This window comes from Streptomyces sp. NPDC107517 (assembly GCF_055582645.1).
Genome location: NZ_JBVJPM010000001.1, coordinates 113211 through 169072, shown reverse-complemented (window position 1 = coordinate 169072; position 55862 = coordinate 113211). Strand labels below are relative to the sequence as shown.

The following is a 55862-nucleotide window of genomic DNA, read 5'->3' as shown; positions in this document are numbered from 1 at the left end:
GCGCCGCCGGGTACGCGCTGTCGCCGGCCGCGCGGCAACTCCTCGACGACGGCGACCGGCGCATCTACGGGGCGCCGGCCGGCGCGGCGGACGGCTGGGTGCTCGCGGTGTTCTCCGTGCCGGAGGCCGAGCGCGCCAAGCGGCACGTCCTGCGCTCACGCCTCGCCGGGCTCGGCTTCGGCTCCGCGGCGCCCGGCGTGTGGATCGCCCCGGCGGGCCTGCACGAGGAGACCCGGCACACGCTGGAGCGCCTCGGGCTCTCCCCGTACGTCGATCTGTTCCGCGGCGAGCACCTGGGGTTCGCGGCGACGGCGGACGCCGTCGCGCGCTGGTGGGACCTGGACCGTCTCGCCGCGCTGCACGAGGCGTTCCTGGACGAGCACGCGCCGGTGCTCGCCGCCTGGCAGGCCCGCTCCCCCGACGACGCCGCTCCGGAGGAGGCGTACCGGGACTACCTCCTCGCCCTCGACTCCTGGCGCCATCTGCCGTACGCCGACCCGGGGCTGCCCGCCGGGCTGCTGCCCGCCCGGTGGCCGGGGACCCGCTCGGCGAGCGTGTTCCGCGCGCTGCACGAGCGGCTGCGGGACGCGGGAGCGGCGTTCACCACCGTCAACCACCCAGCGTGAGCCGGGGCCTGGGCGCGTCCAGGCGTCCGGTCTGCGGTGGCCTGCTGCCCGCCTCGTACGGCTTCGGCCAGGCGACACCGGGACCCGCGTAGCCCTGTTCGGACGCCGCGTGCAGGGTCCAGTGCGGGTCGTAGAGGTGGGGGCGGGCCAACGCGCACAGGTCGGTGCGCCCGGCCAGGATCAGCGAGTTGACGTCGTCCCACGAGGAGATCGCGCCGACCGAGATCACCGGGATGCCGGTCTCGTTGCGGATCCGGTCCGCGAACGGCACTTGGTAGGAGCGGCCGTACGCGGGCTTCTCGTCGGCGACGACCTGCCCGGTCGACACGTCGATCGCGTCGGCACCGTGCGCGGCGAAGGCGCGGGCGATCTCTACGGCGTCGGCCGCGTCCGTGCCGCCCTCCGCCCAGTCGGTGGCGGAGATCCGGACGGTCATGGGCCGGTCGGCGGGCCACACTTCACGTACGGCGTCGAAGACTTCGAGAGGGAAGCGCAGCCGGTTCGTGAGCGAGCCGCCGTACTCGTCGGTCCGGTGATTGCTCAGCGGCGACAGGAACCCGGACAGCAGATAGCCGTGGGCGCAGTGCAGTTCCAAGAGGTCGAAGCCGGCGTCGGCGGCGCGCACGGCGGCGGACGTGAACTGCTCGCGGACATCGGCGAGTTCGTCCCGCGTCATCTCGTGCGGAGTCTGGCTGCCCGGCTTGTACGGGAGCGGGGAGGCGGCGACCAGCGGCCAGTTCCCGTCGGGGAGCGGGTCGTCGATGCCTTCCCACATCAGTTTCGTGGAGCCCTTGCGGCCGGAGTGCCCGAGCTGGACACCGATCGCCGTGCCGGGGGCCTGGGCGTGCGCGAACTCGGTGATGCGGCGCCAGGCCGCGGCCTGCTGCGGCGTGTAGAGACCGGCGCAGCCCGGGGTGATGCGGCCCTCGGGGCTGACGCACACCATCTCGGTCATGACGAGTCCGGCGCCGCCGAGGGCCCGCGCGCCGAGGTGGACGAGGTGGAAGTCGCCGGGGACACCGTCCCGGGACGAGTACATGTCCATGGGCGAGACGACGACGCGGTTGCGCAGGGTCAGCTCGCGCAGGCGCAGCGACGTGAACATGGGGGGTGTGCCCGGCGGGCAGCCGAAGTCCCGCTCGACGGCCTCGGTGAAGCGGGGGTCGCGCAGGCGCAGGTTGTCGTGCGTGACGCGGCGGCTGCGGGTGAGGAGGTTGAACGCGAACTGGCGTGAGGGCTGGTCGAGATAGAGGCCGAGGTTCTCGAACCACTCCAGGCTGGCGCGGGCCGCGCGCTGCGTGGAGGCGACGACGGGCCGCCGCTCCGCCTCGTACGCGGCGAGCGCCTCGGCCGTGGTGGGCTGCTCCTGGAGGCAGGCGGCGAGCGCGAGGGCGTCCTCGACGGCGAGCTTGGTGCCGGAGCCGATGGAGAAGTGCGCGGTGTGCGCGGAGTCGCCGACGAGGACGACGTTCCCGTGCGACCACTTCTCGTTCACGACCGTGCGGAAGGCGGTCCAGGCGGATTTGTTGGACCTCAGGCCACGGCCGCCGAGGGCCTCGGTGAAGATCTTGGCGCAGCGCTCGACGGACTCGCGCACGTCAAGTTCGTCGAAACCGGCCGCCCGCCAGACCTCCTCGCGCATCTCGACGATGACGGTGCTTTCGCCGGCAGGAAGGTACGTCCCGGAGGGCCCCGTCGAGGGGTGGTCGTCGGGAGACGGGCGGGCGTACGGGTACCCGTGCAGCTGCATGACGCCGTGCTCGGTCTCGGCGGTCTCGAAGCGGAACGCGTCGAAGGCGAAGTCGGCGGCGAGCCAGATGTAACGGCAGCGGTGCTCCTCGATGTGCGGCCGGAATACGTCCGCGTGGGCCTCGCGGGTCGCGCTGCGCACCCCGTCGGCGGCGACGACGAGGTCGTGGTCGCGGGAGAGGTCGGCTGCCGACGGGGCTTCCGAGCGGAAGCGGAGGTTCACGCCGAGCTGCCGGCAGCGCTCGTGGAGGATTTCGAGGAGCCTGCGGCGGCCGAGCGCGGCGAAGCCGTGGCCGCCCGAGGTGTGGCGGGTGCCGCGGTGCACGACGTCGATGTCGTCCCAGCGCACGAACTCGGCCTGGAGTGCGGCATGGACCACGGGGTCGGCGTGCTCGATGCCGCCGAGCGTCTCGTCGGAGAGGACGACGCCGAAGCCGAAGGTGTCGTCCGGCGCGTTGCGCTCCCAGACCGTGATGTCGCGGCGCGGGTCGAGCCGCTTGAGGAGGGCGGCGGCGTACAGGCCACCGGGTCCGCCGCCGATGACGGCCACGCGCAGGGGTTCCATGGTCACCGCCCCCGCCACTTGGGGGCACGCTTCTCCGTGAAGGCCGCGTGGAACTCGGCGTAGTCCTCGCCGTTCATGAGGAGGGCCTGGGTCGCGGCGTCCATTTCGACGGCTGCGGCCAGCGGCATGTCGAGTTCGGCCGTGAGCAGCGCCTTGGTCTGGGCGTACGCGAGGGCCGGGCCCTCGGCGAGGCGGCGGGCCAGTGCCTGCGCGGCCTCGTCGACCCGGCCCTCGTCGGTCAGCTCGCTGATCAGGCCGATGCGCTCGGCCTCCGGGGCGCGCACCGGCTCGCCCAGCATGAGCAGGCGCGTCGCGTGGCCGAGGCCGACGACGCGGGGCAGCAGATACGCGGCGCCCATGTCGCCGCCGGACAGGCCGACGCGGGTGAAGAGGAAGGCGAAGCGGGCGCTCGGGTCGGCGACGCGGAAGTCGGCGGCGAGCGCGAGGACGGCGCCGGCGCCCGCAGCGACCCCGTGCACGGCGGCGATCACGGGGAAGGGGCACTCGCGCACGGCACGTACGACCTGGCCGGTCATCCGGTTGAAGTCGAGGAGCTGGGCGGTGTCCATGGCGAGGGTGGCGCCGATGATCTCGTCCACGTCACCGCCGGAGCAGAAGCCGCGCCCCTCTCCGGCCAGGACGAGGGCGCGCACGGAGCGCTCGCGGGACAGCTCGGCGAGCAGGTCGCGCAGGTCGGCGTAGGCGCCGAAGGTGAGCGCGTTGAGCTTGTCGGGGCGGGCCAGGGTGACGGTGGCGACCCCGTCGTCGACGGCGTACCTCAGGTGCCGCCAGTCGTCGGTGCGGGGCGCGGAGCCGGTGAAGGGACTCATGGCGGTGCGGCCTCCTCGGGCGGGGGCGGCGGACGGGACGGCGCGCCTGCCTCGGGCACGTCGCCTCATGAAGTTATCACCGCTTCGTGACTTCCGTCACGAGTACGCGATACGCGATCCTGACAGCACGCCTACAGCCCGTGTAGGACAGGCGTAGGGAGGCCAGAGCCGAACGTCCCGAAGAAGGGTGTCGGGCTGCTCTGTCCACCGACGCCTTACCATTCGTATGGTTGAAAGCAGGACAGCTCCCCCGCTGTCAGCCCCTGTCACCCCCTGTCAGGACACCTGCACCCTGAACGGACCCGCCGTGCCCACACCGCCTGCACCCACCTCCTGGCGCATCGCGCTGCCGCACACCGCGGCCGCGGTGCCGGTCGCGCGCGCTCTGGTGCGCACGGCCCTGACGGAGATCGAGTCACCCGCCGCCGACAGCGACACGGCGGAGTTGCTGACGGCCGAGCTGGTGGCGAACGCCGTCGAGCACACGGCGGGGTCGGGCCCCATCGAGCTGGTGGTGGAGCTGCTGCCGTCGGGCTGTCAGGTCGAGGTGCACGACGGGGACCCGGCGCCGCCCGGCGACCTGACCCTGCCCGGCCCGGCCGAGGAGCCGGACCCGTGGCAGGAGCACGGGCGCGGCCTGCTGCTGATCCGCACCCTGAGCTCGTCCTGCGGACATCGCCCCACCGCGTCCGGCAAGGCGGTCTGGTTCACCCTTCCCGCGATACCGGCGCAGCGGACGAGCCCGGAGTAGTACGCCCAGCCCCCTCACCAGCCGGGGCGGGCTCCCCTGCCGGGGCACGTCAGGCCAGCGTGGCGACCATGATCGCCTTGATGGTGTGCAGCCGGTTCTCGGCCTCGTCGAAGACGACCGAGTGCGCCGACTCGAAGACCTCGTCCGTGACCTCCAGCGAGTCCAGGCCGTACGTCTCGTGGATCTCGCGCCCGACCTTGGTGCCCAGGTCGTGGAAGGCGGGCAGGCAGTGCAGGAACTTGACGTCCGCGTTCCCGGTGGCGCGCAGGACGTCCATCGTCACGGCGTACGGCTTCAGAGCGGTTATGCGCTCGGCCCACACCTCCTTGGGCTCGCCCATGGAGACCCAGACGTCGGTGGCGACGAAGTCCGCGCCCGCGACGCCCTCGGCGACGTCCTCGGTGAGCGTGACGCGGGCGCCGCTCGTCTCGGCGAGCTTGCGGGCCTCGGCGACGATCTCCTCGGCCGGCCAGTACGCGCGCGGCGCCACGATCCGCACGTCCATGCCCAGCAGCGCGCCGGTCACCAGGTACGAGTTGCCCATGTTGAAGCGGGCGTCGCCGAGGTAGGCGAAGGCGATCCGGTCGAGCGGCTTGCCGCAGTGCTCGACCATCGTGAGCACGTCGGCGAGCATCTGCGTGGGGTGCCAGTCGTCGGTCAGGCCGTTGTAGACCGGCACGCCCGCGAACGCGGCGAGCTCCTCTACGCCGGACTGGCTGTCACCGCGGTACTCAATGGCGTCGAACATCCGGCCGAGGACCCGGGCGGTGTCCCGCACGGACTCCTTGTGGCCGATCTGCGAGCCGGACGGGTCCAGGTAGGTCGTGAACGCACCTTGGTCGGCCGCGGCGACCTCGAAGGCGCAGCGCGTCCGCGTGGAGGTCTTCTCGAAGATCAGCGCGATGTTCCGGCCCGCGAGGTGCCGCGTCTCCGTCCCCGCCTTCTTGGCCGCCTTCAGCTCGGCGGCGAGGTCGATCAGGCCGCGGAACTCCTCGGCGGTGAAGTCCACCTCCTTGAGGAAGTGGCGGCCGGTGAGGTCGGGACGGACTGTCGCCATGGGGCGCTCCTGGGGTACGCGTAAAGGGCTAGGGCATCAGAGTCACTGGAAGTCTATACGACGTTCCACATTTCTATACAGTCTTCGCTCCGGGAGGCACGCTTCTGTACGAGGCGCCCCTTCTATACAGGGTCCCTCTCCACCGGGCAGCTCATGCAGCGCGGGCCGCCCCTCCCGCGCCCCAGCTCGCTGCCGAGGATCTCTATGACCTCGATGCCCTGCTTGCGCAGATAGGTGTTCGTCGTGGCGTTGCGCTCGTAGGCGACGACGACGCCCGGCTCCACGGCCAGCACGTTGCACCCGTCGTCCCACTGCTCCCGCTCGGCCGCGTGCACGTCCTGCGTGGCGGTCAGGACCCGGATCTCGCTGAGGCCGAGCGCGGCCGCGATGGCCCGGTGCATGTGCTCCGGCGGGTGGTCGGTGACCTTCAACTCCCTCTCTCCCACGCCCGGTTCGATGGTGTACGAGCGCAGCATGCCGAGCCCCGCGTACTGCGTGAACGTGTCGCCGTCGACCATCGTCATCACGGTGTCGAGGTGCATGAACGCCCGGCGCTTGGGCATGTCGAGCGCCACGATCGTCTGCGCGGAGCCCGCCGCGAACAGCTTGTGCGCCAGCATCTCGACGGCCTGCGGGGTGGTGCGCTCGCTCATCCCGATGAGGACGGCGCCCTGCCCGATCACCAGGACGTCGCCGCCCTCGATCGTGGACGGGTAGTCGGCCTGCCCCTCCGACCACAGGTGGAAGCCCCCGTCGCGGAACAGCGGATGGTGCCGGTAGATCGCCTCGAAGTGGACGGTCTCGCGCTGCCGGGCGGGCCACCGCATCGCGTTGATGGAGACGCCGTCGTAGATCCAGGCCGAGGTGTCGCGGGTGAAGAGGTGGTTGGGCAGAGGGCCGAGCAGGAAGTCGTCCAGGTCCATCGCGTGAAAGCGCACCGAGGTCGGCTCGGGGTGCCGGTCGAGGAACTCCCTCTTGGTCATGCCGCCGACCAGCGCCTCGGCCAGGTCGGTGGCCGGCATCGTCTCGAAGGCGGCCCTGAGGTGGTCGGTGGCGAGCGGCCCGTACTCCTTCTCGTCGAAGACCCGGTCGAGGACGAGGGATCTGGCGTCCCCGACGGCGAGCGTCTCGGTGAGCAGGTCGCCGAAGAGGTGCACGGTCACACCGCGGTCGCGCAGCACGTCGGCGAACCCGTCGTGCTCCTGCCGCGCGCGGCGCACCCACAGCACGTCGTCGAAGAGCAGCGCGTCCTTGTTGCTCGGGGTGAGCCGCTTGAGCTCCAGATCGGGGCGGTGCAGGATGACGCGGCGCAGCCGCCCGGCCTCGGAGTCGACGTGGAATCCCATGGATCCATCTTTCCCCGGCCGGACGGCGCGTGCCCGTGCAATCAAGGAGCTGGGTGGCGGCTCACATCCGCGCGCTCACAGCCTCGGGTCGACCGGCTCCGACTCCAGCGCGAGGACCGCGAACACCGCTTCGTGGACGCGCCACAGCGGCTCCCCGTCCGCGAGCCGGTCGAGCGCCTCGAGACCGAGCGCGTACTCGCGGACGGCGAGCGAGCGCTTGTGCCCGAGGAAGCGGCCGCGCAGGCGTTCCAGGTGGTCGGGGCGTGTGTACTCGGGACCGTAGATGATCCGCAGGTACTCGCGGCCCCGGCACTTGATGCCCGGCTGTACGAGACGGCCCTTGCCGTCGCGCGTGAGCGCCTGGACCGGCTTGACGACCATGCCCTCGCCGCCGCGGCCCGTCATCTCCAGCCACCAGTCGACACCGGCGCCCACAGACGCCTCGTCGCCGGTGTCCACGAAGAGCCGCCGGGTGGTCTGCAGGAGCCCGCAGCCATCGCTGTCGACCATGCGGTCGATGAGGGCGAGCTGCTCGTCGTGCGGTAGCGCGGCCAGCGACCGGCCCTGCACGGCCAGGATCTGGAACGGCGCGAGCCGCACCCCGTCGAGCCCGTCCGTCGTCCAGCAGTAGCGCCGGTAGGCGTCCGTGAACGCGGCCGCGTCCGCGGCCCGTTCACGCTGCCTGCCGAGCAGTTCACCCACGTCGACGCCGCGCGCCGCCGCCGCTTCCAGGCCGGCGACGGCACCCGGGAACACGGCACCGGACGCCGCGCCCACGGCGGCGTACTGCGAGCGCAGCAGGCCCGAGGCCTTGAGCGACCAGGGCATCAGCTCCGTGTCGAGCAGCAGCCAGTCCGTGTCGAGTTCGTCCCACAGACCGGCGTCCGTGACGGCGGCGCGCACCCGGCCGAGGATCTCCTCGGTGACCTGCTCGTCGGCGAAGAAGGGCCGTCCGGTACGGGTGTAGAGCGCGCCCGTGGGCCCCTGCGGGACGCCGAAGCGCTCGCGCGCCACGTCCGCGTCCCGGCACACCAGGGCCACGGCCCGCGAGCCCATGTGCTTCTCCTCGCACACGACGCGCCCCACTCCGTCGGCCGCGTACTGGGCGAAGGCCTCCGCGGGGTGCTCCAGGAAGCCGTCCTCCCGTGACGTCGCCGTCGGCGCCATCGTCGGCGGCAGGTACGGGACCAGGCGCGGGTCGACGGCGAAGCGGCTCATGACCTCCAGGGCCGCCGCCGCGTTCTCCTCGCGCACGGCCACGCGTCCGGCGTGCCGGGTCTCGACGGCCCGCCGTCCGTGCACGTCGGCGAGGTCGAGCGGCCGCCCGTCGTGTCCGCCCGGCGCCTCGGTCCGCAGCGGCCTCGACGGCTCGTACCAGACCTTCTCGGCGGGTACGTCGACGAGTTCGCGCTCGGGCCAGCGCAGCGCGGTCAGCTTGCCGCCGAACACGGCGCCGGTGTCGACGCAGAGGGTGTTGTTGAGCCAGGTGGCCTGCGGGACCGGCGTGTGGCCGTAGACGACGGCCGCGCTGCCCCGGTAGTCCTCGGCCCACGGGTAGCGAACGGGCAGGCCGAACTCGTCGGTCTCGCCGGTCGTGTCGCCGTACAGCGCGTGCGAGCGCACCCGCCCGGACGTGCGGCCGTGGTACTTCTCGGGCAGGCCCGCGTGGCACACCACGAGCTTGCCCCCGTCGAGGACGTAGTGGCTGACGAGGCCGTCGACGAACTCCGCGACCTCCTGCCTGAACTCCTCGCTCTCGCCCGCGAACTGCTCGACGGTCTCGGCGAGGCCGTGCGTGTGCTGGACCTTTCTGCCCTTGAGGTAGCGGCCGAACTTGTTCTCGTGGTTCCCGGGCACACACAGCGCGTGGCCCGACTTGACCATCGACATGACGCGGCGCAGGACGCCCGGGGAGTCGGGCCCCCGGTCGACGAGGTCGCCGACGAAAACCGCCGTACGGCCTTCGGGGTGCACACCGTCCGCGTAACCGAGCCTGGTGAGCAGCGTCTCCAGTTCGAAGGCGCAGCCGTGGATGTCGCCGATGATGTCGAAGGGGCCCGTGAGGTGCCTGAGGTCGTTGTAGCGCTTCTCGCGTACGACCTCGGCGCTGTCGGCCTCTTCCGCGCCGCGCAGGACGTGGACCTTGCGGAAGCCCTCACGCTCCAGGTGACGCAGGGAGCGCCGCAGTTCACGCGTGTGCCGGGAGATGACGCGGCGGTGCATGCCGGCCCGGTCGGCGCGCTCGGCGTTGCGCGCGGCGCAGACCTCCTCGGGGATGTCGAGGACGATGGCGATGGGCAGCACGTCGTACTGCCGCGCCAGGTCGACGAGCTGCTTGCGGCTCTCCTGCTGGACGTTGGTCGCGTCGACGACGGTGAGGCGCCCGGCCGCGAGGCGCTTGCCCGCGATGTAGTGGAGCACGTCGAAGGCGTCGCGGCTGGCGCTCTGGTCGTTCTCGTCGTCGGCGACGAGCCCGCGGCAGAAGTCGCTGGAGATGATCTCGGTGGGCTTGAAGTGCCGCCGCGCGAACGTCGACTTGCCGGACCCCGAGGCGCCGACGAGGACGACGAGGGACAGGTCGGTGACGGGGAGCTTACGAGCGTGGGAACCGGGGGTGGTGGTCATGCGGCCTTCGCCTCCTTCGGACTCGGGTCGGCCGGGGGCCGGTCGGTCGAGGTCTGATCGGTCAGGGTGAAGACGGCCATCTGTGTGGGCGGGCCGACTTCCGGGTCGTCGGGTCCTACGGGCTCGAACTCCACGTCGTAGCCGTGCCGTCCGGCCACCGCGCGCGCCCAGGTGCGAAACTCCTCGCGGGTCCACTCGAAGCGGTGGTCGCCGTGCCGGACGTGCCCGGCGGGCAGGGTCTCCCAGCGGACGTTGTACTCGACGTTCGGCGTCGTCACGAGGACGGTCCTCGGCCGCGCGGAGCCGAACACCGCGTACTCCAGCGCGGGCAGCCGCGGCAGGTCGAGGTGCTCGACGACCTCGCTGAGGACCGCCGCGTCATACCCCTTGAGCCGCTTGTCGGTGTACGCGAGCGAGCCCTGGAGCAGCGTGACGCGGGCGGCCTGGCGCTCGCCCATCCGGTCGATCCTCAGGCGCCGGGCGGCGATCGTCAGGGCCCGCATCGACACATCGACACCGACGACCTCTGTGAACCGGGTGTCCTTGAGCAGCTCGTGCACCAACTGGCCCTGCCCGCAGCCCAGGTCGAGCACCCGCCCGGCCCCCGCCGCCCTGAGCGCGGCGGTGATGGCGTCGCGCCGCTGGACAGCCAGCGGTACGGGCTGCTCCTCGGTGTCCGTCGCCTCGTCGACCGCGTTGTCGATGGCCTCGACGTCGGTGTCGTCCGCGTCGGCGAGCCGCACCAGTTCCAGGCGCTCCAGGGCGCTGCGGGTGAGTGCCCGGCGTCGCGAGAGGTAGCGGCTGGTGATCAGCTGCTGCTCGGGGTGCGTGGGCAGCCAGCCCTCACCCGCCCGAAGCAGCTTGTCGACCTCGTCGGCCGATACCCAGTAGTGCTTGGCGTCGTCGAGCACGGGCAGCAGCACATACAGGTGCCGCAGCGCCTCGGCGAGCCGCAGCTCGCCCTCCAGGACGAGACGCACGTAGCGCGAGTCGCCCCACTCGGGGAACTGCTCGTCGAGCGCCACCGGGTCGGCCGTCACCGTGGTCCAGCCGAGCGGCTCGAAGAGCCGGCGCACCAGCACGGCCCCGCCGCGGGCGGGCACCGCGGGCACCTCGATGCGCAGCGGCATCGGCTGCTCGGCCCGCTCGGGCATGACCTTGCACTGTCCGCGCAGAGCGCTGGAGAACACCTGGCCGATCGCCACGGCGAGCAGGGACGACGCGGCGTACGGCCGGTCGTTCACATACTGCGCGAGGGCCGCGTCGGGGGCGCCGCCGCGGCCCTTGCCCTTGCCGCGGCGCACGAGCGCGACCGGATCCACCTCGAGGAGCAGCGCCGCGGTACAGCGCTCCGGGGACGCCTCCGGGTAGAGGACGTGCGCGGTTCCGTGCGAGGTGGAGAACGCCTGCGCGTTGTCGGGATGCTTGTGCAGCAGAAACCCGAGGTCGGTCGCGGGGCGTTCAGGGGTGCCGGTCGTACTGATCGTCAGGAACACGCGTCCGAGTATGGTCCGCCAGTACCGCCTCCGACCACGCATTTCTCTCCCGGGACGCTGCGGTTCTAAGAGGTCACCAGAAGTGACCGGTGCATGATGGATGAATGGATCTTCGAGTCTTCACAGAACCGCAACAGGGCGCGACCTACGAGACGCTTCTCCGCGTCGCGAGGGCCGCTGAAGACCTCAATTACGGAGCGTTTTTCCGGTCTGACCATTACTTGCACATGGGCTCCGCCGACGGGCTCCCCGGCCCCACCGATGCCTGGATCACGCTGGCCGGGCTCGCCCGCGAGACCAGGCGGATCCGCCTCGGCACTCTGATGACCGCCGGCACTTTCCGCCTCCCCGGCGTCCTCGCGATCCAGGTCGCGCAGGTCGACCAGATGTCGGGTGGGCGCGTGGAGTTGGGCCTCGGTTCCGGCTGGTACGGAGCGGAGCACGAGGCTTACGGCATCCCCTTCCCGAAGGAGAAGTTCGGCCGCCTTGAGGAACAACTCGCCATCGTCACGGGCCTGTGGAGCACGCCCGTCGGCGAGCGCTTCAACTTCAACGGCACCTACTACCAGCTGACGGACTCCCCCGCGCTCCCGAAGCCGGCGCAGAGCAAGGTGCCCGTCCTGATCGGCGGGCACGGCGCCAAGAGGACTCCGGCGCTCGCCGGGCAGTATGCCGACGAGTTCAACATCCCCTTCGCGTCGCTCGCCGACACGGAGCAGCAGTTCAAGCGGGTCCGCGCGGCGGCGGAGCAGCACGGCCGCAGCGCCGACAGCCTCGTCTACTCCAACGCCCTGGTGGCGTGCGTCGGCAGGACCGACGCCGACGTCAGGCGCCGCGCCGCCACGATCGGCCGCGACGTGGACGAACTGAAGGCGAACGGGCTCGCCGGGTCGCCGGCCGAGGTCGTCGAGCGGATCGCCGCGTACCGGGCCGTCGGCTCGCAGCGGATGTATCTCCAGATGCTCGACCTGGACGACCTGGACCACTTGGAACTGATCGCCACCGAGGTGATGCCGCAGCTGTCCTAGGCCAGGCGTCAACTCCGCTGGTCCCAAGGCTCCGGCCCCGCCCCTGTCGGGTGAACATCCGTCAACCGGGCACGTGGCCGGGGCCCCGGCCAGTGACCCGTTCACGCGAGTGATCGTTGGCTCGGAGCCGGACCGCCCGGCACCCGCACCGGCGGCGGCTGCCGCTGCCGGGCGGCGCTTGCGTCAACTGCCTTCCCCCGCGGGGAGGGTGAGGGCCGAGGAGGCCGCCATGTCCCAGGAAGCCATGTCCGAGCAGGTCGTCCACGAACCGGCCGGGCCGGATCAGGAGGGCGCGCCCAAGGGTCTGCTCCAGCAGATGGAAGAGCTGATGGCCGCGCTCAACGCGGATCTGTCGCAGCTCGACGCCGACCTTCAGCAGTCCGCCGGACCCGGCGCCCCGCCCGCCGGGGGCCACCGCCTCTGACCCCGCCGGGGGCGCGTCGCACCGATGCCGCTGCGCCCCCGAAGCCCGCCGACGCACCGACCAGCGCGCCCTCTACGCCGCCGAGTCAGGCTCCGACTCCGACACGGTGTCGCGGCGCAGCGAGAGCCGGCGGAGTATCTCGAGGACCCTGTCCCGTGATTCGTCGGCGGCGTCGATGGCGTCCATGCAGTGCCAGTAGTCCCCCTCCTCCTCCGCCTCGCTGGCTATGCCCACCAGGGCGATCCCCACTTCCCCGAGCAGCGCGGCCAACCCGATCAGCGCCTTGTGCGCCTCCGGCAGCTCCGTGAGCTGCGCCGCCCGTATGCCGCCCGCCCCGATGGCCGGGATCGCCGAGCCCGAGCAGCCTCTGCCGCCCGCCTCGCTCAGTCCGCGTGCCTCACCCCTCAGCTCCGGCGGGCCCTCTTTCGCCAGTCTGTTCCCCATGGCCTGTGCGAGGGCCTGGGCCTGCCATGCCTCCCGCGTGATGGCCGGCGCGTCCTGGCTCTCCGCCAGGGCCCGTCGGCTCGCCCTGATGAGTCGCACCGCGTCCATGCGCCGCCCCCGTCCCGAACTCCCCTGTCCACTACCCAGAGTGAGGGTCTGAAAGGCGAAAAGCCAGAGGACGACCGAAATCTGTGGACACGGAATCCAATGTTGATAATTTCGTGACTCCATAGAGTGACAAGACCGGTCGCGCGGCCCTTCCGGAGGTCCCAGCCGCTGGTCTCGGCCGCCGGCCTCAGCCGCCCATCTCACCCCTCCCCCGGCACCGGAAACCGTTCCTCGTTGCGGTCGATCTTCGCCGACAGGGCCGCCAGCGCGTCGATCCCGAGCACCTCGCACAGCTGCAGCAGATACGCGAGGACGTCCGCGACCTCGTCGCGCACCCGGTGCGCCGTGTCCGGGTCCGTCATCACGCCGGCCGACTCCTCCGGGGTCAACCACTGGAAGATCTCGACCAGTTCGGACGCCTCCACGCTCAGCGCCGCCACCAGGTTCTTCGGAGTGTGGTACTGCTCCCAGTTCCTGGCCTCGGCGAACTGCGCCAGCCGGCGCTGAAGTCCCGCCACATCAAGTTCCGTCACAGCCCCAGGTCTACCACCGCCGCTCCGTGCTCCCGCGCCGCCCACGTCCCGTCGCCGACCGCCCCCGCCAGCCGGATGTGCCCGCGCCCGCACATCCGCACCGCGAGCGCCGTCAGCTCCCGCAGCTGCCGCGGGTCGAGACTGCGGTCGAGGCCGTCGGCGAGGACGGTGAGCGTCTGGTACGCCTCGGGAACCTCCGCCGCCGGGTCTACCTCGAGCACGCGGGGGCCGGTGAGCAGGACCAGGGCGAGCGCCAGGTACCTCAACTCGCCGTCCCCGAGCCGGTCGACGGGGGTGCGCAGACCGTCGCCGCGGTCGAGCACGGCCCGTACCGTGCCGTTGCCGAGGTCCTCCGACAGGACGTCGACGACGGGTCCCGCGCAGCCGGCCCGGGCTGCGGTGACGAGCAGCGCGTGCCGGATGCCGCACTCGGAGCGCGTACGCCACAGGACCGCGGCGAGGTTGTCGCAGCCGCTCACCAGGCGGTCGGCGGTGGCCTGGGCGGGACCGCGCATACGGGCGGGCCGGGGGTCGCAGGAGAAGACGGAGCGCAGGGCGACCACCACTTGTTCGGCGGCGGCGATGACGAGCCGCTGGCCTTCCGTCCTGCCCGCGACGCGCAGCGGCAGGAGCGCCGTGCCGAGCAGGTCGTCGGGCAGGGGCGCGCGGGTCACCGGGGTCGCGCCCGCCGTGTGCCAGGCGGCCTGGACGACGCGGCGCCCGGGGTCGCGCAGGGCGGTTTCCAGGAGGACGCGGCCGTCGCAGGTCAACCGCTCGCCCACGATGCGCAGTTCGGGTTCCGCCTGGACGGCGAGGTCGAGGCGGACCGGGCCGACGGGCCCGGTGACGGTGCAGCCGATGCGGAAGCCGCGGCGGCGCTGCGCGTCGGGCCGCGCCCGGTCGGGGACGCAGGCGGCCGGATCCAGGAACACCTCGTCGAGGCCCGCGCCGCCGCCGAGCCGCGCCAGACCCTCGTAGGCCTTCAGGGCGCTGGACTTGCCGCTGCCGCTCGGCCCGGCGAAGAGGGTCAGCGGGCCGAGCGGGAAGCTGGCGCCGCGGTGCGCGGCGAAGGCGGAGAGCCGCAGTTCGGTGACGCTCGGCCGGTCCTGGGGGGCCGGCGGTGCGCCGCCGCCCCGCGCGAACAAGGTCATGTCCCGGACGGTAGGCGACACTTCGTCCGGAGAACCGTTATTCCGGGCGGATCTTCCTACGATCGGGGGACCGGCGGGCCCGGGCCGGGTGACCAGGCCCTCTCGTTCGGATCATGCCGGGCTCGCCGGGCCGGTCCGGCCTGATGCGAACGACCTAGGCCCGGGGCACAGCCCCCGCCACGAAGTCCTGCACCTCGGTGCCGGGAGGGGCGAGCAGGAAGACATTGCGGTCGACACGGTGCATTCCGCAGCCGAGGCCCATGACCACTCCGCTGCTGAAGTCCAGGACACGCTTGGCCACATCGGACTCCGCGCCGCTCAGGTCGAGCAGCACGGGGATGCCCGTCATCACGGTCTCGGCGACCTCCCGGGCGTCCGCGAACACGTTGATCCGCAGCACGACGAACCGTCGCCGCGCCTCGGTCTCCGCTTCGGGGACGGCCCTGTGGTCGACCGCCGACGGCCATGCGTTACGGCCGCGCAGAGGTACGACCTGGGCGAGCCCTTCCCACTGTTCGTCAGTGACGTCGTGGCTGTTCACTGCCCCCACCCCGTCCGGGCTCGTACTGTTGTCCTCACCCGCCATTCTTACGCCAAGTCACCCGTTCAGCCCAACAGCGACACGGTCCGCATCCGCCGTGGTGGCGGGCGCAGACCGTGCCGGGCGCTTCGGTCCGGTGTCAGGCGGCGATCGCGACGGCGTCCACGGCCTTGACGCGCAGGGTCCTGCGGGCCGTGCCCAGACTGGTCACCAGGGTCGCTGCGGCCGCGAGTGCCACGACCGTGAGCCAGATGCCGAGGCCCTGGTCGGGCAGGAGCGAGTCGGTGCGGACCACGGTGAAGGGCACGATTCCCGCGAGGCCCGCGACCGTGCCGAAGAACACACCCGTCACCGTGAGGACGAGGCTCTCGACCGCGACCGTCCCGAGGACCTGGACGGGCGTGGCACCGGCGAGGCGCTGCCGGCCGAACTCGTGGACCCGATAGGAGGTGGCCGCGTACAGGGTGTTGACGAGCATGACGCAGGCGAAGACGACGATGATGCCGACGACCACGAAGTTGAGGGTCTCCAGGTTCTTGTCCCCGACCGACCTGGCGACGCCGGACGCCTTGACCGCGTCGCTCTCGACGGCCTGCATGTAGAGGGTGGCCGTGGCCGTGCCGGTGAAGAGGATCAGCGGCATCAGGACTCCGGAGAGCTGGCCGGCGCGCTGCCGCATGGTGCGTACCGCCAGATGGCCGCTCGCGCCGGCGAGTGCGGTGAGCAGGGGTTCCGTGCGGCCGAGGAAGCCGCGCAGCAGCGCCGGGGAAAGCATCGCGAAGCCTACGGAGAGCAGGATCGCGCCGTAGGCGGGCGCCGCCATGAGGGCCGCGTCGGTGGCCTTCATGGCGAAGGTGCAAAGGACACCGCCGGCGCCGACGGCGAGGGCGCCCCAGGCCGCGAACTTCCGTGCCCTGCCCCGCTCTTGCCGCATCCCGGCGGCGGCCCTCGTGGCGCGCCGCACCGCGAGGAACGCGGCGCCCGCGGAGGCGAGCACAGTGACGGCGACGCCGGACGTGAGGGCGACGGGACCGAAGACGTGGTCGACGCCGTCGGCCACCTGGCCGCTGTCCTGGAACACGTCGAGCAGGGCCCGGCCGCCGAGCATCGCGGGCCCGACGGCGAGCGCCGAACCGGCGAGGGCGACGATGACGGACTCACCGACGATCATGCGCTTGATCTGGGCGGGCGTGGCGCCGGTGTGGCGCAGGAGGGCGATCTCGTCCGTGCGTTGACGGACGTTGACGGTCAGGGTGGAGGCGACGGCGAAGAGCACGAGGAGGGTTCCGTAGCCGCCGACGACGCTCGCCGCGGTGGTGAGGGTCTCCGCGCTGACGTGGTCGACGCCGGGGGCGCCCGCCGTGTCGTGCAGCGAGTTGAACGTCATGATGATCGCCGCGCCGAGGAAGGCCGACAGGAGCGTCGCGAGGAGGCGTCCGGGGCGCAGCCGGACGGAGCGCAGGGCGAGTGCGAACATCCCTCACACCCCCGTCAGTGTGCTGTCGCCGAGGTGCGCGAGGCGTTCGGCGACGGCGTCGGCGGTGGGTGCGGTCATCTCCCCGGCGAGGCGGCCGTCCGCGAGGAAGAGCACGGAGTCCGCGTACGAGGCGGCGACCGCGTCGTGCGTCACCATGACGACGGTCCTGCCGTGCAGGCGCACGGCTTCCTGGAGTAGGCGCAGGACGTCGCGCGCGCTGCGGGTGTCGAGGGCGCCGGTCGGTTCGTCCGCGAAGATCACGGCGGGTTCGGTGACGAGGGCGCGGGCGATGGCGACGCGCTGGCGCTGGCCGCCGGAGAGCTGGTCGGGGCGGTGGCCGAGCCGGTCGCCGAGGCCGACCTGGGTGAGGATCTCCTGGGCGCGGGCCCGGTCGACACGCCGCCCGGCGAGCCGGAGCGGCAGGGTGGTGTTCTGCGCGACGGTCAGCGTCGGCAGCAGGTTGTACTGCTGGAAGACGAAGCCGATCCGGCGGCGGCGGAACTTGGTGAGGGCCGCCTCGGTGCCGCCCGTCATCTCCTCGCCGTCGACGATCACGATGCCGCTGTCGGGCCGGTCCAGTCCGGCCGCGCACTGCAGGAGCGTGGACTTGCCGGAGCCGGAGGGCCCCATCACCGCGGTGAACGTCCCGGCCCGCAGGCTGAGGGTCACGTCGTCGAGTGCGGTGACGGCGTTCTCGGCGCCCTCTTCGGCCCCGTACGTCCTGCTGACCTCGACGAGACGCAGGGCCTCGCCGCCGTGCCCTGCCGGTCCGCTGCCGCCCGCTCGGCCCGTACGTCGGAACATGGTCTCTCCCCGTCCACCGTCGTTGTCACGGCGCTGTCTGCACCGTGACTCCGACGTTAGGGACGGCGGCGTTCCCGCACATGGGGCGTACAGCCCGGACCTCGGGTGTTGCTACGTACACCCCGCGCATCCGGGTGCCCGGTGGCCGCGTCAGGTGAGGTCGATGTGCACGTTGGTCGACTTCACGCGGGCGATGGCCTGCATGCCCACTTCGAGGCCGAGCTCCTCGACGGCCTCACGGGTCAGGAGCGAGACGAGCCGGTGCGGGCCCGCCTGGATCTCGACCTGGGCCGCCACGTCGCCGAGCTTCACGCCAGTGACGATGCCGGGGAAGGCGTTGCGCGCGGAGGTGTACGAGGCGTCCTCGTCGTCGCCGCCCGACTGGCCGACCTCGATGGAGAACGCCGCCAGGTCAGGGCCGTGGATCAGGCGGCGGCCGCCCTCGTCGCGGTGGGTGGCGACGCGGCCCGCGTCCGCCCAGCGGCGTGCCGTGTCGGGGCTGACGCCGAGCAGACGCGCCGCCTGTCCGATGGTGTAGGACTGCATGCGCGGAAGACTATGCGGCGGCCCGACGCCCGGTCACACTCCCCCGTCACGCCCCGAAGACGGACCCCCGAAGTCACACTCCTGACGTCACACCCCTGAAGGCACCACGCTGCGTCCCGTCTCGTGGGCGTACAGCGTCGTGCGGTCGCGCAGGGCCGCGTGCACCGCCATCTGCGCGTCGCGGCGGCGCTGCGCCGGGCCGTCGGGCAGGTGCAGCACGCCGGCGTTGCCGCGGGAGCCGCGCTGGATCTCGGCCGTGCGCGGGATGCGCAGGGACTCGTAGCGGGCGAGGCGGGCGCCGGTGGGCTCGTCGGCCGGGGTGGCGAGGCAGGCGGCAAGGTCCATCGCGTCCTCGACGGCCTGGTTGGCGCCCTGTGCCATGAACGGCAGCATCGGGTGCGCCGCGTCGCCGAGGAGCGTGATGTGACGGCTCGACCACTGCCGCAGCGGCGGCCGGTCGTGGAGCGCCCACTGGTGGGTCACGTCGACGGCCTCGACGATGTCGGAGACCAGGCCGGTCCAGGAGCCGAACGCGCGGCGCAGCTCCTCCGGGTCGCCGGGCGCCGACCACGACTCGGGCGGCGCGTCCTTCATGGGGACGGTCGCGGCGAAGCTGAGGTGACGGCCGCCGGACACCGGGTAGCAGACGAAGTGCCCGCCGGGGCCGAGCCAGAGGCGCACGAGGGCGGCACGCGCCTCGTCGGGGAGGCGGTCGACGGGGACGAGGCCCCGGTAGATGCCGAGCCCCGCGAAGACCGGCTCGTCGCGCAGGAACGTCTCACGGACGGTCGAGTGGATGCCGTCGGCGCCGACGACGACCTCCGCGTCGCGGACGGTGCCGTCCTCGAAGGTCAGCCGGGCACCGCCGTCGCCCAACTCCTCGGCCCCGGCCAGGCGTCGGCCGAGTCGCAGACGGTCGCGGTCGACCAGTGAGAGAAGCGCCTCGTGCAGATGCGCGCGGTGGATCGCGTAGTACGGCGCCCCGAACATCCGCTCGCAGTCATCGCCGAGCGGGGTACGGGCGATGGGGCGGCCGGTCCAGCCGCGCACCTCCATCGCCTCGATGCGCACGGCGTGTTCGCGCAGCGCCGGGCCGAGGCCCAGGCGCAGCAGCGGCCTGATGGCGTTCGGCGAGAGCTGGACGCCCGCCCCCACCTCCGCGAGGCGCCGGGTCTGCTCGAAGACCACGTACGGCAGGCCGTGCGCGGCCAGCGCGCCGGCCAGTGCCAGGCCTCCGATGCCCGCGCCGACCACAGTGATCCGCGGCCGTTCCCCTTCGCCCACTTCCCCGAACCGCACGTCTGGGACCGCCTTCCGCGTCGCTGTGTACCCGCCATGTGCGCGAGGGTGCGAGGGGCCCGGTGGCCCTGGGTCCCGCCCTTCGCCGCTCCCTGAGCATCCGCGGCCCCCGGCCCGCGCGGCAACGCCCGTCACCCCCCGACCTGACAACTGTCGCCGCTTGCGTGACGTCCGTCATCGGAACGGGGCCACGGCCGCTCAACGGCCCCTGGCCGGACCTAACTTCCAGGTGACAGCGAGACCTGACGACGCCGGGAGGCACACAGTGACGGAAGCGGAGGGACCGCGGTGACCGCGGTGGCCGTGGAGGGCCTGCGCAAGCGCTACGGGGACCACGAGGCGGTACGGGGCGTCGACTTCACCGTCTCGGACGGGGAGATCTTCGCCCTGCTCGGACCGAACGGCGCGGGCAAGACCACCACACTGGAGATCCTCGAGGGCTTCCGCGGCCGGGACGGCGGGAGGGTCGAGGTGCTCGGGCGCGACCCGGGCGAGAAGGCGGACGGCAAGTGGCTGCGCGGGCAGATCGGGCTCGTGCTCCAGGACATCGCCGTCGAGCCGTATCTGTCGGTGCGCGAGACGATCGCGCGCAACGCCGGCTACTACCCCGCGCCCCGCGGCATCGACGAGGTCATCGACCTGGTCGGTCTCGACGAGAAGCGCGGCGCGAAGGTGAAGGACCTGTCCGGCGGGCAGAAGCGGCGGCTCGACCTGGCGCTCGGCGTCGTCGGCAACCCGCGGCTCCTCTTCCTCGACGAGCCGACGACGGGCTTCGACCCGAACGCGCGGCGAGGTGCCTGGGAGGTCGTCAAGAACCTGCGGGACGCGGGCACCACCATCGTCCTGACCACGCACTACATGGACGAGGCGCAGGCGCTCGCCGACTCGGTCGCCGTGATCGCGGGCGGCGAGATCGTCGCCGCGGGCACACCCGACACGCTGGGCGGCCGGGACAGCGCGCTGGCCCGGATCCGTTTCCTGCTGCCGCCCGGCGCGGCCCTCACCGACGTGCCGCTGCCGGTGAGCGATGTACAGGAAGGCCTGGTCACGGCGGAGTCGGACGAGCCGACGGCCGCGCTGCACCAGCTGACCGAGTGGGCGCTGCGGCGTGGCACCCCGCTGGAGCGCCTGACCGTGGAGCAGCCCACGCTCGAGGACATCTATCTGGGCCTGACCAGCAAGTACGCCGAACAGGAAGCATCCTCGCCGTCCTTTGAACGCGGGCGCGGGCCGTCCTCGCGGCGGGGGCGCCGACCCGGACGGAGCCGCTCATGACCACCCTGACCCCGACCACGGCCGCCGGCGCCGGGCGCACCGCGCGCACCGAGCGGAGCCCGCTGGCGCTGCTCGGCCACCAGATCCGTTACGAGCAGCTGTCGTTCTGGCGCAACCCGCAGTCGATGGTGTTCACGTTCGTGCTGCCGATCGTGATCATCGCGATCTTCGGCGCGGTGTTCAGCGGCAGCGCCGACGACAAGTTCTTCTTCGGCCTGTCCGGCATGCAGTACTACACGCCGACGATCGCCGCGGTGTCCGTACTGGGCGCCTGCTACGGGCAGTTGGCGATCGTCCTCGCGATGCGCCGGCAGACCGGTGTGCTCAAGCGGCTGCACGCGACGCCGCTGCCGGCCTGGGTCTACTTCACGGGCCTGCTCGTGCACTGCATCGTCGTGAGCGTCGTCGACGTCGCGCTGGTCATCGGCATCGGCTCGCTGTACGACGTGCCGCTGCCGACGCACTGGGGCGCGATCATGGTGACCCTCGTACTCGGCGCGGCCAGCTTCTGCGCCCTCGGCGTGGGCGTCGCCTCGCTCATCAAGAACTCGGAAGCGGCGCCCGCCGTGGTGCAGTTCATCCAGTTCCCGCTGGTGTTCATCTCGGGCAGCTACTTCCCGATCCACTCCGAGGTCCTCAACAACATCGCCGGGCTGCTCCCGGTGAAGCCGTTCAACGACGCGATGCTGGCGCCGTTCGCGCAGAACTCCGGCTATCAGTGGCGCGACCTGGCCGTCCTCGCGGCCTGGGGTGTCATCGGCGCCCTGATCGCGGTGCGCAGCTTCCGCTGGGACCCGCGGCCGGAGTAGGCCACGCGCCGTACCCCGCACACGGCCGGCTCGGGGGCCTCCCAGGAGGCCCCCTCCGCACCCCTCCCCACCCCCCACTCCCCGAAGGGAACCCCCTCGCATGTCCCTCACCGAACCGCACACGCGCCCCGGGCCGGCCGATCTCGCCGGCGCCTGGACCCTCGAACCCTCCGCCGGCTCCGTCGAGTTCACCGGCCGGCACTTTCTCCTCCTCCCGGTGACCGGGTCGATGCCGGTGCGCTCCGGCGCCGCGGAACTCGACGGCGACGGCCGTCTCACGCACCTCGACGTCGCGCTCGACACGGGCGGTTTCACGACCGGGAACCCGCGCCGGGACGACGCCGTCCGCGGCCCCGCCTTCCTCGACACGGAGCGCCACCCGCTCCTGCGCTTCGACGGCGAGGCCCTCGCCGCGGCCGGCGAGCCGTGGACCGTCTCCGGCCTGCTGTCCGTCAAGGGCCGCGCGGTGCCCCTGATCCTCACGGTCGACGAGGTCGTCGCGGAGGGCGCCCGCACGCTCGTCCGCGCGTCGGCGACGGTGGACCGGCACGCGTGCGGCGTGAGCGCGATGCGGGCGATGGTGGGTCCCCGGCTGCGGGTGCGGGTGACGGCGGTGTTCGTGCGCGCCTGATCCGCGTGCGGCACCACACGAAGGCCCGGCCGGTGAATCACCGGCCGGGCCTCGTCGTGTGTGCACCCGGATCAGGCGAGGGCGCCCTCCGCGACCGGGAAGACATGCGCCAGCCAGGCGTAGTTGCGCAGCTCCTCCAGGAGGCTCAGGCCCAGGCGGTTGTGGAGCATGTGGGCGTGCGAGAAGAGGATCATTCCGGGGTGGGTCGGCGACTTCTCCCGGATGTCGCCGGTGAGAGCGGCGAGCCCGTCGTGCCAGTGCGCGAACGGACCGTGGGCGAGCGGGTCCACGGGCTTGGCCCCGGCGTCCCGGGTGATCGTGGTCAGCGAGTCGAGGAGCTCGTCCGGGTAGCCGGCCTCCCCGGCCCAGGCGCGCCAGGCGCCCAGGCCGTGCGCGTAGAAGTAGCCGCGTTCCGCCGTGTCGCCCAGGGCCGCGGCGGCGGCCATGGTGCCGCGCAGGGCGAGCAGGGCGCGCTGCTGCTGCGAGGGGGCCTTCGGCGCGAGGCGCAGGACGAGTTCGCTGGAGAGGCGGAACAGGTCCTCGGTGGCGGGCATCAGGGCGGGGCCGCCGTAGCGGTCGAACTCGGGGTCGTAGTCGGCGCGGTGGACGCCGGGCGCCAGCATGGCCCGTACGTGCCGGTCGTCGCCCTGCTCGCCCGCCGAGGCGAGCGTTCCCGCGCCTTCGAGGTAGGCGTCGGGGTCGAGGGGCTCCTCGCCGGGCCCGAGCGTGCCGGCGTCGGCGAGCCGGACGCGCAGCAACTCCTCGACGCGGTCGTACGTATCCGGGTCCAAGTCCCTCATCCGCAGCCGCAGATGGGGCCCGGCCTGCCAGTAGCGGATGAAGAACCAGGGTGTGCCGGGGGCGAGTTCGCCGATCGTGGGGCCGATCACGTCGGTCAGGACGCGGTCGTGCGCGGACCGGGCGGTGGTGGCGAGGTGCAGGTGCCACGAGCTCCATGTCATGAGGTCTCCCTGAGTGGTCGGGGCGTGGGCGGTCACAGCCGCAGGTCCAGGAGGGCGCCGCCCGAGTCCTGCGGGGCGCCGACGACGACGGAGAGGACGATCGTCTCGTCCGGGTCGAGGCCGAGGACGCGCTGCGTGGGGATCTCCTTGAACGCGCGGACGGGCCGGGCGAAGAGGCCGGAGGCCGCGGCCGAGAGGCACAGGCCGTGGGCGGCCCAGCCGACGGCGTGCTGCGCGGCGCCCCACCCGGCCGGGCCCGAGCGGGCGAACAGGTCGCGGGGGCGCACGGAGAAGAACACGGTCATGGGCGCGTGCCGGATGCGGCAGCCGTTGACGGGCGAGACGCCGTACCCGTAGTGCTCCTCCAGGCGGGCGGGCGCTTCGGGGTCGGCGCGCAGGAGGCGGGCGCCGCCCGGGACCGCGCGGTGGACCCCGTCCTCGTGGCCGTCGATGCCCTGGACGACGGCGGTGATGTTCACCGCGTCGAAGGCCGCCGCGAGGTCGGGTCCCGGGGGCGGTACGGCAAGCCACTGCAGCGCGGTGTCGAAGGCCTCTGCGGGGAGCCGGGCGCGGCGCCCGCTCATGCCGTGCAGGGCGCGGGGCATGCGCCCGGAATGCCGCTGCCACAGGAGCTCCGCCCAGTTCGGGACGGTGCGCGAGAGGGGCAGGTCCCGCGGGATCGCGTGCCCGACAGGGGCGGGTGAACCGTCGTACGTCTGCTGCCGGTTGACGCGCACGAGGTCGGCGAGGGACGGGTCGCGCAGGTCGGGGACGGCGGCGCGACGCCGTACGGGCAGGACCGGCGCCGGGTCGCCGATGTCGAGGGTGAGCGGCAGCGACCACTCCCACGCCGGGTCGAGCCCGAGGTCCCCGAGGAGTGCGTGCCCGTCGGGCCCGGGCAGCGACAGCCGGGCGGGTACGTCGAACAGCTCGCAGCCCACGCCCAACGCTCTCAGCACGATGCCGAGTTCGAGCGCGACCAGCGAGCCCCTGAACCACTTGTAGGCGGCCGGGATCGACGTGTACCGGCCGGTGAGGGCGATCCGGCGCGGCGCGCCCCCGCCCGGTTCACCGGTCAGCGCGTGGCGGCCCGGATCGAGGACACGCCACGGCGCCCCGCCACCGTCCCCGGCCACGAAGGCGTGCACGGGGAAGAGGCAGCGCGGGGAGGCGTAGGGGCGGTGGTCGTTGTACGGGTTCTCGGGCTCGCGGCGCTGCGGGCCGAACGCGGTGATCAGTGCGCGGGCCAGACGGTCCGGCACGTCGCGCGGCGGCGGGAGCGCGGGGTGGGGCATGGCTTCCAGCAGGTCCACGGTGCCGAGCGGGAGGGTCTCGCGCGGGGCGCCCGCGCGCGGCGGCGAGGGCGCGACGTGCGTGTCCGGGGGTGGCTCCGGGGTCCACGTCCACGGGGGCGGCTCGGGCCGGTCGGCGCCGGCGCCGTACGCGTACCAGAGGGGTTCGCGCGCGATGCTGTTGTCGCCTTCGGGGCCCGGCAGTTCCACCGGGGAACGCCGGGCCGGCGCGGGCGCGGTCACGGGAACGGGTGAGGGTCGTAGGGGGACGTCCGGTGCTCCTGGGCCGTGCCGCGCAGGGCCGCCTCCAGGCGGGGCAGACCCGCCAGGCGCTGCTGCGCGTGACCGAAGCACATCGGCAGGATGCCGGGGACGACCGCGCGCGCGACATGGATGCCCGCGTCGGCGTGCTCGCGGCTCGTCTGGTCGACGAGGACGATCCGGTCGAGGCCGGCGTCGGCGAACAGGGAGCGCACGAAGTCGAGCGCGCCCCGTACATCGCCGCCCGACGCGTCGGTGAGGCGCCGCGGCCAGTCGGGGAACGCCTCGTCCAGGGTGACGCTCTCGCCGCCGAGCGCGGCCGTGGCCCGCTCGCGCGTCTCGGGGATCGAGGAGAACCGCACGTGGTCCTCCAACTCCTGCACCAGCCAGGGGTCTTCGGCCATCGCCTCGACCTGTTCCCTGGTCCAGTCGACCGGGTTGGTGACGAGCTGGGCGACCTCGCGCAGGGCACCGCGGATCGCGGACTGCGGGTCGGCCCCGGATCCGGCCGAGGAGAACGTCGCGGGGAACGGGTGGAGTCGGTTCACCGCCAGGACCCAGACCACGGGCAGCGCGATGTCCCGTGTGGCGACCAGGAGATGGATGTCGAAGCCGCGCGCGCGGATCAGCTCGATCATGGCGCGGCTCGTCGGGTCGGTGATCGAGCTCTCCGGGATGTGGGGCAGCGGCGCGGCCCGGTACCAGGAAGTCAGGAACGCGTCGCGCTCGGCGAGCTCGAACAGCGAGTGCAGCGCCGCCTCTTCGAGGTTCGCGCCGACCGCGCAGCCGCTGGAGGACTCGTAGAAGTAGTGCTTGCGCTCGTGCGGTGTGACGGCCCTCGCGGCTCGGCGGTCCCTGCGGAACGCGTACTCGTACTGGTAGAAGGCGTGGTCTGCGGGGACGAGCAGGGCCCGCCCGTCGTCGAGGTCGTGGCCCCACACCCAGTCCATCGGGGTGTCGGCCGTGTGCGGGGTCACCCGGCTGGTCGGGTGGGCCAGCTGTTCGTCCGTGTACCGGCCGAGCGTCGCCGGGTCCACGGCATGCTCGGCGACGTCCGTGTACGCGCGGTCCGTGAGGACCGGGATGTCGTACGGGAATCCGCCGAGCCTCTCGTACGCCTCCAGGACGGCGACCGGCTCGGTCTCGGCGAACGTCCTGGCGCGGCCGTGGCCCATCGCGGGAGCGTCCGGCACGACGGCCATGCTCATCGCGAACGGGGTGCGGGACTCGCGCAGGACGGCGCGGACCGGGCCGTAGCGGTCGTCGACGAGGCGCTCGCGCAGCAGGCCGCGCTCGACGAGACGGCTGTCGTCGGACCGGGTCGGGTCGCCCGGGGACGCCGGCCGGTTCCGCAGCACAGGCGACAAAGGCTGTTCCGCACAGGTGAGTTCGCCCTTCTCTGGGCCGCACAGCGGGCAGTGGAAGCTGCGGGCGACGCGGTGGCGGCGCAGGCCGCGCGCCGATACGGCGTAGAGCTCGCCGGGACCGAGGGGCCGCCGCGCCAGATGCTCCAGGGACGCCCGGAGCAGTTCGGGCAGCAGCGCCTCAGACGGCGCGGGGCCGGCGGCCGCATGGCCGAGGTCGCCGGCCAGGGGGTGGTCGACGACGGTGCGCTCACGCACCTCGGCGCAGCCCGCGCACCCGGCGTCGGTCCCCGGCACCCAGAGCGGTCCGACGAGAACTTCGTCGCCGTGGACGCGCACGGACAGATACGGGCGGCCCGACTCCCTTGCCACGTCCAGGTGTTGGCGCTCCTGGCCGAGATCCCAGCCGCGCCGGACGAGGACGCGCCCGCCGTCCGCGGCGGTCAGGGCGGCCAGCCCGGTGAAGACGTCCCGCCAGGTCTCGTCGTCGTACGCGTCGGGGGCGCGTCGCGCGCTGGTCACGTCAGCCGTGTCACTGTGCATCGTGGGTCTCCCGCGTGCGCTCTGCGGCCTCGACCGGCCCGTACCAGAAGGGGATCTCGCCGAGTACCGGGTCCGCCGCGACGGGGTGGCCGCGGAAGGCGATGCCGAGGGCGTCGGCGTGGGTGGTGATCTGTGCGCGCAGAGCGCCGATGACGGCGGCTTCCGCGAACAGCAGGGCGTCCGTGCAGATTTGGGCGGGCGTGTCCGTCTGCGCGTGGGCGACGGCCTCGCACAGGGCCGTGCGCAGGGCCTCCTCGGAGGTGGCTCCCCAGCCTGTGCCGAGCGGTTCACCGGCCGCGGTGATGACCTCGGCGAGACGCCAGTCGACACCGCGGACGTGGCGCAGCGTGAGCCGGGGCTCGCCCTCCACCAGCTGCCGCAGCGCGGACAGGATGCGCTCGCCTTCGGCGTCGGGCGACGCGTCGGCCCCGGCAAGCTCGACCGCGCGCGGGGCCAGCAGCCGCAGAGCGCCGTCGAGCAGCCAGTGCTCCTCGGTCAGCCCGGCCGCCGCCCCCGGGACCCGGTCCCGCAGGGCGAGCAGCGCGGCGGCGACGGTCGCGGCCTCCTGGTGCGGTCCCCAGGCGACGAGCGTGCCCGCCCGCTCCCCGCGCTGTTCGACGGCGCGCAGCGCGAGCGGCATCTGCGGCAGGTCCTCGTCACAGGTGTAGGCGAACAGGCCGGTCCAGCGTCCGGCGAGGGCCGCGGCCGACTCCCGCGCGCCCTCAAGTTCGGGCATCGGGGTCGAGGGGGCGTCGGTGAGGAGGGAGCCCGGCCGGCCGGTCGCGGCCGCCATGCGGGCTCCCCCGACGGTCACCCGGTCGGAGACCAGGTCCGCCCCGTGCACGACGTGCGCCTCGCCCGCGTCCGCCGTCCCTGTCAGCGTGTCGATGAGCAGCTGCCCCGCGAGGGCCCCGGCCACGGCGTCGGCGACCGGACGCGGTACGGGCCCGTCGCTCCCTTCCGTCCAGGACAGGGCCCGCTCACGGAACGCGGCACGGGTCGCGGCACCCTCGGGACCACCCGCGAGAACGGGAGCCACGACATGAGTCGTGTCGCCGAGGAATACGGTCAAGTGATGCTGCGTGGAGGGGAGTTCAGGACGTCCGCCATCAGCTGCGGTACGGATTTCCAGGAGCGCGTCAGCGCCTTCGTACACGTGGTCGGTCGAACCGGGCGCCTCTACGACCGTCACCTCCCCCACCCCTGCCCGGCGCAGCCCGCGCGCCGCCGGGCCCGTCGCCTCGGGCGGGCCCGTGACGAGGACCCGGGCGGCGCGCAGGCGGGCGAACGCGGCGTACGGGTCGTCGAGCCGGGCCTCCAGGCGGGCGACGGACTCGGCGTGCGGCGCGCGCTCCTCGGGGGACGGCTCGGGCGCGGTGAACGCGTCGGGGTCGAGCAGGAGTCCCGCGTCGCGCAGTTTGCCGACGAGGTGGCGTACGGCGGGGCGGGAGCGCTCGGTGCCGAGTTCGGTGACGAGTTCGTCCTCGGTCGCGCCGTTCTCCAGGAGGGGGACGCAGCCCTCGGCCACGGCGTGCAGGACGTCGGAGCCGCGCAGGACGACCTGGCCGCGGGTGCCGCTGAGGTAGACGCCGCCGGGCACGGGCGCGAAGTGCAGGTCGGGGCGGGCCTTGAGCCGGGTGTTCGTCATGCCTGTCCCCCTCGGTAGGTGAAGCGTCCGCCGGCCTCACGGCCGACCTCGACGACCCACTCGGTGGCGTGCGTGCCGTCGACGACGGCCGGCAGCGCCTCTTCCAGGTAGCAGCCGTCGGCGCCGCGCCGGTCGAGCATGCGCGGCAGGACGCGGGCGCTCAGGGCGCTGGTCAGGTCGACGTACTGCGGCTTCTGCTGGAGCCGCTTGGACTGCACGTCGGGGGCGCCGACCGAGAGGGGGCCCTCGTCCTCGGGCGCGTTCTTGATGACGACCTCCTCGGCGACGCCGTGGCGGGCGCGCCACGCGTTGAGCGCGAGGAGCCGGTCGTGCTCGTCGGGTCCCGCGGCGACCGCGGTGGTGAGTTCGTCGCCGCCGTACCAGCGGCGACGCCCGATGAGGACGTCGCCGACGGCCATGCGGGGCGCGGCCTTGGTGGTGGCGCGGTCCCACGGCGTCGCCGCGTGCCAGCTGTTCGGCAGGCTGTTGAAGAGGCGGCCGCTGATGGCGAGGCCCGAGGCGACGGACAGCGGCGGCGGGAACAGGCCGGGGTGGCCGGTGCCCAGCGGGAGTACGCGCAGGGGTGCGCCGTCGGCGTCCTCGACGCGCAGCATGTCGGTGTCCGGGTCGTGCGCGAGGCGCAGCGTGAACCAGTCCTCGGGGGTGAGGCCGCCGGGCAGGATCGGCGCGTGCGCGTTGACGTTGAGGCGGTGCAGGCCGAGGTCCTCGGTGACGCGGGCGCCGTCGAAGCCGTACTCCCGCTGGAGGTGCTCGGCGAGGCGGGGCAGGGCGTGGCCGCCCATGCGGCGGTCGGCGTCGAGGAAGCGGGCGTAGAGCATGCCGTGGCCCGGCAGTCCGTCGTTGAGGACGAGCCTGTCGTCGCCCTCCTGGAGGAGGACGCCGTAGATGAGGGGGTCCTGGCGGAAGCGGTCGGGCAGGGACGCGGTCAGGCCCGCCACGTCGTCGGCGGTGAGGACGAGGGTGTCGTCGCCGGCGTCGACGGTCTTGGACAGGCGCGCGTGGACGGCCTCGGTCAGCTCGCGGCGCAGCAGGTACATGCGCTCCAGGGAGCCGTCGGCGGGGCCGATGCCGGCGAGTGCGGACGGGTCGCCGGTGCCGTGCGGCCCGTAGACGGCGTCCATGGCGGCGGCGCGCCGGGACACCTCGCCGACGACGAACGCGGCGTTCGCGGCGAGCGGGACGTTGGCCCCGGCGCCGAACCGTTCGACGAACGCCGCCGTCATCAGGACGCGCACGTCGTGCAGCCAGTCGAAGACGGACAGGAGCTCGACGGCCGGGCCGAGGTCGGCGAGCGGCTTGTGCCACTGCCGGGTCGCCACCTTCAGCGGCGGCATGACGTAGTCCTCCTCGACGGTGATCTGGGCGGGCCGCCCGGCGAGGTGGCTCAGCTTGCCGAGGTCGCCGCGCAACTCGGCGAGCACACCGCCCCGTTCGGGCGCGGGGGCGTCGGCGAGGCGGGGCAGTCCGGCGCGGATGCCGGCGGCGAGCGCGGTGGCGCGCGGGTCGTCGGGGGTGAGGAGGTCGTCGTAGTCGGCGGCGCCGTCCTCGGCCTCGTGGAAGGTGCACAGCAGGCCCTGGCCCACGGCCTGCCGTACGCGCTTGTCGGCGGCCTCGGCGGGGATGCCGGCGCGTTCGGCGACGTGGGCGACGACGGCGGGGAAGAGCCGGGGCCCCATGGACACCGCGTCGAGCAGGTCGCCGACGGGCCCGTCCAGGGGGACGGCGAGCCGGCGCATGCCCGCGTCGGTGAGCCGCAGGAAGAACAGCTTGCCGGACTCGGGGTCGGGCGCCGAGGTGGGCGGGATGCCCACCCACAGGTCCGTGAGGTCGGCGGTGTCGGCGGCGGGGAGCCCGCCGAGCACGTAGCCGAGCATGACGCGGTCGAGCCCGGGGAACGCGGTGGCGCCTTCGAAGGAGACCTCGCCGGGGTCGACGCCGTCCGGGTCGGGCTCCGCGATGCCGACGGCGGTGAACCGGGACAGCGGGCTCGTGCGGACCATGGCCCGGGTGACGTACTGGATGAGGCCGCGCTCGGACTTGCGGGTGCGGGCGGAGACCTTGCCGGGGCCGCGGACGGCGGCGCGGTAGCGCTCGGCCTCCTGGTGGACCTCGGGCGCCACCAGGGCGAGCGAGCGCAGCAGGTCGTCGTCGCCCAACAGGGCGGCCAGTCCGGCACGTTCGCGGTCGGCGGCCTCGGTGTAGCCCTCGACGACGGCGTCGCGCAGCCGCTCCCTGGCGTCCCGCGCGGCCAGCCACTCGGTGACGGCGGGCGTGGGGGTGGGCGGCTTCTTGGGTGCGCGGCCGTTGTGGATGGCGCGGCGCAGGGCGATGAGGTCGCGGCGCTCGGCGTCGTCGGCGGCCTCGCCGATGCGGTGGTACAGCTCGTCGGAGCACGCGTCGGCGGCCCGCCTCAACACCTCTTCGGCTGCGGCGAGTTCGGCGAGGGTGCGGCGCTGGGCCGGGTCGGCGAGGCGGGTGCGGCGCAGCGGGTTGACCCGCAGGAACCAGAGGGACTCGGGTGTGGTCGGGCCGGTCATCGCGTGACTCCCGTCGGGTCGGCCGCCGCGCCGGCCATGCGGTCCCGGCGGTCGTTGAGGCGGTCCTGCCAGGACACGCCGAGGACGTCGTCGACGGTCTCGGCGATGGCGAAGCACATGTAGTAGCGCTGCATCGGCGAGACGGTCAGGAGCGGCAGCTGCTCGTAGAAGAGGTTCGTCAGGAGGCGGAAGGCGGCGAACCAGCGGGAGGGGTCGGCGACCACTCCGGACGCGCCGACGGCGCGGTGGAAGTCACTGTCCGGCTGGTCGCCCTGCGGGACGACGCGGGTCGCCCCCGGCGGGCCCATCTCGCTGCGGTCCACGCCGTCGGTGACGGAGTCGAGCAGGTCGAGGGTGAGCGTCCCGGCGGCGACGGCGCTCTCCAGGGCGCCGGAGCCGTACGCGAACGCGGTCCGCCACTCGGCGGCGCCGGCCGACACCTCGCCGGACAGGCGCTGTTCCACGACGGTGCGCAGCCGGGGCGCGTCCTTGGCGAGCCGTTCCTGGAAGACGGGCCTGACGTCCTTGGTGGGCGCGGCCCAGGCGAGGAACGCCTCGACGTGGGAGCGGGGCGAGAACACCCCGTAGGCGGGGCCGAGGAAGTGCGTGTCGACGAGGGCGGCGAACGCCTCGGCGAGCCGGACGGTGGCGGTGGCGGGCTCCGCCGCGATGCCGTCGATCATGCGCAGCAGGGGCTTGTTCAGGGCGCCGAGCACGACGGTGCGGAACCGGTCGAGGCGCGGCTCGCGCGACGCCGTGTCGGCGGGGCCCACCCGTGAGACGGCGCCGTGCTCGTGCAGCGGGAGGTAGGGCGGCTGGACCGCTTCGAGCCGGCCGAACTCGCGGGCCTGCTCCAGGTACGCCTCCTCGGTCAGGGCACACGGCGGGTCGAGCGGACCGGCGTCGAGGAGATCGGCGACCTCGGTCCAGTCGGGGCCGCCCGGCACCGCGAGGGCGAGGACGTCGACGTGCGGGCCGTGCAGCCAGCCGCGCCTCAACTGGACGGCGGGAGCGCCCCGTTCGCTCAGGGCGCGGGCGACCGGCACGACGTGCCGGGCGAGCCACGCCGGTGTGACCGGCATCCGTGTGTGGAGCCGCACTCCCGTCAGGCCGGCGGAGTCCGGCTTCACGGCAGTGCGCTCCGGCGCTTCAACCCCCATGTTTTTCGCACCTTCCAGGAAATCTTCAACAGATCTTGCGGAATGTTTTGACTGGAATTCTGTGGCGCCGGCTTGTGCCCGGAAAGAGAATGCGGGGCGGCCGCTTACATACGTCACCGCTTTCGTGACACGGGCGCCCGCCGAGTCACGGACGGGTTGGCCGAAAACTGCCGGGCAGGCGCCAAGATCGCTGTACCCTCCGGCCATGACTACGGACACGGAGTGCCTTGCACTCACGCAGAATCTGCGCCGCCGCGGGGCCATCGTCCTCGCGGTTTTTGCCCTGGTGTGGGCTTTTGCGGGCGGCTCCGGCATAAGTGCTGTCGGGGTTTCGGTGACGGTCGGCGTGCTCGCCGCCGCGGTGACCGTCGTGGCGGTGGTCCTGGCCTTCCGCGGCGGGGCCGGACCGGCCTCGCGCATGGTGCGGCTCCCGGAGAAGTGGAACCGCGGGGTCGGCATGGTGAACATGGCCGAGCTGGTGGCGATCTTCGTGGTCATCGCCGCGTCGAACGCGAGCGGCCACCCGGAGCTGATCCCGCCGGGAATCTGCCTGGTCGTGGGCCTGCACTTCTTCCCGCTCGCCCGCCTCTTCGACCAGTGGCAGTACAAGTGGACGGCCGTCTTCCTGACGGCGGTCGCGGTGGCCGGCCTGGTGGTCGCCGCGGCCGGCACGACGATGGAGACCGTGCGTGTGGTGGTCGGCCTGGGCGCCGCGCTGGTGCTGTGGGCCTCGTCGTTCCACGTCGCCGTGCGGGGCTGAGGCAGGAACGCGGCCGACCCCCGCGGGGGCCCGCAGAACGTCCCCACACAAGGATGTACCCATCCAGCTCCCGGCTGGATGGGCGCATCCTTTGGAACGGTGGATCAGCAGGCGGAGCAGGTGCTGGACGAGGACGACGAGGTGCCGATCGAACCGCTGGAGGCGCCCATCTCGGGGAGGGCGACACCCTGGGCGACCTCGAGGGTCTCCAGCTCGTCGACGTCGAAGCTGTCGAACGCCTTCTCCGCGTCGTCGCCGTTCTTGATGTCGTTGATGCTCATGTGATGAATTCCTTCCGGTGTTCCGCGAAGCGGCTTCGCGGGGTGGACGAGCGGTGGATGGGGGGAAGTCAGCAGGCGGAGCAGGTGGAGGACGAGGACGACGAGGTGCCGATCGAACCGCTGGAGGCGCCCATCTCGGGGAGGGCCACGCCCTGGGCGACCTCGAGGGTCTCCAGCTCGTCGACGTCGAAGCTGTCGAACGCCTTCTCCGCGTCGTCACCGTTCTTGATGTCGTTGATGCTCATGTGATGAATTCCTTTCGTGAGTTCCTGAGTTCCCGGAGGATTCCCCGAGGGACCTTCCCGGAGAATTCCCGGGGGTCTTTTTCTTTCCGCAACCGGTGGCTGCGCAATTAATAATGCTCGGCCGGTCATTCGGAGGCCAGTCTTTGCGCCCCCTCGCTGACATTTATCACGGGGGAATTGACCGGCAGCGACCATTCCGGGCTGTTGAGCATGGTCCAGCCCGCCTCGGGATCGCCGGCCACGGAGTCGTCTGGGCTGCGGCTGCCCAGCAGGAAGTCGCCTACGGACGACTCCTTCAGATAGTCGAGGCCGAGGACACGGGCCGACATGTCGGCGTCACCGTTGCCCAGGCCGCACGGGGCCAGACCGAGGGCCGTCGCCACCAGGTACATGGTCTGGTAGAGCACACCGGTGTGCCGCAGCGTCGTCGCGTAGGCGATGGCGCGGTACTTCCACGCCATGCGCTGGAAGCGCGCCGTGACGGTGATGAGCACGTCGGGGCGCGCCTCCATCCCGGTGGCTCGTGAGGCCACATGGAAGAGGGACTCCCGGTCCGTCTCCGCGTCGTTGACGAGGACGAGGCGGTGCGCCACCGGGTCGTAGTAGTAGATGCCGGCGTCGAGCCCCGCGCAGCGCCGCACGGTCACGTACAGCTCGAGTTCGTAGCCCTGGCCGCCACTGGGATAAGGACGGGAGACGACCTCGTCGCGGCCGCTGCCGTCCTCGGGGGTGTAGTGGGCGCGCACGCGGGCGACCCGGTAGAGGAACTCGCCCAGTTGCTCGGCCGTCAACTCCCCCTCCCCGTAGGAGCGGATGGAGCGGCGCGTCTCCAGGGCGGTGGTGAGCGACGGGTCGCGCCCGGCGATCTCCTCGCGCGTGGGCCGGTACAGGTCCACGGCCGGTCCGTCCGGGGCCGGCTTCACGGCGGGCTGGGGATCGATCTCGCCGCGGTACGGGTAGACGGCACCGAACACGTCGTCGTAGCGCCCGGAGCGGATGCGGGAGTGGAACAGCAGGTCGTGGAAGTCCCACTGCCGCAGCGTCGGCTCCGTGTCGGAGGCGAACGCTCCTTCCTGGTCGGCGAGTTCGACGAAGCCGGCCCCCGCGAGGTGGGCGAGCGCGTCGAGGGCGTCGTCCTCGCGCAGGCCGGTGCCGAGTGCGCCGGCCGCCACGGGTTCGCCCAGGGCGACGACCAGCTCACGGGCCGCGCGGTCCACGAGCACCGCGCGGAACTTCACGAGCGGCGACTCCAGGACCAGCACTCCCTCGCGGGTACGGCAGAACGCGAACCGGGAGAGACGCACGGTGGCGCCCGGCGCCACCGCGGCGATCCGGTGCTCGGCGTCACGTGCGGTGGGTTCGATGCGCAGGAGCTCCCTGCGGTCGGCGGGTCCGCCCCGGGTCAGCGCGCTGCGCGCGACGAGATGGCCCGCGCGGTCCAGGAGCCGTGCCACCTGGACAGCCTCGGCGTCCCGCAACCCGTCCAGCAACTCGTCCATGGGGCGCGGCCCTTCGGCGAGCCGGCCGAGCGCGGTGCGGATGCCGCCGCGCACCGGTCGCAGGGTGAGCGAGGTGGCCGGGCCCGCGAGGGTCGCCGACTCCCCGTCGAAGAGGACCCGGACGTCGGCGCGGAACGCGGGCGCGGTGCGCGGCGGTGATTCCGCCGTCTTCTCGGTCTGCATGCTGATCTCCGGTTCCCTTGAGGCGACTTGCCCAGGGCCGCGTGCTGTCGAGGCGGCTGCCCAGGGCGTACTCCGGAAATCACTGTCACGCCGAACGGGAAACGCTCCCCCTGTCTCCCGTGAAATCGGTGACGTACACCATCGGCGGCCATGACACCCGTCACCGCGACGCGTCGGGCTCTCGGAATTCCGCGCCCCGGTCCGCATGCTCGGAAGACGAATTCACCATCCGGCCGGGCAGGTTCGGCCGAGCGACCTCAGTTAAGGAATCCCCGCCGTGCTTACACGTCGTCATGCAATACGCCTCGGTCTCACCACCGGTGCCGTCGGCGCGGTGGGCGCCGCGGGAGGGCTCTTCCAGACACTGACGTCGGGCGGATCCGCGAACGCGGCAACGGCGGCCGGCGCCCCGGCCGTCACGCCGTTCGCGGTCCCGCTTCCCGTGCCCAAGGTCCTCGCCCCGTACCGGAGAACGAGCACCGCCGACCACTACGCGGTCACCATGAGCCGCACCAGCCACGAGATCCTGCCCGGCACCCGCACGGACGTCCTCACCTACAACGGCACGTTCCCCGGCCCGACCATCCGGGCCCGCAAGGGCCGTACCACGGTGGTCCGGCAGATCAACGCCCTGGACATGCCGACCTCCGTCCATCTGCACGGCGGCAGCAACCCCGTGGAGCACGACGGCGGCATGACGGACACGATCGCGCCGGGCCGCTCCAGGACGTACGTGTACGCCAACGACCAGGTCGGCGCCACGCTGTGGACGCACGACCACGCCCACCACATGGAGTCCGAGCACGTCTACCGGGGCCTTTCCGGTCTCTACCTGCTCGGCGACAAGGCGGAGGACGCGCTCGGCCTGCCGTCCGGCCGCTACGAGGTGCCGCTGATCCTGCGCGACGCCCAGTTCGACGCGGCGGGCCAGATGGTCTACACGATGGACGACGCGGAGAACCGGACGACCATCCTGGTCAACGGCGCCCCGTGGCCGTACATGAAGGTCGAGGCGCGCAAGTACCGCTTCCGGATGCTCAATTCATGCAACCTGCGCATCTTCATCCTCTGCCTGAACGACGGCAGCCAGGTCACCCAGATCGGTTCGGACGGCGGCCTGCTCCCGGCACCCGCCGCCACCCCGGTCCTCGTCCTGTCCCCCGGCGAACGCGCCGATTTCGTCGTCGACTTCTCCAGGTACGCGCCCGGCACCCAGCTCACGCTCCAGAACATGCTCGGCCCGGGACCGACCGAACTCGTCGGCCAGATCATGCGGTTCGACGTCGGCGAGAAGACGCCCGACACCAGCCGCGTGCCCGACGTCCTCACCACCCTGCCCGCCCTGCCGAAGCCGACCGTCGAGCGCAGCTTCGAGCTGCGGATGGACGAGCCCGGCACCGGCGACAAGGCCTACATCAATGGAAAGACCTTCGATGCCGGCCGTATCGACACGAACATCAAATGGGGCGACACCGAGGTCTGGACGGTCACGAACACCAGCACCACGATTCCGCACAACTTCCATACGCATCTGGTGCAGTTCCGCATTCTCGAACGCGACGGGCAGCCGGTCTATCCGGCGGAGGCCGGACTCAAGGACACCGTGCTGCTCTTTCCGGGGCAGACGGCCAGACTCCAGCTCACCTTCGACACGCACAAGGGCGTCTATCCCTATCACTGCCACATGATCGACCACAGCGCCATGGGAATGATGGCGCAAATGAAGATCTCTTGAACTGCCCGTTCCGCACGCCGAATTCATGAAGAAAGGGGGGAACATGACCGCACGATCAAGCCCGTACGTCCGCCGCATTCTCGACGCGCTCGAACGGGATCCGTCCCGCGCGGTCCTGCACCGGCCGGACGGCACCGTCACCGCCGGTGAGCTGAGCGACTCCGTCCACGGCACCACGGCCCTGCTGTACGAGCGGGGGGTCGGCCGGGGCGACACCGTGGCCGTCCTGACGGGGCCGAACCATCCGCTGATGCTCAGCGCCCGGTACGCCGTGCACCTCCTGGGGGCCACCTCCGTCTACGTACGGTCGATGAACCCGAGGACCGACACGGAGACGTTCTCGCTCGGCACGCAGACCCGACTCCTGCGGGATCTGGGCGCGTTGCTCCTGCTGGTGGACGAGGAGAGCGCCGAGCGGGGACGCTGGCTCGCGCACCGGCTGCCGGGGCTCACCGTGCTGCCGATCCCGCGCGGCGCTCCCGCCCGGGCCCTCGATCCGGGCCGGCTGCCGCCGCCGCGGCCCGACGCTCTCGCCGTCGTCGACTTCACCAGCGGCAGCACGGGCCGGCCCAAGATGGTCGCCCAGCAGTTCGGTACCCGTGAGGAGCTCGTCGACCGCCTCGCCCGTGGCCTCGATCCCCGGGGACCCGCGACACTCCTGTCCGTCACACCGATCAGCCACACGACGGCGCCGATGGCCGACGCCGTCCTGTCGGGCGGCGGCACGGTGGTGCTCCACGACGGCTTCGACCCCGACGACGTACTGCGCTCCTTCACCCAGCACCACGTCACCGACGTCTATCTGGCGGTTCCGCACCTCTACCGGCTGCTCGACCATCCGGGCATCGACGCCACCGATCTGTCCTCGCTGCGCCGCATCACCTACAGCGGCACCCCGGCGGCCCCCGCCCGCGTGGAGCGGGCCGTCCGCCTCTTCGGGGACGTCCTCATCCAGGTGTACGGCACCACGGAGGCCGGCGGGATCAGCAGCCTCAACCCGCTCGACCACCGGGAGCCGGAACTGCTCGGCTCGGTCGGCCGGCCCTTCCCGTGGGTGCGCCTGGAGATCAGGGCGCCCGGCGGCGGACCACAGGTCGAGCGCGGCGTCACGGGCGAGCTGTGGGTCGACTCCCCCACGGTGACGGCCGGTTACCTGGACGACGACGAGCTGACCGGCGCCACCCTCAGGGACGGGTGGCTGCGCACGGGTGACCTCGGGCACTGGGACCGCTACGGCTATCTGCGGCTCGACGGACGCGTCGGCGACGTGATCAAGCACGGCGGTCTGAAGCTGGACCCCACGGCGATCGAGAGCGCACTCCTGCAGCATCCGCAGGTACGCCAGGCCACGGTGTTCGGCGTGCGCGACGACGACTACGTGGAGCAGGTGCACGCCGCCGTCGAACTGCACTCGGGCGCCGCCCGCACGTCGTGCGACCTGCGCGGATACGTGGCCGCGACGCTGACTCCGGAGCACACCCCGGTCCGGATCTCCGTCTGGCCGCAGCTGCCGCTGACCCCTTCGGGCAAGCCGGACCGCGCGTATCTGCGCCGGGTGTCGTCCACACCCGAGCGCTCCGGTCCGAAGGCCTCCGCCGCCGCGCCGGCGCCCGCCACCAGCTCCCCGCGCGGAGCCACCGCGCGGGACGGCCCCGTCCGCGTACGCGGCACGGGCGCCCCGCCCGATCACGCCATCCCGCGAACCAGAAAGGGCGTCTCATGACCGCATTCGGCCACTTCGCCCGGTCGCTGCGGCTGCGGCGGCTCTACCGCCACAGCACGGCCGGCCTGATGATCACCCCTCTCGACCATTCGATCAGTGACGGTCCCGTGGTGTCCAAGGGCATGTCACTCGACCATCTCGCGGGCCGCCTCGCGGCCGGCGGTTCGGACGCCGTCGTCGTGCACAAGGGCAGTGTGCGGCACATCAGTCCGGAGCGGTTCGCCGCGATGTCCCTGATCATCCACCTCAACGCGAGCACCAGCCAGGCGCTCGACCCCAACGCGAAGTACGTCGTCGCCGGCGTCGAGGAGGCCCTGCGCCTCGGCGCGGACGCGGTCAGCGTCCACGTCAACCTCGGCTCCGACGACGAGCGGCAGCAGATCGGCGACCTCGGCCGGATCGCCGACGCCTGCGACCGCTGGAACCTGCCGCTGCTCGCCATGGTGTACCCGCGCGGCCCGCGGATCACCGACCCCCGGGACCCGGAGCTCGTCGCGCACGCCGTGACGATCGCCGCCGACCTGGGCGCCGACCTGGTCAAGACCGTCTTCCTCGGCTCCACCGCGGAGATGCTCGACCTGACGGCGGCGTGCCCGGTGCCGGTACTCGTCGCGGGCGGCCCCGCCCTCGCCGACGAGGAGGACGTCCTCGCGTACGTGCGGGACGCCCTGGCCGGCGGCGCGGGCGGCGTGGCGATGGGCCGCAACATCTTCCAGGCCGCCGACCCGAGGCGGCTCGCCGCCAAGGTCGCCCGGCTCGTCCACCACTTCCCCGAACAGCACTTCGGGCCGGGCCCCTTCACCGCGTCGGCCGACACGGACGGCGACGCCCGGCTCACCCCGGACCACCTCGACACCCCACCGACCACCGCTCCGCTCTCCCACGATCTGACAGGAGGTCCGCATCATGACGGACGCCAAACTGTGCTGGCTTGACATCCGCGACGCCGGCACCGCTACCGCCGCCGTCCTCGAAGAGGCCGTCCACCAGCGGATCGACGGCGTCGTCGCCGCCGACCCGGCCGCCTTCACCGGCCTGCCCCCGACCGTCCGGAAGATCCTCCTGTTCGAGGACGGGGCGGCCTCGGTCCCCGCCGACCTCGGCGAGGCCGACCTGGTGATCGTGCCCGGCGGCAAGGACGAGCGGGCCCCGCTCGTCGAGGCGCACCCCGACGTCGAGTTCGGCCGCTACGTCGAGATCGTCGACGCCGACACCCTGGAGGACGCCTGCCTGGCGGCGCGCCTGGAGGCGTGGAGCGTCCTCGACTTCCGGGACCCGACCAAGATCCCGCTGGAGATCGTCATCGCGGCGGCCACCGGCGCCCCGGGTTCGATCGTCACGACGGCGGCCGACAACGAGGAGGCCGAGATCGTCTACGGCGTGCTCGAACTGGGTTCGGACGGCGTCCTGATGCGCGGCCGCACCGTCGGTGACGCCACCGCCCTGCGCACCGCGGCGACCTCGCGCGGCGGGGAGATCCCGCTGGTGGAGCTGACAGTCACGAGCGCCACGCACATCGGGATGGGTGAGCGTGCCTGCGTCGACACGACGACCCACTTCCGCAAGGACGAGGGCATCCTCGTCGGTTCGCACTCCAAGGGCATGGTGCTGTGCGTCAGCGAGACCCACCCGCTGCCGTACATGCCGACGCGGCCCTTCAGGGTCAACGCCGGCGCGCTGCACTCGTACACCGTGGCGCAGCACGGGCGCACGCACTACCTGAGCGAACTGCACGCGGGCAGCTCGGTCCTCGCGGTCGACGTGAAGGGCCGCACGCGGCCCGTCAGCGTCGGCCGGGTGAAGATCGAGACGCGTCCGCTGATCTCCATCGACGCGGTCGCGCCCAACGGCCAGACGGTCAACCTGATCCTCCAGGACGACTGGCACGTCCGCGTCCTGGGCCCCGGCGCCTCGGTACTGAACAGCACCGAACTCAAGCCGGGCGACACGATCCTGGGCCACCTGCCCACGGCCGACCGCCATGTCGGCTACCCGATCAACGAGTTCTGCCTGGAGAAGTAGCAGCGCCCGTACGCCGCGCACCAGGACGCCCCGCCCCGGCACACCCCGTGCCGGGGCCGGCGCGCGTGTGGCCCCGGGCCGCCCCGGTCTCACAGCCATCCGTGCTCGCTCGCGATGCGCGCCGCGTCGAACCGGTTGCGGCCGCCGAGCTTCTTGATGGCCGCCGAGGTGAGGTTCCGTACGGTCCCCGCGGCGAGATACAGCTCGCCGGCGATCTCCTTCACCGTGGCGCCGCCCGCGGTGAGGCGCAGCACATCCATCTCCCTCACGCTGAGCGCCGATTCACCGGCGGTGGGCGGCCGCATCAGTGCCGGGTCGACGGTGAGACAGCCGCCCGCGACGCCCATGAGGGTGGTGATCAGCTGCGGCAGCCGGGCGTTCTTGGGGACGATGCCGAGCGCGCCGGCGGCGACGGCCCGGTCGACCACCGCGGGGGTGGCCGCGCCGACCATGAGGGCGACCCCGCACTTGGGATGCCGGGAGCGCACATCGGTCGCGGCCCGCAGCGCCTTGCCGCCCATGGTGGGCTCCCCGAGCAGCAGCACGGTCGGCCGGTGCCGCTCGACGGCGGGCAGCACGGCCTCGTAGGTCGTGGCGAGCCCCACGACATCCAGGCCGTTGGTGCCGTTGAGCGTCTCGGCGAACGCTTCGAGGACCAGCTGGTGATCACCGGCCACGACCACGCGTACGGACATCTCTCTACCCCCGTATCGATGTACTGGACTCAGGCTCGGACACGGACTCGGATTCGAAATCGGGACCGGGATCGGAACCGGCCGTGCCGAGCAGCCGATGGACCACCGACCTGGCCAGCTCCTCGGCCCGGGCCTCCTGGTCGATCTCGATGTGCACGGCGTGGGCGGGCAGGCCCGCCACGACGGCGGCCGACACCGCGCGGAACGTGTCCGCGAGGCCGTACGGAGCGTCCTCGGCCGGGACGATCACGACGGCGGCCGTGAGCGGACCGAGGTCGGCGCCTATCTGCGCCGGCAGCGCCAGCACCGCCTCCGTGTCCGCGGCGTCCACCTGGTAGGGCAGCGCCACGAGACCGATGTCGGCCAGCTCCTTGCACAGGAAGGCGGCGTTGGTGGCCGCGTCGTCCCCGCGTCCCCGATGGCCCGCGCCGACGACGGCGACGGCGGCCCCGGCGGCGCACAGCCGTGCGGTGACGACCCGTCCGGTTCCGGTGGTGGCGTCGACGACGAGGACGACGCAGCCGTCGAGCGGCGGGGGTGCGTAGGACGCTGCGTGGGACACGAGGACTCCCTGTTCGCGGAATACGATGAGCAGGTAACGTGCGGAATCTGTGGACGACTTGAAACGTGCGCGTCGCCGGGAATGCGGCGCGCCCTGATGAAGTGGAGTTCCGGCGCCTTTGTTTGGCGCTGAATAAACGTTCAACCGTGGTTCAAGGGGGAAACACCACGTGGACGAAGTCTCGTCACTGGATCAGCAGACGCTCGGCGTCTACCGCGCGATTCTGTTCCACAAGGAACACGATCCGAAGCGCCTCGCCGCTTTACTCGACTGCACACCGGAGGCGGTGGAGGCGGCCCTGGACAGGCTGTCCGAGCTCTCCCTCCTCGCACCGTCGACGGACTCCCCGGGCCGGCTGCGGGCGGTGAACCCGTCGCTCGGCCTGAAGGTCCTCCTCCAGCGGGAGCAGAACGAACTGGCCTGGCGCCAGCAGCGCATCGAGCAGAACCGCGCCGCGCTGGCCGCGCTCGCCGCCGAGTACACGGCGTCCGGCTGGTCGAACACTCTCGACGGCACGGAACATCTCGACAACGTCGACGACATCCGTATCCGTCTGGAGGCGCTCGCCGAGTCCTGCGTGCGCGAGTCCCTCGCGTTCCATCCGGTCAACGCGCTGACCCAGGAGTCGATCGAGGCCGGCCGGCCCCTCAACGAGCGGGCGCTCGCGCGGGGGGTGCGCTTCCGGTCGATCTACCTCGACAGCGTCGCCAACGACCGTGTCACCAAGGCGCACGCGCAGTGGATGGCGGAGCGGCACAGCGAGATCCGGACCTCGCCCACGCTGCCGATGCGGCTGCTCATCGTCGACAACACCGCGGCGATCGTGGCCGGTCTGCCGGGTCAGGCCCAGCCGTCCGCGCTGCTGTTCAGCAGCCAGCCGGTGGTCCTCGCGATGCGGGCCCTGTTCGAGGCGTACTGGGAGCACGCCTGCCCCCTCGACCGGCCCGGCGACGCCCTGCCCGGCGGGCTGACCCCGCAGGAGCGCAAGCTCCTCCAGCTCCTCGCGACGGGTCTCACCGACGAGGCCGTGGCCCGTGCGCTCGGTATCGGGGTGCGCACCGAGCGCCGCATCATGGCCGAGCTGATGGAGCGCCTCGGTGCGTCGAGCCGCTTCGAGGCCGGCGTGCAGGCCACGCGCAGGGAGTGGATCTGACGGGGCGTCGTCGTCCGCATCGGGCTCACCGCTGAGGGGTGACGGGCCAGACGAAGTCGTCGGGCGAGGCGGGTATTCCGGGCAGGCCGGGAAGGTGCTGCGGCTGGGTCGGCCACACGAAGTCGAGGGGCTTGACCGGCGGGCTCGGCCACACGAAGTCGAGAGGCTTGACCGGCGGGCTCGGCCACACGAAGTCGTCCGCGGAGGAGGGGGTGGCCTTCCGCGCGTCACCGGCCGCCCCCGAGGGGAGGGCCTGCGCGGGCACGGCCCACAGGATCCCGCCGAGGACGGCCGCGGCGAGGACGGTACAGCGGGTGGTGGCACGGGACATGAGAGGTCTCCATTCGCGAGTACGGTGCGGCGTACGTTCGATGCGTTGACCTGCGCCGGTCCGGTCCGTTGCGGCCGTTCCGACTGCGTGCCTAGAGATAATCACCGCGCCACCCCCACTGTCCGCATCCGGCCACGCCAGGAAGCTGCATGGCAGGGAGTTGCCTGAGGGGCGGGGTCTTCAGGTGGGGCCTGTCGGCCCTCGGCCCCGGCGTCCGGCCCGGTCGACGAGCTCGCGGGCATGTGCCGCGATACGCAGCTGACAGCGGGAGCAGCGACGGCTCGCCGAGCCGCGCGTCGTTCCTCACCGGCTGGCGCCCCCACACCAACGGTCACCGCACTCTCGCTCGTGCTGGGAGCCGAACCTCCTGCGCAGCCTCAAGGAGGGCAGTCATCGACTCACTTTGCCCGACATGCGCGGCGGCACCTCCGCTTCGGGCGCCACGGCGCTGAGCGTGGACGCGTACGGATCCGGGGTGTCACCGACCATCGTCGGCGCGGGCGGCGGCACTCTCGACGGCTGACCCGGCGGCGAGAGCCGCGCGAGCCTGTGCCACCGCGGACACAGCCCTGAGGACAACAGTGAGCGGATCGATGCCGACGAGGGCAACGATCCGCACGCTCCTGCACGAGCGAGTCGGTCTCGCGGGCCGCCCCGAGCACGCGGAGGTCGAACAGCGCATGAACCAGGCGCTCCTGCGCCGGCTGGCCGACACGGCGGACGTCGTTCCGTCCGCCGAGGACCCTCGCTACCCGAGCGTCGACCTACCGGTCCCAGCGGGCGAACCGGGACCGGACGGCGAGGTGGAACGCGCTTCGCAGCAGCTCGCGCGGGCGTTCGCGCAGTGGCACGAATCGAGACGCTGACCAGGCTTCCCGCCGTGTCACTCACACGCCGTGCGGTGCGCCCTAGAACCAGTCGGCCCCGTCTTTGCGGACCACACACAGCGCCCAGATGATGAAGCCCGAGATCGCGATCAGCACGACCGACCAGACCGGGTAGTACGGCAGGGAGAGGAAGTTGGCGATGATGACGAGTCCGGCGATGACCACGCCGCCGACGCGTGCCCACGTCGCGGTCCGCATCAGCCCGAAGCTGATGAGCACGGCGAGTACGCCCAGGACGAGGTGGATCCAGCCCCAGCTGGTCAGGTCGAACTTGAAGATGTAGTTGCGTGTGGTGACGAAGATGTCGTCCTCGGCGATCCCCATGATGCCCCGGCAGATACCGAGCACACCGACGAGCATGAGCATGATCCCGGCGAAGATCGTCAGGCCGCCTGCCCACGCCTGCTTCGTCGTGTCGGCCGGCTGCGAGTTTGTCGCGGTCATGGTGGTGCCTCATTTCGTGTTCGTCCGGCGCGCGCTCAGCGTCCGGAGCCGGACGGGCCGGAGGCGGTGTCGCTGCCCGGGCCTGCGTCCGGACCGTGGCCGGCCAGCACGAGTTGCTTCGCCTTGGCGAACTCCTCGTCCGTGATGTCGCCGCGCGCGCGGATCTCGGACAGCCTGGCCAGCTCGTCCACACTGCTGGACCGGTCCGTACCGCCCGCGGTCTTCCTGATGTAGCTGTCGAAGGCCTTCTGCTGCTCACGGGCCTGCGCGATCTCCCGGCGGCCCATGTTCTTGCCGCGGGCGATCATGTAGACGAAGACGCCCAGGAAGGGCAGGAGGACGGTGAGCGCCAGCCACCCGGCTTTCGCCCAGCCACCCATCTCGTCGTCACGGAAGATGTCGCCGATGATGCGGAACAGCAGGATGAACCACATGATCCACACGAAGAACCAGAGCATGCTCCAGAAGACGCTCAGCAGGGGATAGTCGTACGCCAGGACCGTCTGCGCGTTCATGTCTCTCCTCCATCCCGGGCGCTCGCCCAGCCGCCTTTGCCTGCCGTCCTCAGCGTGGGCCGACGGGAGCCGGGCGGCCTCACCCGACGGGGGTGAGCTCGGTGGGTGGGGTGTCTCAGGCCGTCGGGGCCTGGCCGGGCGAGCCTGTGACGCCCGCCTTCCGAAGCGCGGACCGCCAGGCGAGGGCGAGCGCCGCCTCGGCCAGACCGAGCAGGACGAGCCACAGTCCGAGCAGCCTGGTCAGGGCCTGTGCCGACTCGGCAGGCAGGGCCAGCACCACGATCCCCGCGACGATGCCGAGCACCGCGACGCCCACGAGCACGCCGCGGTGCGGGAGGCCCTTGGAGGCGATGGCGGTGTAGAGGGTGAGGACGCCGGACACGAGCCAGACGACGCCGACGATCAGGGAGAGCGCGGTGATGGTCTGCAGCGGGTTCCGCAGGCACAGCACCCCGGCCAGGAGGAACAGCACGGCCAGCAGCAGCCCCGACAGCCGTTCGCCGTGCTCGTCCCGCGCGAAGACGGCGACGAACCGGAACACCCCCATGGCCAGCAGGTACAGGCCGATGAGGACCGCGAGGACGTGCAGGGTCTCCTTCGGCCAGACCAGTATCAGGACGCCCGGCACCAGCGTCACGACGGCCGAGCCCATGATCCAGGTCCATGAGCGGCCGAGTCGCGCCAGTACGTCCGCGGCGTCGTCGGCCGGGCGGGGGGCGTCCCCGCCGGCGGGGGGTTCCGGTTCGGTGTGCGGCGCCGGACCACGCGGCATGGTCATGGCTCCTCCTCGCGCGATCGAGCGGGCCGTTCCCGGACGCCGAAGAGGCCGTACGCGGGGATCTGACAACCCCAGCGTCCCGCGCGCCACAGGCCGCCGGGTCACCCATCGGGGGTGATCCGTGAGCACCGCCATCGCGAGTGGCGGTGCGGGAGAGCGCCTCCGTCGGGTTCACCGCACGCGGCGGATCAGCCGGCCGGATCCTCCGGCAGCTGCCGCATCTCCAGGACCCGCTGTCCCAGCGACTGGAGTCGGGCCAGCAGACCGTACAGGTGCGCGTCGTCCACGACGGGACCGAACAGGATCGTCTGGCCGGACATCATCACGTGGCCCAGCTCCGGAAAGGCTTTGGTCAATGTCTCCGACATGTGTCCCTCGACGCGGAACTCGCAACGCATGAGCTCTTCTCCCGCCAGCGGTGTGGGGCAGGTGGGCGACACCCCCTCCTGCGAGCCTCCGCCTCGGCGCCCGGCCGGGCCTCACCCGGTACAGGTGACCTGCCGCGCCCGACGCACGACGACCCGGCTCCCGTCGCGGCCGGCGACGCCCGTTCACACGAGTTCGAGTTCGCGCGCGCGGCGCACCGCCTCGTTGCGCCGGTTCACCCCCAGCTTGCGGTAGACGCTCTTGAGGTGGGTCTTCACCGTGTTCACCGACACGTAGAGGTCGGCGGCGATCTCCTCGGTCGACATCATCAGGGCCAGCCGCTCCAGCACGTCCCGCTCGCGCCCGCTCAGCTCCCCGGCAACGAGCTGAGGGGGCCGCGCGTCGGTCGTGGCCGGGTCACCTCGGCGCGACGGAGCAGGCGTCAGCCAGTCCGCGGTCAGCTCCTGGAGGGGCGCGGTCGACAGCAGCGGCCGGATCCACGGCCGGGCGTCGAGGAACGGTCTGCGAAGCCGCTCGCGCCGGGCGCTGAGCAGTGCCTGCGCGACGAGCCGGCGGGCCGTGGCGTCGTCTCCCGCCCCCTGCGCGGCCTGAGCCCTGACCAGCGCTGCCCGAACGGTCACGCCCGGCCCGGTCCGGCCCCCGGTGTCAATGCTGTCGAGCAGGCTGACCGCCGCTTCCGGACGGCCCGCTGCGAGCAGCATCCGCGCGGCTTCCACCGCACACGCCGGCTGATCGGCGGACACGACCTGGAGCACCTCGGCCGCCCTCTCCGGCCGTCCTTCGGCTACATGCGCGGCGGCGGCCACGAGCGCCTCATGGCCCGCCGCCCAGGGTGAGGCGACAGCGACACGGACGCCTGGGTCCGCCGCCTCGACGGCGGCCGCGGTGTTGCCTTGGACCAGCAGGAGACGCGCCCTGGTCATGGCCCGTCCCGCGGCGATCACCGGATCGTGCGTCGCGGAGGGGAACCGGGCCGTCTCGTCGAGGAGTGCCCGCGCACGGTCCAGCTCGTCGCGGTCGACGGCCACGGCGGCCAGCACCAGCAATCCGATGCCGGTATCGGTACCCGTGCCCGTCCCCGTGGCGGCGGCGCGAGTCCGGGGCGGACAGAACCCCTCCGCCTCGGAGGCACCGGCGAGAGCCTTGCGTTCCGCCCTGCCGTTCCAGCCGTTCAGGTGGTCGATCAGCGCCAGATGCCCCAGCGCCTCCTCACGGGGCAGCACGGTGGACGCTCCGCCATGCGTGCCCGCCACCGTGGTCAGGGCGGCACGCGCGTCCTCGAAGCGCCCGGCCCACAGGCGCGCGGAGCCGAGATGGGTCAGAAGGAGCGCGGTGAGCTCGGGATGCCTGTCGAGCAGGTGCTCCGGGACCGCCCGCCGGAGTCGGCCGGCCGCCTCCGCGGCCTCCTCGGCCTGCTCGGGAGAACCGGTCAGCCGGGCGGCCAGCGCCTCCAGCAGCGCACAGCTCAGCTGCGCGGCCGCTCCGTCGGACGGGTCGACGGCAAGCCGCTCCTCGGCACGGTGCAGGTGGGAGAGACCACGCTCGACGTCGCACCGGGACAGCTCGCGGGCAGCCCGGACGAGATCCGTCGCGGGACCGGTGGCCTCGGGATCCATCCCGGAGAACAACTGGTCGAGGCCGCCCGAGCGCAGGCCGGTGAAAAGCTGTCCGATCGCCAGGTCGTCGACGAGGGCGCCGGCGGTGAAATCCCAGTCGCCCGAGGCGGCGCCGTGAGTGAGTGTCTCCAGGAGGGATCCGGAACGGCGCAGCCACTGCGCGGCACGCCGGTGGAGCTCGGGCTCGAGGCCCGGCAGGCGGACCCGCAGATGGGCCCGGAGTATCTCCCCGAACAGCGGGTGGAGCCGGTACAGCGAGTGCCCGAGGTCCTCGACGAACGCGTTGGCGCGGTGCAGTTCGGCGAGCAGGGGCTCCGCGTCGGTCCGCCCTGTCAGCGCGTTCGCCAGATCAGGGCTGAAACGCTGCAGGACGCTGACGCGCAGCAGGAGATCCTGTGTCTCCTCCGGCTGCCGCTTGAGCACCTCGGCCAGCAGGAAGTCCGCGACCGTGCTCCGGTCCGCCTCGAACTCCTTCAGGTAGAGCTCGGCGTCCGCGCTCTCCCCCGCGGCCAGGGCACACAGGCGCAGGCCGGCGGCCCAGCCCCGGGTGCGGTCCACCAGGGCGCGCGCGGCGTCGACCGAGACGTGCAGACCGTGCAGTTCCAGCAGCGGGACAGCCTCCTCGGGGGTGAAGGCCAGCTCCGCGCCGCGCAGCTCCGTCAGTTCGCCGGCCGCCCGGTAGCGGTGCAGCGGGAGCAGGGGTTCGGTGCGGGTGACGAGGACCAGGCGCATGCCCTGCCCGGCGTGGTGCAGGACGAATTCCAACTGCTCCGCGACCTCGGGGGTGGTCACGCGGTCGAACTCGTCGACCACGACGACCACGGGCCGGTCACGTGCGTCCAGATCGGCGGCGAGCGCCGCCAGCAGCTTGCGGTCCACCCGGGCCGCCTCGATCGGGACCCCGACCGCGCCGGACACCGGTTCACCGCACGCGCGCAGGGCCTCCAGGACGTAGGCCCAGAACACGCCGGGCTGTCGGTCCTCCGCCTCGGCGGTGAGCCAGGCGACCGGCTCTTCCAGGCCGGCGGCCCAGTCGGCGGCCAGCAGGGTCTTGCCCGCACCGGCCGCGCCGTTGACCAGCGTCAACCGCGTCCGAAGAGCCTTGTCGAGGTGCCGGACGAGCCGATGCCGCCGCAGGTACGTGGCGGGTCGCGCCGGCAGCGCGATCCGAGTGCGGAGAAACGAGTCCCCCAGAGGATCCACGCACGGAACACGTGGATCGACCCGTCCAGGAACATGCTCGTAGATCTCCGCCACAGCGCTCACCACCGCTGCCTGTCAGGGGCCGGGTCATGGGCCCGCTCGCCCTCAGCATCCCAGCCTTTCCGGTCCGGCGCTCGGGGGCGGATTTCCCGACGGGGAACGCAGGGCGTGCCGGTACCCGCACACACCGGTCACCGCACCCTTGAGGAGGGCGGCGGAAAACGCTCTCCCGCACGAGCCGCCGACAGGAAGGAAACGCCCCCAGGCAGCACGAAGAAGACTCGTGCGGATGGGGGCATGCCCTCCGGTGTCCGCTGGTGTCCGCGCGCGGGCGGATCAGGAAGCCCGTCGTCCTGCTGAGACGGTTCTCGTCATCCTGGGTCAGTGCGTGGATCACGAGGAGGGCGTCGCCGGGAGTCCGCCCTCGATGGACCGACGTGCCGTCAGATGCCCTGCCTGCTGCGGGCGTTCGCCTCGGCCACCAGGGCGCGCAGCAACTCGTCCTGGGCCAGGGGCCGGAGGTCGCCGGTCTCGGCGTCCCATGCGCGGCCACCGGCCAGCGGACGGACCTGGAGGTACGGCCCCTCATGGCCCATGACCCGCCCGAACCGGTCCCGCACGGTGTCGTGGACGGCGTCTCCCACCTCCAGGAACGGCGCCGGCTCCGGTGTCACGAACCGGCCCCCTTGGCGATCACAGCCGCCAGCTGCAGCGCCACGGGCGCCGAGCAGACTCCGAGGTGGACGAGCGCGTAGCGGCTCTCGCCCTCTCTGTCACCCGCCCACGGGGTGCGGACGTCCATGGCCGGGAGCTGGACCCCTGCCCGGCTGAGAGCGCCGGCCAGGGCGTCGCGGGCGTCGAGCGCCTCCTGGACCTTGGGCGTACGGGGTTTCGCAGGGCCCGTGACGATGGCGGTGTGGCCGGTGGCGGGGGTGATCGAGTGGTGCGGGGGCCGCTGTGTGGGGGGCATACGTGTCCTCGTCCTTCGCCGGTCGGTCTGTCGGGTTCGTCGGGTCCGACTGATTCCATGACCCCGGCAAGCTGCGTGAATTACGCTGCGTGGTCCGGGTGTTACGAGGATGCTCCCGGATGTGCCCGAACACGCCGTGGACGTGCGGTGCTTCCCCGTCGTAGGGCACTGGTTCCACACCTTCCACACCGACCACGAGCCGGCGGCTCGGAGGGGAGCCGGACGTATGCCGCAGCGACGGGTCGTCACCGGCCGCAGCCAGGAGCCGCGTCAGAGGTTCGCCGAGGAGCTGCGGACCCTGCGGGCCGGGAGCGGGAGCAGCCTGCGGCAGCTCGGCGAACGACTGGGCTGGGACTACTCCCTGTTCGGCAAGATGGAGAAGGGCGAGACGCTCGGCAGCCCCGAGGTCGTCCAGGCCCTGGACCAGCACTACGGAACGCCGGGGCTGTTACTGGCGCTGTGGGAGCTCGCCGCCGGGGACCATACGCAGTTCCGCGAGCGGTACCGGCGGTACATGGCGCTGGAGGCCGAGGCGGTGAGCCTGTGGCACTTCGCGGTGAGCGTGCTGCCGGGGTTGTTGCAGACGCCCGGGTATGCGCGCGAGGTGCTGGCGGCGGGCGGGCTCCGGGGGAAGGAGCTGGAGCAGCAGGTCGAGGCCCGGATGGGGCGGCGGGAGTTGCTGGAGGGAGAGGACGCGCCGCCGTTCCGGACGATCCTGTCGGAGGCGGTGCTGCGGACGCCGTTACGGGAAGTGGCGCAGTGGCGGCGGCAGTTGGAGTACGTCGCCGAGATGGCGGAGAGGCCGAATGTGACGATGCAGGTGCTTCCCCTGAGCGCCGGGATGCACGGCCTGGACAGCACCGCACTGATGTTCCTGCGGCTCCCCGGCGGGCTTACGGTGGCATATACGGAGAACGCACACCGTGGCGAACTCATTGAAGCGGACTCGCCGGTTGAGCGGCTGCAGCGTGCGTACGATGCGATGCGCGACTTGGCGCTGCCCCCAGCCGAGTCGCGGAATTTCGTCCTGGCCATCTTGGAGGAAGTACCGTGCGAGGCATCGACCTGAGTGCCGTCAGCTGGCGCAAGAGTTCCTACAGCAACTCGGACGGTGGCGAGTGTGTCGAGGTCTCCGACGACTTCGCGGCCATCGTCCCGGTACGGGACAGCAAGGTTGCGCACGGGCCGGTTCTCGTGTTCCCGGCCGCCGGCTGGTCCTCCTTCGTCTCAGCGGTCAAGGGCGGACGGCTGAGCGCCTGAACGAGCAGGCCGGCGGCCCCGGCATCCTCGCCCTCTGCGCCTTCCGCCCCTCACGCCGCGTCCAGGCCGAACTCCTCGACACGTGACGCCGACGCCGTCACCCCCGGCGACGGCCTGCTCGGCCGATCTTCGAAGTCGGCCCATCGAGCTCGGGTGCACCTCAAGGGGAACCACCGGGGTCACTGGCGCGAGTCAGGTGTCCGATCCGCCTCATCGGGTGCGGCCGGCACGGCGCTGCGGTAGGTGAGTGCGGCGAAGCCGCCCGCTGCGGTGAGCAGTGCGAGCGCCCCGAAGCCGTAGGTGAGGGTGGCGAGCGAGGCGACGGCGGCGACGAGCAGGGGGCCGCCCGCGTCGCCGAGTTCACGCCCGAGTTCGGCGGCGCCCATGGTCTGGCCCAGGCGCTCTCGCGGGGTCGCGGAGGCCAGTGCGGCGAAGCCGAGCGGGGTGATCAGGCCGGTGCCGGCGCCGATGAGGACGGCGGCGAGGAGGACGCCGGTCAGGCCGGGCAGCATCGCGCAGAACAGGCCCGCAGCGGTGGCTGTCAGACCCGCGGCCAGCCCCGTACGTGTGCTGAGGCGGCCCTCGTCCAGGGCGCGTCCCGCGCGGGGTTGGACGACCGCGGCGCAGGCCGCGAGCAGGGACACCGCGGCCCCGGTGGCGACCGTGCCGAGACCGGCGACCCGCCCGGCGACGGGCAGGAACCCGACACCGACGGACAGTGCGGCGGTCGCGGCGGCGAGTGCGGCGGTCGGGGTGAGGAAGGCCGGGTCGGCCAGCCGCCGGGCCAGATCCAGCACCGTCTGCCGGGTCTTGGGCAGCGGCGGTACGGCGGGCACGATGAGCGCGGCCCACACGGCGACGGCGACGCCGAGCACCGCGAGAAGGGCGAACAGCAGCCGCAGTCCCCCGGCCCATACGAGGACCCCACCGAGCAGCGGTCCCAGTGTGTAGCCGATGGACTTGTAGAAACCGTAGGAACCGAAGGCGCGACCATGTTTCGCGGCCGGATTGAGCCGGGCCACGAGCGCCGAGGCGGACGGCGAGAACGCGGAGGCGGCGGCGCCCTGACCGAGCCGGGCCGCCCACAACCAGCCAGGGCTGTCGGCTGTCGCGTACAGGGCGGAGGCCGCGGCGAAGGCGAGCAGTCCGCCGAGGAGGACGGGGCGGGCGCCGATGCGGTCGGCGAGTGTCCCGAAGAGCGGCTTGAGCAGGACCTCGGCGCCGTCGTAGAGCGCGAGCAGGCCGCCCAGGACGAGCAGCGAGGTGACGGCGCCGTCGGCGCCACCGCCGAGGGTGGCGGCGATGCCGTGCGCGCCGAACGCGGTGGTGAACCCGGCCGCGTACAACGGCCACATCTGCCGGGCCGTCGGCGCTTCGTTCTGGTGCGGCCGCGTCATGGCGTCGGGCCCTCGGTCATGACGTGGAGCGCGGCGAAGACGTGCTCGGCGTAGTCCTCGCACACGGCGACGCATCCCTTCAGCCGCAGTGCGGCATCGGCTGCCTCCGGGGCGCCGAAGACGTCGCGGGCGGTCAGATCCCGATGCCGGCGCCACAGCCGCTCCAGCGGCTGCGGCGCCTCTTCCGGTTCGGCCGGCGTGAACTCGGCGATACGGACCTCTGTGGCGATCTCGTCCCCGACCTTGCCCGCACTCAAGGAAACCGCCGGTCAGGCATCCTTCTTCACCGGCTCCAAAATCGCCACGCACTCCACATGATGCGTCATCGGGAACAGGTCGAACGCCCGCAGCGTCCGGACCTTGTAGCCGCTGTCGCGGAAGTACGCCAGGTCGCGGGCCAGGGCCGCCGGGTCGCAGGCCACGTACGCGATGCGGCGCGCGCCGAGGGACGCCAAGTGCTCCACCGTCTTCTTGCCCGCTCCAGCGCGCGGCGGGTCCAGGACGATCAGGTCGACCTCGGTGATGCCCGTGCGCGGGAGGACCGATTCGACCTTGCCCTGTTCGATGCGGACGCGGTCGAACGCGGCCAGGTTGTGGCGGGCGTCCTCGACCGCGCGCTTGCCCGACTCGATGCCGAGCACCGCGCCCTGGTCGCCGATGCGGTCCGCGATCGCGCCGGCGAAGAGGCCGACGCCGCAGTACAGGTCGAGCGCCATCTCGCCCTTGCGGGGCAGCAGGCCCTGCATGACCGCCTTGACCAGCGTGTCCGCCGCCTGCGGATGCACCTGCCAGAAGCCGCCGCTGCCGACGCGGTGCGTGCGGCCGTCGGCGCGCTCGCGTACGAACCCGCGGCCGTGGACCCGGTGGATGCCGCCGTCCTTCTCGTCCACGCGCAGCACGGAGACCGGCTTGTCGAGTTCGACCAGGGGCAGGCGCGCGCCGGGGCGCGGGGTCAGGATGACCTGGCGGTCCTGGGAGCCCGTCGCCGCGATCGCCTCGACGGACTCCATGCCCGTCCAGTCGCGCTTCTCGATGCCGAGTTCGGAGACGCCCGGCGCCGCGATCATGCAGTGCTCGATCGGCTCGACCTCGTGCGAGCGGTGGCGGCGCAGGCCCGCCTTCCCGGTGTCGGGGTCGACCGCGTACTGCACGCGCGTGCGCCACTGCGGGACCTCGCCCGCCGGGAGCTTGTCGCCCTCGGCCGGCATGACCGTGCCGTCCCAGCCGGCCTCCTCGGGCGTGAGGCCCGCGAGGCGCTGGAGCTGCTCGGCGATGACCTCGCCCTTGAGGCGGCGCTGCGCGCCCGGCTTGGCGTGCTGCCAGTCGCAGCCGCCGCAGCGGCCCGGGCCGGCGTACGGGCAGGGAGCCTCGACGCGGTCCTTGGACGCCTCGATGACGGTGACCGCGTCGGCGCGCAGGAAGCGGGCACCTTCCTCACCGTCCGTGACGCGGGCCACGACCTTCTCGCCGGGCAGCGCGTGCCGGACGAACAGGACCTGGCCCTCGTCCGTGCGGGCGATGCAGTGGCCACCGTGGGCGACGGGGCCGATCTCGACCTCGTACTCCTCCCCGACCAGCGACTTCTTCGGTTCTGCCTGCATGGCGGGGGACTCCACAACGTAAGAAAGCAAGGGACACGGCGAACGGCCGGACAACAGCCCACCAGTCTACGTGGGTGTGGTCCGGCCGCTCGCCACACGACAGCCGAGGGGGTCAGCCCTTGTTCGAGGGCTCCTTCGGGCGCTTCTCGACGGGGCCGCGGCGCACGGCGCCCGGCGCGTTCCAGTCCTGACGCCTGCGGGCCCGCTGCTTGGCGGCCTCGGAGGACTCCAGCTGGTAGGGCACCGAGGTGACCATGATGCCGGGGGTGAACAGGAGGCGGCCCTTGAGGCGCAGGGCGGACTGGTTGTGGAGCAGGTGCTCGTACCAGTGGCCGACCACGTACTCGGGGATGATCACGCTGACCGCGTCGCGCGGCGACTCGCGGCGCAGGCCCTTGACGTACTCGATGATCGGCCGGGTGATCTCGCGGTAGGGCGAGTCGAGGACCTTGAGCGGTACGTCGATGCCGCGCCGCTCCCACTCCGCGCGCAGGGCCTTCGTCTCGGCCGGGTCGACGTTCACGCTGAGCGCCTCGAGCGTGTCGCTGCGCATGAGCTTGGCGTAGGCGAGGGCGCGCAGCGTCGGCCGGTGGATCTTGGAGACGAGGACGATCGAGTGGACGCGGGACGGCCGGACGCTGTCGTCGGTCGGCGTCTCGGGGGCCTGGATCTCCTCGGCCACGCGGTCGTAGTGCTTACGGATCGCGGTCATCGTCGCGTAGAAGATGCACATGCCGAGGAGGGCGACCCAGGCGCCGTGCGTGAACTTCGTGACGAGGACCACGACGAGGACGAGGCCGGTGAAGAACGCGCCGAAGGTGTTGATGGCACGCGAGCGGACCATGTGGCGGCGCTTGGCCTGGTCCTTCTCGGTGCGCAGGTGGCGGTTCCAGTGCCGGACCATGCCGGTCTGGCTCAGCGTGAACGAGACGAACACGCCGACGATGTACAGCTGGATGAGGCGCGTCGAGTCGGCGCCGTAGATCACGACGAGGAGCGCCGCGGCGCCGGCGAGGAGCACGATGCCGTTCGAGAACGCGAGGCGGTCACCGCGGGTGTGCAGCTGGCGCGGCAGGTAGCGGTCCTGGGCGAGGATCGAGCCGAGGAGCGGGAAGCCGTTGTACGCGGTGTTGGCCGCGAGGAAGAGGACCAGCGCGGTGGCCGCGGCCAGGATGATGAAGAGGAAGCTGCCCTTGCCGAAGACGGCCTCGGCGACCTGGGAGATCACCGGGTTCTGGACGTAGCTCTCGCCGACCGCGACGCCGTTGTGGATCAGGTCGGTCGCCGGGTTCTCGGCCATGCGGACCTTGGTCGACATGGCCAGGGCGATGATGCCGCAGAACATGGTGACGGCCAGCAGGCCCATCGCCGCGAGCGTGGTCGCCGCGTTCTTCGACTTCGGCTTGCGGAACGCCGGTACGCCGTTGCTGATCGCCTCGACGCCGGTGAGCGCGGCACAGCCGGAGGAGAACGCGCGCAGCAGCAGGAAGACGAGGGCGAAGCCCGCGAGGCCCTGGTGCTCGGCCTTGATGTGGAAGTCGGCGGTGGGCGCCTTCATGGTGTCGTCGAGGACGAGCCCGCGGAACGCGCCCCACGCGATCATGATGAAGACGCCGACCACGAAGACGTAGGTCGGGATGGCGAAGAGCTTCCCGGACTCCTTCACGCCGCGCAGGTTCATCAGCGTGAGCAGCACGATGACCAGGACCGCG

The 55862-nt window shown here is 72.3% G+C and carries 53 protein-coding genes (2 of these 53 cut by a window edge); 16 read left to right on the top strand and 37 right to left on the bottom strand.

What is annotated here, in order from left to right:
* A protein-coding gene (locus tag ACZ67T_RS00755; RefSeq protein WP_469980712.1) for a PaaX family transcriptional regulator crosses the window boundary here: on the top strand, positions 1 to 626 show its 3' portion. The gene continues 196 nt to the left of window position 1, outside the view; only the last 626 of its 822 coding nucleotides appear in the window; its start codon lies beyond the left edge, outside the window; the stop codon is at positions 624 to 626.
* Here ACZ67T_RS00755 and ACZ67T_RS00750 read toward each other — a convergent pair.
* Positions 610 to 2940, bottom strand: coding sequence for a bifunctional salicylyl-CoA 5-hydroxylase/oxidoreductase (locus tag ACZ67T_RS00750; protein ID WP_469981341.1), 2331 nt, complete (start codon positions 2938 to 2940; stop codon positions 610 to 612). The two genes, ACZ67T_RS00755 and ACZ67T_RS00750, sit on opposite strands and share 17 nt — an antisense overlap.
* Before the next feature lie 2 nt (positions 2941 to 2942).
* A complete protein-coding gene (locus ACZ67T_RS00745; protein ID WP_384268235.1) occupies positions 2943 to 3770 on the bottom strand; it encodes an enoyl-CoA hydratase family protein in 828 nt (275 codons plus the stop codon).
* A 226-nt stretch (positions 3771 to 3996) separates the two neighbouring features.
* On the opposite strand from ACZ67T_RS00745, the gene ACZ67T_RS00740 reads away from it, so the two are divergent.
* Positions 3997 to 4521 carry an ATP-binding protein gene (locus ACZ67T_RS00740; protein WP_469980711.1) on the top strand — a complete coding sequence of 175 codons (525 nt, stop codon included), beginning with the start codon at positions 3997 to 3999 and terminating at the stop codon, positions 4519 to 4521.
* A 49-nt stretch (positions 4522 to 4570) separates the two neighbouring features.
* Here ACZ67T_RS00740 and argF read toward each other — a convergent pair whose 3' ends face one another.
* From argF to ACZ67T_RS00720, 4 genes are all read right to left on the bottom strand, one after another.
* The gene (gene argF, locus ACZ67T_RS00735; protein ID WP_469980710.1) at positions 4571 to 5578 is read right to left on the bottom strand and encodes an ornithine carbamoyltransferase; all 1008 of its coding nucleotides are present in this window, start codon (positions 5576 to 5578) and stop codon (positions 4571 to 4573) included.
* Between the two features lie 122 nt (positions 5579 to 5700).
* The gene (locus tag ACZ67T_RS00730; RefSeq protein WP_469980709.1) at positions 5701 to 6924 is read right to left on the bottom strand and encodes an arginine deiminase; all 1224 of its coding nucleotides are present in this window, start codon (positions 6922 to 6924) and stop codon (positions 5701 to 5703) included.
* A gap of 75 nt (positions 6925 to 6999) precedes the next feature.
* Positions 7000 to 9549 (bottom strand): polynucleotide kinase-phosphatase, encoded by a 2550-nt coding sequence (locus tag ACZ67T_RS00725; protein ID WP_469980708.1) that lies wholly within the window; start codon positions 9547 to 9549, stop codon positions 7000 to 7002.
* Positions 9546 to 11045, bottom strand: coding sequence for a 3' terminal RNA ribose 2'-O-methyltransferase Hen1 (locus ACZ67T_RS00720; protein WP_469980706.1), 1500 nt, complete (start codon positions 11043 to 11045; stop codon positions 9546 to 9548). The genes ACZ67T_RS00725 and ACZ67T_RS00720 overlap by 4 nt, the downstream gene beginning before the upstream one ends.
* Before the next feature lie 104 nt (positions 11046 to 11149).
* On the opposite strand from ACZ67T_RS00720, the gene ACZ67T_RS00715 reads away from it, so the two are divergent.
* Entirely contained in the window at positions 11150 to 12073 is a 924-nt protein-coding gene (locus tag ACZ67T_RS00715; protein ID WP_469980705.1) for an LLM class F420-dependent oxidoreductase, read from the top strand.
* A 229-nt stretch (positions 12074 to 12302) separates the two neighbouring features.
* Positions 12303 to 12497, top strand: coding sequence for a hypothetical protein (locus tag ACZ67T_RS00710; protein WP_469980704.1), 195 nt, complete (start codon positions 12303 to 12305; stop codon positions 12495 to 12497).
* 72 nt (positions 12498 to 12569) lie between these two features.
* Here the strand turns inward: ACZ67T_RS00710 and ACZ67T_RS00705 are convergent, their stop codons facing one another.
* From ACZ67T_RS00705 to ACZ67T_RS00670, 8 genes are all read right to left on the bottom strand, one after another.
* Positions 12570 to 13049: a DUF6099 family protein gene (locus tag ACZ67T_RS00705; protein ID WP_469980703.1), complete on the bottom strand. Its 480-nt coding sequence runs from the start codon at positions 13047 to 13049 to the stop codon at positions 12570 to 12572.
* Positions 13050 to 13249: 200 nt separating this feature from the next.
* Positions 13250 to 13582, bottom strand: coding sequence for a nucleotide pyrophosphohydrolase (locus tag ACZ67T_RS00700; RefSeq protein ID WP_469980701.1), 333 nt, complete (start codon positions 13580 to 13582; stop codon positions 13250 to 13252).
* Complete coding sequence (locus tag ACZ67T_RS00695) at positions 13579 to 14733, bottom strand: AAA family ATPase (RefSeq protein ID WP_469980699.1); 1155 nt, start codon at positions 14731 to 14733, stop codon at positions 13579 to 13581. The genes ACZ67T_RS00700 and ACZ67T_RS00695 overlap by 4 nt, the downstream gene beginning before the upstream one ends.
* Before the next feature lie 154 nt (positions 14734 to 14887).
* Entirely contained in the window at positions 14888 to 15274 is a 387-nt protein-coding gene (locus tag ACZ67T_RS00690; RefSeq protein WP_356281670.1) for a cell division protein SepF, read from the bottom strand.
* A gap of 139 nt (positions 15275 to 15413) precedes the next feature.
* A complete protein-coding gene (locus tag ACZ67T_RS00685) occupies positions 15414 to 16751 on the bottom strand; it encodes an FtsX-like permease family protein (protein ID WP_469980697.1) in 1338 nt (445 codons plus the stop codon).
* Between the two features lie 3 nt (positions 16752 to 16754).
* On the bottom strand, positions 16755 to 17555 hold the full coding sequence (locus tag ACZ67T_RS00680) for an ABC transporter ATP-binding protein (protein ID WP_469980696.1): 801 nt from the start codon (positions 17553 to 17555) through the stop codon (positions 16755 to 16757).
* Positions 17556 to 17705: 150 nt separating this feature from the next.
* The gene (locus ACZ67T_RS00675; RefSeq protein ID WP_469980694.1) at positions 17706 to 18101 is read right to left on the bottom strand and encodes a TOBE domain-containing protein; all 396 of its coding nucleotides are present in this window, start codon (positions 18099 to 18101) and stop codon (positions 17706 to 17708) included.
* Positions 18102 to 18188: 87 nt separating this feature from the next.
* Positions 18189 to 19400, bottom strand: a complete 1212-nt coding sequence (locus ACZ67T_RS00670; protein WP_469980692.1) for an FAD-dependent monooxygenase — start codon at positions 19398 to 19400, stop codon at positions 18189 to 18191.
* Positions 19401 to 19688: 288 nt separating this feature from the next.
* Between ACZ67T_RS00670 and ACZ67T_RS00665 the strand changes: the two genes are divergently transcribed.
* From ACZ67T_RS00665 to ACZ67T_RS00655, 3 genes are all read left to right on the top strand, one after another.
* Positions 19689 to 20675: an ABC transporter ATP-binding protein gene (locus ACZ67T_RS00665; protein WP_469980690.1), complete on the top strand. Its 987-nt coding sequence runs from the start codon at positions 19689 to 19691 to the stop codon at positions 20673 to 20675.
* On the top strand, positions 20672 to 21484 hold the full coding sequence (locus ACZ67T_RS00660; RefSeq protein WP_100591209.1) for an ABC transporter permease: 813 nt from the start codon (positions 20672 to 20674) through the stop codon (positions 21482 to 21484). Before ACZ67T_RS00665 ends, ACZ67T_RS00660 begins: the two co-directional genes overlap by 4 nt.
* A 100-nt stretch (positions 21485 to 21584) precedes the next feature.
* A complete protein-coding gene (locus ACZ67T_RS00655) occupies positions 21585 to 22115 on the top strand; it encodes a YceI family protein (RefSeq protein ID WP_469980687.1) in 531 nt (176 codons plus the stop codon).
* Between the two features lie 71 nt (positions 22116 to 22186).
* Here the strand turns inward: ACZ67T_RS00655 and ACZ67T_RS00650 are convergent, their stop codons facing one another.
* The 6 genes from ACZ67T_RS00650 to ACZ67T_RS00625 are packed head-to-tail and all read right to left on the bottom strand — an operon-like array spanning position 22187 to position 31903.
* Positions 22187 to 23077, bottom strand: a complete 891-nt coding sequence (locus ACZ67T_RS00650; protein ID WP_469980685.1) for a thiopeptide-type bacteriocin biosynthesis protein — start codon at positions 23075 to 23077, stop codon at positions 22187 to 22189.
* Positions 23078 to 23109: 32 nt separating this feature from the next.
* The gene (locus ACZ67T_RS00645) at positions 23110 to 24612 is read right to left on the bottom strand and encodes a nitroreductase family protein (RefSeq protein ID WP_469980684.1); all 1503 of its coding nucleotides are present in this window, start codon (positions 24610 to 24612) and stop codon (positions 23110 to 23112) included.
* Positions 24609 to 26537 carry a TOMM precursor leader peptide-binding protein gene (locus tag ACZ67T_RS00640; protein ID WP_469980683.1) on the bottom strand — a complete coding sequence of 643 codons (1929 nt, stop codon included), beginning with the start codon at positions 26535 to 26537 and terminating at the stop codon, positions 24609 to 24611. The genes ACZ67T_RS00645 and ACZ67T_RS00640 overlap by 4 nt, the downstream gene beginning before the upstream one ends.
* Positions 26527 to 28185 carry a hypothetical protein gene (locus ACZ67T_RS00635; RefSeq protein WP_469980682.1) on the bottom strand — a complete coding sequence of 553 codons (1659 nt, stop codon included), beginning with the start codon at positions 28183 to 28185 and terminating at the stop codon, positions 26527 to 26529. The genes ACZ67T_RS00640 and ACZ67T_RS00635 overlap by 11 nt, the downstream gene beginning before the upstream one ends.
* Positions 28182 to 30743 carry a lantibiotic dehydratase gene (locus ACZ67T_RS00630; protein WP_469980681.1) on the bottom strand — a complete coding sequence of 854 codons (2562 nt, stop codon included), beginning with the start codon at positions 30741 to 30743 and terminating at the stop codon, positions 28182 to 28184. Before ACZ67T_RS00630 ends, ACZ67T_RS00635 begins: the two co-directional genes overlap by 4 nt.
* Positions 30740 to 31903 (bottom strand): hypothetical protein, encoded by a 1164-nt coding sequence (locus ACZ67T_RS00625; protein WP_469980680.1) that lies wholly within the window; start codon positions 31901 to 31903, stop codon positions 30740 to 30742. The genes ACZ67T_RS00630 and ACZ67T_RS00625 overlap by 4 nt, the downstream gene beginning before the upstream one ends.
* A 205-nt stretch (positions 31904 to 32108) precedes the next feature.
* On the opposite strand from ACZ67T_RS00625, the gene ACZ67T_RS00620 reads away from it, so the two are divergent.
* Positions 32109 to 32663 (top strand): DUF7010 family protein, encoded by a 555-nt coding sequence (locus ACZ67T_RS00620; RefSeq protein WP_326773697.1) that lies wholly within the window; start codon positions 32109 to 32111, stop codon positions 32661 to 32663.
* A gap of 104 nt (positions 32664 to 32767) precedes the next feature.
* Here the strand turns inward: ACZ67T_RS00620 and ACZ67T_RS00615 are convergent, their stop codons facing one another.
* The 3 genes from ACZ67T_RS00615 to ACZ67T_RS00605 all read right to left on the bottom strand — a co-directional run bounded on the left by ACZ67T_RS00615 (position 32768) and on the right by ACZ67T_RS00605 (position 34871).
* Positions 32768 to 32944, bottom strand: a complete 177-nt coding sequence (locus ACZ67T_RS00615) for a thiazolylpeptide-type bacteriocin (protein ID WP_100591202.1) — start codon at positions 32942 to 32944, stop codon at positions 32768 to 32770.
* A gap of 68 nt (positions 32945 to 33012) precedes the next feature.
* A complete protein-coding gene (locus tag ACZ67T_RS00610) occupies positions 33013 to 33189 on the bottom strand; it encodes a thiazolylpeptide-type bacteriocin (RefSeq protein ID WP_100591202.1) in 177 nt (58 codons plus the stop codon).
* Positions 33190 to 33314: 125 nt separating this feature from the next.
* Positions 33315 to 34871, bottom strand: coding sequence for a SagB/ThcOx family dehydrogenase (locus ACZ67T_RS00605; protein WP_469980679.1), 1557 nt, complete (start codon positions 34869 to 34871; stop codon positions 33315 to 33317).
* 277 nt (positions 34872 to 35148) lie between these two features.
* Between ACZ67T_RS00605 and ACZ67T_RS00600 the strand changes: the two genes are divergently transcribed.
* The 4 genes from ACZ67T_RS00600 to ACZ67T_RS00585 are packed head-to-tail and all read left to right on the top strand — an operon-like array spanning position 35149 to position 40351.
* Positions 35149 to 36606, top strand: coding sequence for a multicopper oxidase family protein (locus tag ACZ67T_RS00600; protein WP_469980677.1), 1458 nt, complete (start codon positions 35149 to 35151; stop codon positions 36604 to 36606).
* Between the two features lie 43 nt (positions 36607 to 36649).
* Positions 36650 to 38329 (top strand): class I adenylate-forming enzyme family protein, encoded by a 1680-nt coding sequence (locus ACZ67T_RS00595; protein WP_469980676.1) that lies wholly within the window; start codon positions 36650 to 36652, stop codon positions 38327 to 38329.
* Positions 38326 to 39264 (top strand): 2-amino-3,7-dideoxy-D-threo-hept-6-ulosonate synthase, encoded by a 939-nt coding sequence (locus tag ACZ67T_RS00590; protein ID WP_469980674.1) that lies wholly within the window; start codon positions 38326 to 38328, stop codon positions 39262 to 39264. The genes ACZ67T_RS00595 and ACZ67T_RS00590 overlap by 4 nt, the downstream gene beginning before the upstream one ends.
* A complete protein-coding gene (locus ACZ67T_RS00585) occupies positions 39236 to 40351 on the top strand; it encodes a 3-dehydroquinate synthase II family protein (RefSeq protein WP_469980673.1) in 1116 nt (371 codons plus the stop codon). The genes ACZ67T_RS00590 and ACZ67T_RS00585 overlap by 29 nt, the downstream gene beginning before the upstream one ends.
* Before the next feature lie 89 nt (positions 40352 to 40440).
* On the opposite strand, the gene ACZ67T_RS00580 is transcribed toward ACZ67T_RS00585, so the two are convergent.
* Positions 40441 to 41046 carry a response regulator transcription factor gene (locus ACZ67T_RS00580; protein WP_100591196.1) on the bottom strand — a complete coding sequence of 202 codons (606 nt, stop codon included), beginning with the start codon at positions 41044 to 41046 and terminating at the stop codon, positions 40441 to 40443.
* A 4-nt stretch (positions 41047 to 41050) separates the two neighbouring features.
* A complete protein-coding gene (locus tag ACZ67T_RS00575; protein ID WP_469980671.1) occupies positions 41051 to 41608 on the bottom strand; it encodes a hypothetical protein in 558 nt (185 codons plus the stop codon).
* Positions 41609 to 41777: 169 nt separating this feature from the next.
* Between ACZ67T_RS00575 and ACZ67T_RS00570 the strand changes: the two genes are divergently transcribed.
* Entirely contained in the window at positions 41778 to 42761 is a 984-nt protein-coding gene (locus ACZ67T_RS00570) for a helix-turn-helix transcriptional regulator (protein ID WP_100591195.1), read from the top strand.
* A gap of 25 nt (positions 42762 to 42786) precedes the next feature.
* Here the strand turns inward: ACZ67T_RS00570 and ACZ67T_RS00565 are convergent, their stop codons facing one another.
* Entirely contained in the window at positions 42787 to 43092 is a 306-nt protein-coding gene (locus ACZ67T_RS00565; protein WP_469980669.1) for a hypothetical protein, read from the bottom strand.
* Between the two features lie 593 nt (positions 43093 to 43685).
* Between ACZ67T_RS00565 and ACZ67T_RS00560 the strand changes: the two genes are divergently transcribed.
* On the top strand, positions 43686 to 43958 hold the full coding sequence (locus ACZ67T_RS00560) for a hypothetical protein (protein WP_469980667.1): 273 nt from the start codon (positions 43686 to 43688) through the stop codon (positions 43956 to 43958).
* A 42-nt stretch (positions 43959 to 44000) separates the two neighbouring features.
* On the opposite strand, the gene ACZ67T_RS00555 is transcribed toward ACZ67T_RS00560, so the two are convergent.
* The 7 genes from ACZ67T_RS00555 to ACZ67T_RS00525 form a co-directional block, all read right to left on the bottom strand.
* Positions 44001 to 44423 (bottom strand): DUF7144 family membrane protein, encoded by a 423-nt coding sequence (locus ACZ67T_RS00555; RefSeq protein ID WP_469980666.1) that lies wholly within the window; start codon positions 44421 to 44423, stop codon positions 44001 to 44003.
* A gap of 35 nt (positions 44424 to 44458) precedes the next feature.
* Positions 44459 to 44938, bottom strand: coding sequence for an SHOCT domain-containing protein (locus ACZ67T_RS00550; RefSeq protein ID WP_469980664.1), 480 nt, complete (start codon positions 44936 to 44938; stop codon positions 44459 to 44461).
* 115 nt (positions 44939 to 45053) lie between these two features.
* The gene (locus ACZ67T_RS00545) at positions 45054 to 45716 is read right to left on the bottom strand and encodes an HdeD family acid-resistance protein (protein WP_469980663.1); all 663 of its coding nucleotides are present in this window, start codon (positions 45714 to 45716) and stop codon (positions 45054 to 45056) included.
* Between the two features lie 188 nt (positions 45717 to 45904).
* Positions 45905 to 46114, bottom strand: coding sequence for a hypothetical protein (locus tag ACZ67T_RS00540; protein ID WP_469980662.1), 210 nt, complete (start codon positions 46112 to 46114; stop codon positions 45905 to 45907).
* A gap of 153 nt (positions 46115 to 46267) precedes the next feature.
* Entirely contained in the window at positions 46268 to 48976 is a 2709-nt protein-coding gene (locus ACZ67T_RS00535) for a winged helix-turn-helix domain-containing protein (RefSeq protein ID WP_469981340.1), read from the bottom strand.
* 389 nt (positions 48977 to 49365) lie between these two features.
* Positions 49366 to 49596, bottom strand: coding sequence for a hypothetical protein (locus tag ACZ67T_RS00530; RefSeq protein WP_469980661.1), 231 nt, complete (start codon positions 49594 to 49596; stop codon positions 49366 to 49368).
* Positions 49593 to 49892: a hypothetical protein gene (locus ACZ67T_RS00525; protein WP_469980660.1), complete on the bottom strand. Its 300-nt coding sequence runs from the start codon at positions 49890 to 49892 to the stop codon at positions 49593 to 49595. Before ACZ67T_RS00525 ends, ACZ67T_RS00530 begins: the two co-directional genes overlap by 4 nt.
* Positions 49893 to 50118: 226 nt before the next feature.
* On the opposite strand from ACZ67T_RS00525, the gene ACZ67T_RS00520 reads away from it, so the two are divergent.
* Together ACZ67T_RS00520 and ACZ67T_RS00515 are read left to right on the top strand one after the other, a co-directional pair.
* Complete coding sequence (locus ACZ67T_RS00520; RefSeq protein WP_469980658.1) at positions 50119 to 50961, top strand: helix-turn-helix domain-containing protein; 843 nt, start codon at positions 50119 to 50121, stop codon at positions 50959 to 50961.
* The gene (locus ACZ67T_RS00515; RefSeq protein ID WP_469980657.1) at positions 50943 to 51152 is read left to right on the top strand and encodes a DUF397 domain-containing protein; all 210 of its coding nucleotides are present in this window, start codon (positions 50943 to 50945) and stop codon (positions 51150 to 51152) included. Before ACZ67T_RS00520 ends, ACZ67T_RS00515 begins: the two co-directional genes overlap by 19 nt.
* A 179-nt stretch (positions 51153 to 51331) precedes the next feature.
* On the opposite strand, the gene ACZ67T_RS00510 is transcribed toward ACZ67T_RS00515, so the two are convergent.
* The 4 genes from ACZ67T_RS00510 to ACZ67T_RS00495 form a co-directional block, all read right to left on the bottom strand.
* The gene (locus ACZ67T_RS00510) at positions 51332 to 52507 is read right to left on the bottom strand and encodes an MFS transporter (protein ID WP_469981339.1); all 1176 of its coding nucleotides are present in this window, start codon (positions 52505 to 52507) and stop codon (positions 51332 to 51334) included.
* A 38-nt stretch (positions 52508 to 52545) separates the two neighbouring features.
* Entirely contained in the window at positions 52546 to 52806 is a 261-nt protein-coding gene (locus tag ACZ67T_RS00505) for a Chromate resistance protein ChrB (protein WP_469980656.1), read from the bottom strand.
* A 12-nt stretch (positions 52807 to 52818) separates the two neighbouring features.
* On the bottom strand, positions 52819 to 54150 hold the full coding sequence (locus ACZ67T_RS00500) for a class I SAM-dependent RNA methyltransferase (protein WP_469980655.1): 1332 nt from the start codon (positions 54148 to 54150) through the stop codon (positions 52819 to 52821).
* 112 nt (positions 54151 to 54262) lie between these two features.
* Positions 54263 to 55862: the 3' portion of an APC family permease gene (locus ACZ67T_RS00495; RefSeq protein WP_469980653.1), read on the bottom strand. It continues 449 nt past the right edge of the window; the window shows 1600 of its 2049 coding nt (coding positions 450–2049); the start codon falls outside the window, past its right edge — the gene reads right to left on this strand; the stop codon is at positions 54263 to 54265.

Bases quoted from the DNA above. Each gene is read 5' to 3' on its own strand.
- ACZ67T_RS00500 (WP_469980655.1), bottom strand. From the start codon at position 54,150: ATGCAGGCAGAACCGAAGAAGTCGCTGGTCGGGGAGGAGTACGAGGTC.
- ACZ67T_RS00585 (WP_469980673.1), top strand. From the start codon at position 39,236: ATGACGGACGCCAAACTGTGCTGGCTTGACATCCGCGACGCCGGCACC.
- ACZ67T_RS00625 (WP_469980680.1), bottom strand. From the start codon at position 31,903: ATGGGGGTTGAAGCGCCGGAGCGCACTGCCGTGAAGCCGGACTCCGCC.
- ACZ67T_RS00740 (WP_469980711.1), top strand. From the start codon at position 3,997: ATGGTTGAAAGCAGGACAGCTCCCCCGCTGTCAGCCCCTGTCACCCCC.
- ACZ67T_RS00750 (WP_469981341.1), bottom strand. From the start codon at position 2,940: ATGGAACCCCTGCGCGTGGCCGTCATCGGCGGCGGACCCGGTGGCCTG.
- ACZ67T_RS00615 (WP_100591202.1), bottom strand. From the start codon at position 32,944: ATGAGCATCAACGACATCAAGAACGGCGACGACGCGGAGAAGGCGTTC.
- ACZ67T_RS00675 (WP_469980694.1), bottom strand. From the start codon at position 18,101: ATGCAGTCCTACACCATCGGACAGGCGGCGCGTCTGCTCGGCGTCAGC.
- ACZ67T_RS00605 (WP_469980679.1), bottom strand. From the start codon at position 34,871: ATGCAGACCGAGAAGACGGCGGAATCACCGCCGCGCACCGCGCCCGCG.
- ACZ67T_RS00685 (WP_469980697.1), bottom strand. From the start codon at position 16,751: ATGTTCGCACTCGCCCTGCGCTCCGTCCGGCTGCGCCCCGGACGCCTC.
- ACZ67T_RS00540 (WP_469980662.1), bottom strand. From the start codon at position 46,114: ATGCGTTGCGAGTTCCGCGTCGAGGGACACATGTCGGAGACATTGACC.
- ACZ67T_RS00650 (WP_469980685.1), bottom strand. From the start codon at position 23,077: ATGACATGGAGCTCGTGGCACCTGCACCTCGCCACCACCGCCCGGTCC.
- ACZ67T_RS00565 (WP_469980669.1), bottom strand. From the start codon at position 43,092: ATGTCCCGTGCCACCACCCGCTGTACCGTCCTCGCCGCGGCCGTCCTC.
- ACZ67T_RS00595 (WP_469980676.1), top strand. From the start codon at position 36,650: ATGACCGCACGATCAAGCCCGTACGTCCGCCGCATTCTCGACGCGCTC.
- ACZ67T_RS00545 (WP_469980663.1), bottom strand. From the start codon at position 45,716: ATGACCATGCCGCGTGGTCCGGCGCCGCACACCGAACCGGAACCCCCC.
- ACZ67T_RS00730 (WP_469980709.1), bottom strand. From the start codon at position 6,924: ATGGGATTCCACGTCGACTCCGAGGCCGGGCGGCTGCGCCGCGTCATC.
- ACZ67T_RS00510 (WP_469981339.1), bottom strand. From the start codon at position 52,507: ATGTGGCCGTTGTACGCGGCCGGGTTCACCACCGCGTTCGGCGCGCAC.
- ACZ67T_RS00660 (WP_100591209.1), top strand. From the start codon at position 20,672: ATGACCACCCTGACCCCGACCACGGCCGCCGGCGCCGGGCGCACCGCG.
- ACZ67T_RS00725 (WP_469980708.1), bottom strand. From the start codon at position 9,549: ATGACCACCACCCCCGGTTCCCACGCTCGTAAGCTCCCCGTCACCGAC.
- ACZ67T_RS00590 (WP_469980674.1), top strand. From the start codon at position 38,326: ATGACCGCATTCGGCCACTTCGCCCGGTCGCTGCGGCTGCGGCGGCTC.
- ACZ67T_RS00525 (WP_469980660.1), bottom strand. From the start codon at position 49,892: ATGCCCCCCACACAGCGGCCCCCGCACCACTCGATCACCCCCGCCACC.
- argF (WP_469980710.1), bottom strand. From the start codon at position 5,578: ATGGCGACAGTCCGTCCCGACCTCACCGGCCGCCACTTCCTCAAGGAG.
- ACZ67T_RS00635 (WP_469980682.1), bottom strand. From the start codon at position 28,185: ATGACGAACACCCGGCTCAAGGCCCGCCCCGACCTGCACTTCGCGCCC.
- ACZ67T_RS00550 (WP_469980664.1), bottom strand. From the start codon at position 44,938: ATGAACGCGCAGACGGTCCTGGCGTACGACTATCCCCTGCTGAGCGTC.
- ACZ67T_RS00680 (WP_469980696.1), bottom strand. From the start codon at position 17,555: ATGTTCCGACGTACGGGCCGAGCGGGCGGCAGCGGACCGGCAGGGCAC.
- ACZ67T_RS00715 (WP_469980705.1), top strand. From the start codon at position 11,150: ATGGATCTTCGAGTCTTCACAGAACCGCAACAGGGCGCGACCTACGAG.
- ACZ67T_RS00640 (WP_469980683.1), bottom strand. From the start codon at position 26,537: ATGCACAGTGACACGGCTGACGTGACCAGCGCGCGACGCGCCCCCGAC.
- ACZ67T_RS00620 (WP_326773697.1), top strand. From the start codon at position 32,109: ATGACTACGGACACGGAGTGCCTTGCACTCACGCAGAATCTGCGCCGC.
- ACZ67T_RS00710 (WP_469980704.1), top strand. From the start codon at position 12,303: ATGTCCCAGGAAGCCATGTCCGAGCAGGTCGTCCACGAACCGGCCGGG.
- ACZ67T_RS00555 (WP_469980666.1), bottom strand. From the start codon at position 44,423: ATGACCGCGACAAACTCGCAGCCGGCCGACACGACGAAGCAGGCGTGG.
- ACZ67T_RS00655 (WP_469980687.1), top strand. From the start codon at position 21,585: ATGTCCCTCACCGAACCGCACACGCGCCCCGGGCCGGCCGATCTCGCC.
- ACZ67T_RS00560 (WP_469980667.1), top strand. From the start codon at position 43,686: ATGCCGACGAGGGCAACGATCCGCACGCTCCTGCACGAGCGAGTCGGT.
- ACZ67T_RS00745 (WP_384268235.1), bottom strand. From the start codon at position 3,770: ATGAGTCCCTTCACCGGCTCCGCGCCCCGCACCGACGACTGGCGGCAC.
- ACZ67T_RS00695 (WP_469980699.1), bottom strand. From the start codon at position 14,733: ATGACCTTGTTCGCGCGGGGCGGCGGCGCACCGCCGGCCCCCCAGGAC.
- ACZ67T_RS00580 (WP_100591196.1), bottom strand. From the start codon at position 41,046: ATGTCCGTACGCGTGGTCGTGGCCGGTGATCACCAGCTGGTCCTCGAA.
- ACZ67T_RS00520 (WP_469980658.1), top strand. From the start codon at position 50,119: ATGCCGCAGCGACGGGTCGTCACCGGCCGCAGCCAGGAGCCGCGTCAG.
- ACZ67T_RS00705 (WP_469980703.1), bottom strand. From the start codon at position 13,049: ATGGACGCGGTGCGACTCATCAGGGCGAGCCGACGGGCCCTGGCGGAG.
- ACZ67T_RS00610 (WP_100591202.1), bottom strand. From the start codon at position 33,189: ATGAGCATCAACGACATCAAGAACGGTGACGACGCGGAGAAGGCGTTC.
- ACZ67T_RS00630 (WP_469980681.1), bottom strand. From the start codon at position 30,743: ATGACCGGCCCGACCACACCCGAGTCCCTCTGGTTCCTGCGGGTCAAC.